Origin of the sequence: Pseudomonas sp. RA_15y_Pfl1_P11 (assembly GCF_963970975.1) — a bacterium.
Taxonomy (GTDB): domain Bacteria; phylum Pseudomonadota; class Gammaproteobacteria; order Pseudomonadales; family Pseudomonadaceae; genus Aquipseudomonas; species Aquipseudomonas tritici.
This window is the reverse complement of sequence record NZ_CAXAOY010000015.1, coordinates 1-57,671: the sequence shown is the minus strand read 5'-3', so window position 1 is coordinate 57,671 and position 57,671 is coordinate 1. Positions and strand designations below refer to the sequence as shown.

50 protein-coding genes and 2 tRNA genes (1 of these 52 running past the window's edge) are annotated in these 57,671 nt (G+C 58.3%); 33 read left to right on the top strand and 19 right to left on the bottom strand.

All coding sequences use genetic code 11. From position 1 onward, the window contains the following. The 3 genes in view from carB to AACY44_RS18855 are tightly spaced (at most 28 nt apart) and all read left to right on the top strand, a layout consistent with a single transcriptional unit that may run on beyond the window. A protein-coding gene (gene carB / locus AACY44_RS18865) for a carbamoyl-phosphate synthase large subunit (RefSeq protein ID WP_045060049.1) crosses the window boundary here: on the top strand, window positions 1–2,162 show its 3' portion. 1,060 nt of this gene lie to the left of the window's left edge; only the last 2,162 of its 3,222 coding nucleotides appear in the window; the start codon falls outside the window, past its left edge; the stop codon is at window positions 2,160–2,162. Next, window positions 2,159–2,635 (top strand): transcription elongation factor GreA, encoded by a 477-nt coding sequence (greA, locus tag AACY44_RS18860; protein ID WP_049711485.1) that lies wholly within the window; start codon window positions 2,159–2,161, stop codon window positions 2,633–2,635. Before carB ends, greA begins: the two co-directional genes overlap by 4 nt. Window positions 2,636–2,663: 28 nt before the next feature. Then, window positions 2,664–3,068, top strand: coding sequence for an MFS transporter (locus tag AACY44_RS18855; RefSeq protein WP_339420289.1), 405 nt, complete (start codon window positions 2,664–2,666; stop codon window positions 3,066–3,068). Window positions 3,069–3,077: 9 nt separating this feature from the next. On the opposite strand, the gene AACY44_RS18850 is transcribed toward AACY44_RS18855, so the two are convergent. Beyond that, window positions 3,078–3,386 carry a YhbY family RNA-binding protein gene (locus AACY44_RS18850; protein ID WP_339530821.1) on the bottom strand — a complete coding sequence of 103 codons (309 nt, stop codon included), beginning with the start codon at window positions 3,384–3,386 and terminating at the stop codon, window positions 3,078–3,080. A 105-nt stretch (window positions 3,387–3,491) separates the two neighbouring features. On the opposite strand from AACY44_RS18850, the gene rlmE reads away from it, so the two are divergent. The 16 genes from rlmE to AACY44_RS18770 all read left to right on the top strand — a co-directional run bounded on the left by rlmE (window position 3,492) and on the right by AACY44_RS18770 (window position 19,744). After that, the gene (rlmE, locus tag AACY44_RS18845) at window positions 3,492–4,142 is read left to right on the top strand and encodes a 23S rRNA (uridine(2552)-2'-O)-methyltransferase RlmE (RefSeq protein WP_032862906.1); all 651 of its coding nucleotides are present in this window, start codon (window positions 3,492–3,494) and stop codon (window positions 4,140–4,142) included. 200 nt (window positions 4,143–4,342) lie between these two features. After that, a complete protein-coding gene (ftsH, locus tag AACY44_RS18840; protein WP_339420291.1) occupies window positions 4,343–6,253 on the top strand; it encodes an ATP-dependent zinc metalloprotease FtsH in 1,911 nt (636 codons plus the stop codon). Window positions 6,254–6,261: 8 nt separating this feature from the next. Then, window positions 6,262–7,113, top strand: coding sequence for a dihydropteroate synthase (folP, locus tag AACY44_RS18835; protein WP_339420292.1), 852 nt, complete (start codon window positions 6,262–6,264; stop codon window positions 7,111–7,113). 16 nt (window positions 7,114–7,129) lie between these two features. Beyond that, window positions 7,130–8,467, top strand: a complete 1,338-nt coding sequence (glmM, locus tag AACY44_RS18830) for a phosphoglucosamine mutase (protein WP_339420293.1) — start codon at window positions 7,130–7,132, stop codon at window positions 8,465–8,467. A gap of 66 nt (window positions 8,468–8,533) precedes the next feature. Continuing rightward, window positions 8,534–9,289 carry a triose-phosphate isomerase gene (tpiA, locus tag AACY44_RS18825; protein WP_339420294.1) on the top strand — a complete coding sequence of 252 codons (756 nt, stop codon included), beginning with the start codon at window positions 8,534–8,536 and terminating at the stop codon, window positions 9,287–9,289. A 4-nt stretch (window positions 9,290–9,293) separates the two neighbouring features. After that, window positions 9,294–9,677 carry a preprotein translocase subunit SecG gene (gene secG / locus AACY44_RS18820; protein WP_003235031.1) on the top strand — a complete coding sequence of 128 codons (384 nt, stop codon included), beginning with the start codon at window positions 9,294–9,296 and terminating at the stop codon, window positions 9,675–9,677. A 21-nt stretch (window positions 9,678–9,698) separates the two neighbouring features. Next, a tRNA-Leu gene (locus AACY44_RS18815) sits at window positions 9,699–9,784 on the top strand. A gap of 96 nt (window positions 9,785–9,880) precedes the next feature. Next, window positions 9,881–9,957: transfer RNA gene (locus AACY44_RS18810), tRNA-Met, on the top strand. A gap of 140 nt (window positions 9,958–10,097) precedes the next feature. After that, window positions 10,098–10,556: a ribosome maturation factor RimP gene (gene rimP, locus AACY44_RS18805; protein ID WP_049713475.1), complete on the top strand. Its 459-nt coding sequence runs from the start codon at window positions 10,098–10,100 to the stop codon at window positions 10,554–10,556. A gap of 47 nt (window positions 10,557–10,603) precedes the next feature. Beyond that, the gene (gene nusA, locus AACY44_RS18800) at window positions 10,604–12,085 is read left to right on the top strand and encodes a transcription termination factor NusA (protein WP_049711491.1); all 1,482 of its coding nucleotides are present in this window, start codon (window positions 10,604–10,606) and stop codon (window positions 12,083–12,085) included. A gap of 27 nt (window positions 12,086–12,112) precedes the next feature. Next, a complete protein-coding gene (gene infB, locus AACY44_RS18795; protein ID WP_339420295.1) occupies window positions 12,113–14,623 on the top strand; it encodes a translation initiation factor IF-2 in 2,511 nt (836 codons plus the stop codon). Window positions 14,624–14,782: 159 nt separating this feature from the next. Next, window positions 14,783–15,178, top strand: coding sequence for a 30S ribosome-binding factor RbfA (rbfA, locus tag AACY44_RS18790; RefSeq protein ID WP_065875288.1), 396 nt, complete (start codon window positions 14,783–14,785; stop codon window positions 15,176–15,178). A 3-nt stretch (window positions 15,179–15,181) separates the two neighbouring features. Further along, window positions 15,182–16,099 (top strand): tRNA pseudouridine(55) synthase TruB, encoded by a 918-nt coding sequence (gene truB / locus AACY44_RS18785; protein WP_339420296.1) that lies wholly within the window; start codon window positions 15,182–15,184, stop codon window positions 16,097–16,099. 159 nt (window positions 16,100–16,258) lie between these two features. Then, a complete protein-coding gene (gene rpsO, locus AACY44_RS18780; protein ID WP_003176135.1) occupies window positions 16,259–16,528 on the top strand; it encodes a 30S ribosomal protein S15 in 270 nt (89 codons plus the stop codon). Window positions 16,529–16,722: 194 nt separating this feature from the next. Then, complete coding sequence (gene pnp / locus AACY44_RS18775; RefSeq protein WP_339439270.1) at window positions 16,723–18,828, top strand: polyribonucleotide nucleotidyltransferase; 2,106 nt, start codon at window positions 16,723–16,725, stop codon at window positions 18,826–18,828. A gap of 295 nt (window positions 18,829–19,123) precedes the next feature. After that, the gene (locus AACY44_RS18770; protein ID WP_339471741.1) at window positions 19,124–19,744 is read left to right on the top strand and encodes a BON domain-containing protein; all 621 of its coding nucleotides are present in this window, start codon (window positions 19,124–19,126) and stop codon (window positions 19,742–19,744) included. A gap of 233 nt (window positions 19,745–19,977) precedes the next feature. Here the strand turns inward: AACY44_RS18770 and AACY44_RS18765 are convergent, their stop codons facing one another. The 14 genes from AACY44_RS18765 to dksA all read right to left on the bottom strand — a co-directional run bounded on the left by AACY44_RS18765 (window position 19,978) and on the right by dksA (window position 39,460). Further along, window positions 19,978–22,908, bottom strand: coding sequence for a DUF748 domain-containing protein (locus tag AACY44_RS18765; RefSeq protein ID WP_339428319.1), 2,931 nt, complete (start codon window positions 22,906–22,908; stop codon window positions 19,978–19,980). Between the two features lie 87 nt (window positions 22,909–22,995). Then, window positions 22,996–24,012 (bottom strand): class I SAM-dependent rRNA methyltransferase, encoded by a 1,017-nt coding sequence (locus tag AACY44_RS18760; RefSeq protein WP_339420300.1) that lies wholly within the window; start codon window positions 24,010–24,012, stop codon window positions 22,996–22,998. Window positions 24,013–24,069: 57 nt separating this feature from the next. Continuing rightward, window positions 24,070–24,939, bottom strand: coding sequence for an oxygenase MpaB family protein (locus tag AACY44_RS18755; protein WP_339420301.1), 870 nt, complete (start codon window positions 24,937–24,939; stop codon window positions 24,070–24,072). Window positions 24,940–24,955: 16 nt separating this feature from the next. Beyond that, a complete protein-coding gene (gene acs / locus AACY44_RS18750) occupies window positions 24,956–26,893 on the bottom strand; it encodes an acetate--CoA ligase (RefSeq protein ID WP_339437533.1) in 1,938 nt (645 codons plus the stop codon). 105 nt (window positions 26,894–26,998) lie between these two features. Beyond that, window positions 26,999–28,663: a glucose-6-phosphate isomerase gene (gene pgi / locus AACY44_RS18745; RefSeq protein WP_339420303.1), complete on the bottom strand. Its 1,665-nt coding sequence runs from the start codon at window positions 28,661–28,663 to the stop codon at window positions 26,999–27,001. A gap of 225 nt (window positions 28,664–28,888) precedes the next feature. Continuing rightward, complete coding sequence (gene panC, locus AACY44_RS18740; protein WP_339437534.1) at window positions 28,889–29,740, bottom strand: pantoate--beta-alanine ligase; 852 nt, start codon at window positions 29,738–29,740, stop codon at window positions 28,889–28,891. Beyond that, window positions 29,737–30,537: a 3-methyl-2-oxobutanoate hydroxymethyltransferase gene (panB, locus tag AACY44_RS18735; RefSeq protein WP_339437535.1), complete on the bottom strand. Its 801-nt coding sequence runs from the start codon at window positions 30,535–30,537 to the stop codon at window positions 29,737–29,739. Before panB ends, panC begins: the two co-directional genes overlap by 4 nt. A 278-nt stretch (window positions 30,538–30,815) precedes the next feature. Beyond that, the gene (folK, locus tag AACY44_RS18730; protein ID WP_339420305.1) at window positions 30,816–31,301 is read right to left on the bottom strand and encodes a 2-amino-4-hydroxy-6-hydroxymethyldihydropteridine diphosphokinase; all 486 of its coding nucleotides are present in this window, start codon (window positions 31,299–31,301) and stop codon (window positions 30,816–30,818) included. 2 nt (window positions 31,302–31,303) lie between these two features. After that, entirely contained in the window at window positions 31,304–32,707 is a 1,404-nt protein-coding gene (locus AACY44_RS18725) for a polynucleotide adenylyltransferase PcnB (protein ID WP_065875682.1), read from the bottom strand. Between the two features lie 708 nt (window positions 32,708–33,415). Next, window positions 33,416–34,846, bottom strand: coding sequence for a sigma-54-dependent transcriptional regulator (locus tag AACY44_RS18720; RefSeq protein WP_339420306.1), 1,431 nt, complete (start codon window positions 34,844–34,846; stop codon window positions 33,416–33,418). Between the two features lie 22 nt (window positions 34,847–34,868). Beyond that, entirely contained in the window at window positions 34,869–37,823 is a 2,955-nt protein-coding gene (locus AACY44_RS18715; protein WP_339420307.1) for a sensor histidine kinase, read from the bottom strand. Continuing rightward, window positions 37,807–37,983, bottom strand: a complete 177-nt coding sequence (locus AACY44_RS18710; protein ID WP_003176118.1) for a hypothetical protein — start codon at window positions 37,981–37,983, stop codon at window positions 37,807–37,809. Before AACY44_RS18710 ends, AACY44_RS18715 begins: the two co-directional genes overlap by 17 nt. Window positions 37,984–38,045: 62 nt before the next feature. Further along, the gene (gluQRS, locus tag AACY44_RS18705; RefSeq protein WP_339420308.1) at window positions 38,046–38,933 is read right to left on the bottom strand and encodes a tRNA glutamyl-Q(34) synthetase GluQRS; all 888 of its coding nucleotides are present in this window, start codon (window positions 38,931–38,933) and stop codon (window positions 38,046–38,048) included. Between the two features lie 83 nt (window positions 38,934–39,016). Continuing rightward, window positions 39,017–39,460 (bottom strand): RNA polymerase-binding protein DksA, encoded by a 444-nt coding sequence (gene dksA / locus AACY44_RS18700; RefSeq protein ID WP_025857127.1) that lies wholly within the window; start codon window positions 39,458–39,460, stop codon window positions 39,017–39,019. 319 nt (window positions 39,461–39,779) lie between these two features. On the opposite strand from dksA, the gene AACY44_RS18695 reads away from it, so the two are divergent. Together AACY44_RS18695 and sfsA are read left to right on the top strand one after the other, a co-directional pair. After that, complete coding sequence (locus AACY44_RS18695) at window positions 39,780–40,952, top strand: pyridoxal phosphate-dependent aminotransferase (RefSeq protein WP_339530817.1); 1,173 nt, start codon at window positions 39,780–39,782, stop codon at window positions 40,950–40,952. After that, window positions 40,952–41,662 (top strand): DNA/RNA nuclease SfsA, encoded by a 711-nt coding sequence (gene sfsA, locus AACY44_RS18690; protein WP_339420310.1) that lies wholly within the window; start codon window positions 40,952–40,954, stop codon window positions 41,660–41,662. The genes AACY44_RS18695 and sfsA overlap by 1 nt, the downstream gene beginning before the upstream one ends. Here the strand turns inward: sfsA and AACY44_RS18685 are convergent. Continuing rightward, the gene (locus AACY44_RS18685) at window positions 41,659–41,976 is read right to left on the bottom strand and encodes a Rieske (2Fe-2S) protein (RefSeq protein ID WP_339420311.1); all 318 of its coding nucleotides are present in this window, start codon (window positions 41,974–41,976) and stop codon (window positions 41,659–41,661) included. The genes sfsA and AACY44_RS18685 overlap by 4 nt on opposite strands. A 156-nt stretch (window positions 41,977–42,132) precedes the next feature. On the opposite strand from AACY44_RS18685, the gene AACY44_RS18680 reads away from it, so the two are divergent. From AACY44_RS18680 to AACY44_RS18670, 3 genes are read left to right on the top strand one after another with little or no spacing between them, the layout of a single operon-like run. Beyond that, window positions 42,133–43,011 (top strand): heme/hemin ABC transporter substrate-binding protein, encoded by an 879-nt coding sequence (locus AACY44_RS18680; protein WP_339420312.1) that lies wholly within the window; start codon window positions 42,133–42,135, stop codon window positions 43,009–43,011. Next, a complete protein-coding gene (locus AACY44_RS18675; protein ID WP_339437537.1) occupies window positions 43,008–44,045 on the top strand; it encodes a FecCD family ABC transporter permease in 1,038 nt (345 codons plus the stop codon). The genes AACY44_RS18680 and AACY44_RS18675 overlap by 4 nt, the downstream gene beginning before the upstream one ends. Then, a complete protein-coding gene (locus tag AACY44_RS18670) occupies window positions 44,045–44,812 on the top strand; it encodes a heme ABC transporter ATP-binding protein (protein ID WP_339420314.1) in 768 nt (255 codons plus the stop codon). Before AACY44_RS18675 ends, AACY44_RS18670 begins: the two co-directional genes overlap by 1 nt. A gap of 237 nt (window positions 44,813–45,049) precedes the next feature. On the opposite strand, the gene AACY44_RS18665 is transcribed toward AACY44_RS18670, so the two are convergent. From AACY44_RS18665 to AACY44_RS18655, 3 genes are all read right to left on the bottom strand, one after another. Next, window positions 45,050–45,322, bottom strand: coding sequence for a TfoX/Sxy family protein (locus AACY44_RS18665; RefSeq protein WP_339437538.1), 273 nt, complete (start codon window positions 45,320–45,322; stop codon window positions 45,050–45,052). A 193-nt stretch (window positions 45,323–45,515) separates the two neighbouring features. Beyond that, window positions 45,516–45,860 (bottom strand): pentapeptide repeat-containing protein, encoded by a 345-nt coding sequence (locus tag AACY44_RS18660; RefSeq protein WP_339420315.1) that lies wholly within the window; start codon window positions 45,858–45,860, stop codon window positions 45,516–45,518. A 92-nt stretch (window positions 45,861–45,952) separates the two neighbouring features. Beyond that, a complete protein-coding gene (locus tag AACY44_RS18655) occupies window positions 45,953–47,509 on the bottom strand; it encodes a bifunctional aminoglycoside phosphotransferase/ATP-binding protein (protein ID WP_339437539.1) in 1,557 nt (518 codons plus the stop codon). A 118-nt stretch (window positions 47,510–47,627) separates the two neighbouring features. Here AACY44_RS18655 and mrcB point away from each other — a divergent pair, with 118 nt between their 5' ends. The 9 genes from mrcB to msrQ all read left to right on the top strand — a co-directional run bounded on the left by mrcB (window position 47,628) and on the right by msrQ (window position 57,444). Then, window positions 47,628–49,952 carry a penicillin-binding protein 1B gene (gene mrcB / locus AACY44_RS18650; RefSeq protein WP_339420317.1) on the top strand — a complete coding sequence of 775 codons (2,325 nt, stop codon included), beginning with the start codon at window positions 47,628–47,630 and terminating at the stop codon, window positions 49,950–49,952. Between the two features lie 16 nt (window positions 49,953–49,968). Continuing rightward, a complete protein-coding gene (locus AACY44_RS18645; RefSeq protein ID WP_339420318.1) occupies window positions 49,969–50,703 on the top strand; it encodes a tetratricopeptide repeat protein in 735 nt (244 codons plus the stop codon). After that, the gene (locus tag AACY44_RS18640) at window positions 50,703–51,032 is read left to right on the top strand and encodes a YqcC family protein (protein ID WP_065875696.1); all 330 of its coding nucleotides are present in this window, start codon (window positions 50,703–50,705) and stop codon (window positions 51,030–51,032) included. The genes AACY44_RS18645 and AACY44_RS18640 overlap by 1 nt, the downstream gene beginning before the upstream one ends. A 431-nt stretch (window positions 51,033–51,463) precedes the next feature. Beyond that, window positions 51,464–53,188: an acetolactate synthase 3 large subunit gene (locus AACY44_RS18635; RefSeq protein ID WP_339420319.1), complete on the top strand. Its 1,725-nt coding sequence runs from the start codon at window positions 51,464–51,466 to the stop codon at window positions 53,186–53,188. 2 nt (window positions 53,189–53,190) lie between these two features. Next, on the top strand, window positions 53,191–53,682 hold the full coding sequence (ilvN, locus tag AACY44_RS18630; RefSeq protein ID WP_003176102.1) for an acetolactate synthase small subunit: 492 nt from the start codon (window positions 53,191–53,193) through the stop codon (window positions 53,680–53,682). A gap of 47 nt (window positions 53,683–53,729) precedes the next feature. After that, a complete protein-coding gene (ilvC, locus tag AACY44_RS18625) occupies window positions 53,730–54,746 on the top strand; it encodes a ketol-acid reductoisomerase (protein ID WP_007948647.1) in 1,017 nt (338 codons plus the stop codon). Between the two features lie 143 nt (window positions 54,747–54,889). After that, on the top strand, window positions 54,890–55,747 hold the full coding sequence (gene pssA / locus AACY44_RS18620) for a CDP-diacylglycerol--serine O-phosphatidyltransferase (protein ID WP_049711521.1): 858 nt from the start codon (window positions 54,890–54,892) through the stop codon (window positions 55,745–55,747). Between the two features lie 63 nt (window positions 55,748–55,810). After that, a complete protein-coding gene (msrP, locus tag AACY44_RS18615; protein ID WP_339420320.1) occupies window positions 55,811–56,824 on the top strand; it encodes a protein-methionine-sulfoxide reductase catalytic subunit MsrP in 1,014 nt (337 codons plus the stop codon). Then, window positions 56,824–57,444: a protein-methionine-sulfoxide reductase heme-binding subunit MsrQ gene (msrQ, locus tag AACY44_RS18610; protein ID WP_339420321.1), complete on the top strand. Its 621-nt coding sequence runs from the start codon at window positions 56,824–56,826 to the stop codon at window positions 57,442–57,444. The genes msrP and msrQ overlap by 1 nt, the downstream gene beginning before the upstream one ends. Window positions 57,445–57,671: the final 227 nt, after the last annotated feature.

Below are 57,671 nucleotides of genomic sequence, written 5' to 3'. Positions count from 1 at the left end.
ACGTCGTGACCAAGTTGCCACGCTTCGCCTTTGAGAAATTCCCGAAAGCCGACGCACGCCTGACCACTCAAATGAAGTCGGTGGGTGAGGTCATGGCTATCGGTCGGACTTTCCAGGAATCCCTGCAGAAAGCTTTGCGCGGTTTGGAAGTGGGCGTTTGCGGCCTGGACGAAAAGCTCGACCTGAGCAACCCGGAAAGCATGAGCATCCTCAAGCGCGAATTGACCGTGCCCGGCGCCGAGCGCATCTGGTACGTGGCTGACGCCTTCCGCGCCGGTCTGTCGGTCGAAGACATCTTCGGCATGAACATGATCGACCCGTGGTTCCTGGTGCAGATCGAAGACCTGATCAAGGAAGAAGAGAAGGTCAAGACCCTGGGGCTGGCCAGCATCGACCGCGACTTGATGTTCAAGCTCAAGCGCAAAGGCTTCTCCGACATGCGTCTGGCCAAGCTGCTGGGCGTGACCGAGAAAGCGCTGCGTCGTCACCGTCACAAGCTGGAGATCTTCCCGGTCTACAAGCGCGTTGACACCTGCGCGGCTGAGTTCGCCACCGACACCGCCTACATGTACTCGACTTACGAGGAAGAGTGCGAAGCCGCGCCTTCGGGCCGCGACAAGATCATGATCCTCGGCGGCGGTCCAAACCGTATCGGCCAGGGTATCGAGTTCGACTACTGCTGCGTACACGCGGCACTGGCCCTACGCGAAGACGGTTACGAGACCATCATGGTCAACTGCAACCCGGAAACTGTTTCCACCGACTACGACACTTCCGATCGCTTGTACTTCGAACCCGTGACCCTGGAAGACGTGCTGGAAATCTGCCGGGTTGAGAAGCCTAAGGGTGTAATCGTCCAGTACGGCGGCCAGACCCCGCTGAAACTGGCGCGTGCACTGGAAGAGGCCGGCGTGCCAATCATCGGCACCAGCCCGGACGCCATCGACCGTGCCGAAGACCGCGAGCGCTTCCAGCAAATGGTTGAGCGCCTGAACCTGCGTCAGCCGCCAAACGCCACCGTGCGCAGCGAAGATGAAGCCATTCGCGCAGCCAGCAAGATCGGCTACCCGCTGGTGGTGCGTCCGTCCTACGTGTTAGGCGGTCGTGCGATGGAAATTGTCTACGAAGAAGAAGAGCTCAAGCGCTACCTGCGTGATGCGGTGAAAGTGTCCAACGACAGCCCGGTGCTGCTCGACCACTTCCTCAACTGCGCCATCGAAATGGATGTGGACGCAGTCTGCGACGGCACCGACGTAGTGATCGGCGCGATCATGCAGCACATCGAACAGGCTGGCGTTCACTCCGGTGACTCCGCTTGCTCGCTGCCGCCGTACTCGCTGCCGGCGCACATCCAGGACGAGATGCGCGAACAGGTCAAGAAAATGGCCCTGGAACTGGGCGTGGTCGGTCTGATGAACGTACAGTTGGCGCTGCAAGGCGAAGACATCTACGTCATCGAAGTCAACCCGCGCGCGTCGCGTACTGTACCGTTTGTTTCCAAGTGCATCGGTGTGTCCCTGGCTATGATCGCTGCCCGCGTGATGGCCGGTAAGACCCTGAAGGAAATCGGCTTCACCAAGGAAATCATTCCGAACTTCTACAGCGTGAAAGAGGCGGTGTTCCCATTTGCCAAATTCCCTGGTGTGGACCCGATCCTGGGCCCAGAGATGAAGTCCACCGGTGAAGTGATGGGCGTGGGCGATACCTTCGGCGAGGCGTTTGCTAAAGCCCAAATGGGTGCCAGCGAAGTGCTGCCGACCGGCGGTACTGCGTTCATCAGCGTGCGCGATGACGATAAGCCGCTGGTTGCGGGCGTGGCCCGTGATTTGATCAACTTGGGCTTCGAGGTCGTGGCCACCGCCGGGACCGCCAAACTGATCGAAGCCGCCGGCCTGAAAGTGCGTCGCGTGAATAAAGTGACGGAAGGCCGTCCGCACGTGGTCGACATGATCAAGAATGACGAAGTCACCCTGATCATCAACACCACCGAAGGTCGCCAGTCGATCGCGGACTCCTATTCCATTCGTCGTAACGCTTTGCAGCACAAGATCTACTGCACCACCACCATTGCTGCTGGCGAAGCCATCTGTGAAGCGCTCAAGTTCGGTCCGGAAAAGACCGTGCGTCGCTTGCAAGATCTACACGCAGGATTGAAGGCATGACCAAATACCCAATGACCGTCCAGGGCGCCAAGGCCCTGGAAGAGGAACACGCCCATCTGACCAAAGTCGTCCGCCCGAAGCTGAGCCAGGATATCGGCACCGCTCGCGAGCTGGGTGACTTGAAGGAAAATGCCGAATACCACGCTGCTCGCGAGCAGCAAGGTATGGTCGAGGCGCGGATCCGTGACATCGAAGGCCGTATGCAGAATGCGGTAATCATCGATGTGACGACCATTCCACATACCGGCAAGGTGATTTTCGGCACCACCGTGGAAATCGCCAACGTCGAGACAGATGAGCGCGTCGTCTACCACATCGTGGGCGAAGACGAAGCTGACTTCAAACTCGGCAAGATCTCCGTTGGTTCTCCGCTTGCCCGCGCCTTGATTGCCAAGGAAGAGGGTGATGTGGTGGCTGTGAAAACGCCAAGCGGCGTGATCGAGTACGAGATTGTTGAAGTTCGTCACATCTGAAAGACGGCGCCCGCTCTATGCGGGCGCCATGCTTTGGCAGCTCTCCCAGATGCTTTGGGTGGGAGGCCTGTGGTTGTTGCACATCGGTGTGTTGCCGGCGCTGGGCCTGGTTGGCCTGGCACCGTTGCTGATCGATGAAATCGATGGATTACTCAGTGCGTTGCTGGTGGGTTTCGCGGCGGCGTGCGTGACGCTCCAGGCGTTGGTGCTGGTCAAGGCCGAAGGCTTGGGGAGTTTATGGCGGGATATTCGCGGCCAACTGCTGTTGATGGCGCTGTATGCGTGCGCAATGTTTTGCGTGGTGCATGTGTGGCTGCCGGAAGCGTTGCGCTGGCAGCTGTTCAGCTATCTTGTGCTAGGGTTCTCCGGTCTGGTGCTGGTTATACAGCCGGCACCGGGATGGAGTGGCGGGGCGCGCGAAGCACGCCCGTAACCCTTGATATCATTTGAAACGATGAACGTTCGACAGTTGCTTGTTGACGCTGAAGTTCTTGCGATACAGCAGCGCCATCTTGCCGATGACCTGAACCAGGTCCGCTTTGCCCACGTTGCACAGTTCTGCAATGGCGGCCAGGCGCGCTTCGCGGTCAAGGATGTTGACCTTGATCTTGATCAGTTCGTGATCGCCCAATGCGCGTTCAAGTTCGGCTAGCACACCTTCAGTCAAACCGTTGTCTGCCACAATCAGAACTGGTTTCAGATGGTGGCCAATGGATTTGTACTGTTTCTTCTGCTCTTGAGTGAGCGGCATAATCTGACCCCTGCGTCTGATCTTGTAAAAAGCGGCGGCCAGTTTACCCGAGCGAGTCCGGGACCGCCCAGTTAATCACGACCCGTTTTATTTTCGAGGTGGCCCGTGGCCCGTTCCAAAACTAGCCTTAAGTGGCTGCAAGAGCATTTCAACGACCCTTACGTCAAAAAGGCGCAAAAGGACGGCTACCGTTCACGGGCCAGTTACAAGCTGCTGGAGATCCAGGACAAGGACAAGTTGATCCGTCCAGGCATGAGCGTTATCGACCTTGGCGCGGCGCCGGGTGGGTGGTCGCAGGTGACCAGTCGTCTGATTGGTGGTCAAGGTCGCTTGATCGCTTCCGACATCCTGGAAATGGACAGTATCCCGGATGTGACCTTTGTTCATGGGGACTTCACCCAGGACGCCGTGCTCGCACAGATCCTTGAGGCTGTGGGAAATTCGCAGGTGGACCTTGTGATTTCCGACATGGCCCCCAATATGAGTGGATTACCGGCCGTCGATATGCCGCGAGCCATGTTCCTGTGTGAACTGGCCCTGGATTTGGCGGGTCGGGTGTTGCGTCCTGGTGGTGACTTCCTGGTGAAGGTCTTCCAGGGCGAAGGGTTTGACGAGTACCACAAGAACATCCGCAAGTTGTTCGACAAGGTGCAGACGCGCAAGCCTGACTCTTCCCGGGACAGGTCCCGGGAGCAGTATCTGTTGTGCCGCGGCTTCCGCGGTGTTGAAGGCGCTGCGAGCGAAGAGCGTTTTTGAGGATTTGGAGGAGGGCGATAGGTTTTTTTATATCGCTTTCGTCACGAAGCTTTACGAATATTGTGTAGTCAAAGTTTCACAAAGGGTTACAGACGGCGCCTGCCAGAGTTGTAGGTAATGTAGTAAGTTAGGCCGGTGAATATCATGCGAAGCGCGCGCCAGTAGCGGAGCTTGCTTCAGAGGGTAGTTAATTGAACGATATGGCAAAGAATCTGATCCTGTGGTTGATCATCGCGGCTGTCCTTGTGACGGTGATGAACAACTTCTCCAGCCCTAATGAGCCGCAGACCCTCAACTATTCCGACTTCATCCAGCAAGTTAAGGATGGCAAAGTCGAGCGCGTAGCGGTTGATGGCTACGTGATTACCGGTAAGCGCGTCGATGGCGACAGCTTCAAGACCATTCGTCCGGCTATTCAGGACAACGGTCTGATCGGCGATCTGGTGGATAACAAGGTCGTTGTTGAGGGTAAGCTGCCTGAGCAGCAAAGCATCTGGACCCAGCTTCTGGTGGCGAGCTTCCCGATTCTGGTAATCATCGCCGTGTTCATGTTCTTCATGCGCCAGATGCAAGGCGGTGCGGGAGGCAAGGGCGGGCCGATGAGCTTCGGCAAGAGCAAGGCGCGCCTGCTCTCCGAAGACCAGGTGAAAACCACCCTGGCTGATGTTGCCGGTTGCGACGAGGCCAAGGAAGAAGTGGGCGAGCTGGTCGAGTTCCTGCGCGATCCAGGCAAGTTCCAGCGCCTGGGTGGTCGTATTCCGCGCGGCGTGCTGATGGTCGGTCCTCCGGGTACTGGTAAAACCTTGCTGGCCAAGGCGATTGCCGGCGAAGCCAAGGTGCCTTTCTTCACTATTTCCGGTTCCGACTTCGTAGAAATGTTTGTCGGTGTCGGTGCAAGCCGTGTTCGCGACATGTTCGAACAAGCCAAGAAGCACGCGCCCTGCATCATCTTCATCGATGAAATCGACGCCGTTGGTCGCCATCGTGGTGCCGGCATGGGCGGTGGTCATGATGAGCGTGAGCAGACCCTCAACCAGTTGCTGGTTGAGATGGACGGCTTTGAAATGAATGACGGCATCATCGTCATCGCTGCAACCAACCGTCCTGACGTGCTGGACCCTGCGCTGCTGCGTCCTGGTCGTTTCGACCGTCAGGTCGTGGTTGGCTTGCCGGATATCCGTGGCCGCGAACAGATCCTGAAAGTACACATGCGCAAAGTACCTATGGGTGACGATGTGGCTCCGGCCGTGATTGCCCGTGGTACTCCAGGTTTCTCCGGTGCTGACTTGGCTAACCTGGTCAACGAGGCTTCGCTGTTCGCTGCCCGTACCGGCAAGCGTATCGTTGAAATGAAAGAGTTCGAACTGGCGAAAGACAAGATCATGATGGGCGCTGAGCGCAAATCCATGGTCATGTCCGAGAAAGAGAAGCAGAACACTGCTTATCATGAAGCCGGTCACGCCATTGTGGGGCGCGTTGTGCCTGAGCACGATCCGGTCTACAAAGTGTCGATCATTCCTCGTGGTCGGGCGCTGGGTGTCACTATGTTCCTGCCGGAAGAGGATCGTTACAGCCTCTCCAAGCGCGCACTGATCAGCCAGATCTGCTCGCTGTACGGCGGTCGAATTGCTGAAGAGATGACGCTGGGCTTCGACGGTGTGACCACTGGCGCATCCAACGACATCATGCGTGCCAGCCAGATTGCGCGGAACATGGTCACCAAATGGGGGTTGTCGGAAAAACTCGGTCCTTTGATGTATGCCGAGGAAGAGGGCGAAGTATTCTTGGGGCGTGGCGGTGGCGGTCAAGGCGCCAGCTTTTCCGGTGAGACGGCCAAGCTGATCGACTCCGAGGTGCGCAGCATCATTGACCAGTGCTACGGCACGGCTAAGCAGATCCTGACCGACAACCGCGACAAGTTGGATGCAATGGCCGACGCGCTGATGAAGTACGAGACCATTGATGCCGACCAGATTGACGACATCATGGCGGGGCGCACACCGCGCGAGCCTCGCGATTGGGAAGGTGGTTCGGGCACTTCGGGCACGCCGCCTGTGGTTCAGAACGAACGCCCTGAAAATCCGATCGGCGGTCCGGCAGCTGACGTCTAAGGTTTGAAATGACTTCTGCGTTGTCCTCCACCCGGTTGCCTTGCGGCAGCCGGGTTCTTGATTTGGCCCATACACATGTCATGGGCATTCTTAATGTAACCCCCGACTCTTTTTCCGATGGTGGCCGCTTCAGCCAGCTTGATGCCGCGCTGCGTCATGCCGAGGCAATGGCGGCGTCGGGGGCGACCCTTATTGATGTCGGCGGTGAGTCGACTCGCCCTGGTGCTCGCGTAGTTTCTCCCCTGGAGGAGCTGGAGAGGGTGGCGCCGATAGTTGAGCGTATCTCCCGAGAATTGGATGTGATCATTTCGGTTGATACGTCGACCCCCGCCGTGATGCGCGAGACTGCGCGCCTGGGAGCCGGGCTGATCAACGATGTACGCTCTCTTCAGCGAGATGGCGCGCTGGATGCGGCCGCGGCTACCGGTTTGCCGGTGTGCCTGATGCATATGCTGGGTGAGCCCGGCAACATGCAGGACAACCCTCACTATGATGATCTTGTTGGTGAAGTGAGTGGTTTTCTCGCTGAGCGGATTGCTCAATGCGCTGCCGTAGGGATTGCGGCTGAAAAGATCATCCTCGATCCCGGCTTCGGCTTCGCCAAGACCCTGCAACACAATTTAAGCCTTTTCAAACATATGGAATCCCTGCACGCACTTGGTCGGCCGCTGTTGGTCGGTGTTTCGCGCAAGAGCATGATCGGGCTGGCGCTGAATCGTCCGGTGGGTGAGCGGCTGTACGGTGGTCTTGCACTGGCAGCGCTCGCGGTAACGAAGGGCGCACGCATCTTGCGTGTGCACGATGTCGCCCAGACGGTGGATGTGGTGCGTATGATTGCTGCGGTAGAATCAGCCGAATAAGAATGATGGAGCACTTATGACTAAAAAATACTTTGGCACCGACGGTATCCGTGGTCGGGTCGGCGAATTTCCAATTACCCCTGACTTCATGCTCAAGCTGGGTTGGGCGGCGGGTATGGCGTTCCGCAGTATGGGCGCGTGCCGCATCCTGGTCGGCAAGGACACCCGTATTTCGGGTTACATGTTTGAGTCCGCACTGGAAGCAGGCCTGTCCGCTGCGGGTGCCGATGTAATGCTGCTGGGGCCTATGCCGACACCGGCGATCGCCTACCTGACGCGTACCTTTCACGCTGAAGCCGGTATCGTGATCAGTGCCTCGCACAACCCCCATGATGATAACGGTATCAAGTTCTTCTCGGGCCAAGGCACCAAGCTGCCGGACGAGATCGAGTTGATGATTGAAGAGCTGCTGGATGCGCCGATGACGGTGGTTGATTCCAGCAAGCTGGGCAAGGTGTCGCGAATCAATGACGCGTCTGGCCGCTATATCGAATTCTGCAAGAGCAGTGTGCCGAGCAGTACCAGTTTCGCCGGCCTCAAAATTGTGGTCGACTGCGCTCATGGTGCTACCTACAAAGTAGCGCCCAGCGTATTCAAGGAATTGGGCGCGGACGTGACGGTGCTGTCGGCTCAGCCGAACGGCTTGAACATCAATGATAACTGCGGCTCCACTCACATGGGGCAGTTGCAGGCGGCCGTCCTTGCCGAGCATGCCGACTTGGGTATTGCCTTCGATGGTGATGGCGACCGCGTTTTGATGGTGGATCACACCGGCGCCATTGTGGATGGTGATGATCTGTTGTTCATCATTGCACGCGACCTGCATGAGCGTAACAAGCTGCAAGGCGGCGTTGTCGGCACGCTGATGAGTAATCTGGGGCTTGAGCTGGCCTTGGCAGACCTGGGTATCCCGTTCGTGCGCGCCAATGTTGGTGACCGCTATGTGATCGCCGAACTGCTTGAACGCAACTGGCTAGTGGGTGGCGAGAATTCCGGGCACGTTGTCTGCTTCCAGCACACCACCACAGGCGATGCGATTATTGCTGCGCTGCAGGTGCTGCTGTCATTGCGTCGTCGCGAAGAGAGCCTCGCCCAGGCGCGTCAGGCGCTGCGTAAATGTCCTCAAGTGCTGGTCAATGTGCGGTTTGCCGGTGGCGAAAATCCGATCGATCACCCTGCTGTCAAGGAGGCGTGCGAGCGCGCGACCCTGGCAATGGCGGGGCGTGGCCGTGTGTTATTGCGCAAGTCCGGCACAGAGCCTCTGGTGCGCGTCATGGTCGAAGGTGACGACGAAACACAGGTTCGCGGCCATGCCGAAGACCTGGCAAAACTGGTAACTGAAGTTTGCGCCTGAATTCGGCTTGCCAGTGATGATGTGGTTGGGTAACATCTGCGCCCACTTTGACCGACGAGGTACAGCATGCGTCGCACTATGGTAGCTGGTAACTGGAAGATGCACGGTACCCGCGCCAGTGTCGCTGAGCTGATCAATGGCCTTCGTCATCTGGCCTTGCATAGCGGTGTTGACGTTGCGGTTTTCCCACCCTGCTTGCATATCAACCAAGTGGTTGATGGCTTGAAAGGTAAGTCGATCCAGGTCGGCGCGCAGAATTCTGCGGTGGAGCCGATGCAAGGTGCGTTGACCGGTGAAATTTCGCCGAGTCAGTTGGTCGATGCGGGTTGTTCCTATGTGCTTGTTGGGCACTCCGAGCGCCGCCAGATGATGGGCGAGCGTGATGGGACACTCAATCGCAAGTTCGCCGCAGCGCAGGCTTGTGGCTTGATTCCAGTGTTGTGCATAGGGGAAACCCTGGAGCAGCGTGAATCGGGCAAGACTCTTGAAGTTGTCTCGCGTCAGCTAGGCAGCATCATCGAGGAGCTGGGTGTTGGTGCGTTTGCAAAAGCAGTAATTGCTTATGAGCCGGTCTGGGCTATTGGTACCGGGCTGACTGCTACACCGCAACAGGCGCAGGATGTGCACGCAGCCATCCGCGCGCAGTTGGCGGCAGAGAATTCTGAAGTCGCACAAGGTGTGCGTCTTCTATACGGCGGCAGCGTGAAGGCGGCCAATGCGGTCGAACTGTTCGGCATGCCGGATATCGATGGGGGGCTCATTGGTGGAGCTTCCCTGAATGCAGATGAGTTCGGTGCGATCTGTCGCGCCGCGGGAAACTGAAAAAATGCTGGAAACAGTCGTAGTCGTTTTTCATCTGTTGGCTGCCCTGGGCGTAGTTGCCCTGGTTTTGCTGCAACAGGGTAAAGGTGCGGATGCTGGTGCGTCTTTCGGTGCAGGTGCTTCAAATACTGTGTTCGGAAGCCAAGGTTCCTCTACCTTTCTTAGTAAGTTTACTGCTATACTTGCCGCCGGTTTCTTCATAACCAGCTTGGGGTTAGGTTACTTTGCTAAAGAGAAAGCTCATGTGCTGACTCAAGCAGGTTTGCCAAACCCAGCAGTGTTGGAAGTACCAAAAGCAAAACCGGCTTCTGATGATGTCCCGGTGCTTCAAGAGCAAAAGTCGGCTACTCCAGCGACTGACGTGCCTCCAGCTCAAGAGCAGAAGTAAGAAGGTTGTAAATGCTGTATTGCCGAGGTGGTGGAATTGGTAGACACGCAACCTTGAGGTGGTTGTGCCCATAGGGTGTAGGGGTTCGAGTCCCCTTCTCGGTACCAATTATCAGGAAAGCCCGCTGTTGCGGGCTTTCTTGTAGGTGGAAGGTTACATTGACCCTGTAAGGGATCAGTCGTATACTTCCGCCCCAGCTTTGTCGCGGGGTGGAGCAGTCTGGTAGCTCGTCGGGCTCATAACCCGAAGGTCGTCGGTTCAAATCCGGCCCCCGCAACCAGTTTTAGCGGAGCCCCTTTTAAGGGGCTTTTTGTTAGCTGGACACTTTCAACGCCGCTGTTCGACGGCGTTTCAAGGATGGGCGTTTCGCCCATTTTTTTATTTTGCACAGCATGCACATACATGCACGAGGGGGTTCAGGTGTCGAGCAAGCTAGAAGAGTTGCAGGCCTTGCTGGCCCCGGTGGTCGTGGCCCTAGGCTATGAATGCTGGGGTATTGAGTTTTCGGCTCAAGGTCGCCACTCAATGTTGCGCGTTTATATCGATAAAGAGGGCGGCGTGCTGGTGGACGATTGTGCCATTGTCAGCCGTCAGATCAGCGGTGTGCTGGATGTTGAAGATCCAATTGCTGTTGAATACACCCTCGAAGTTTCCTCGCCAGGCATGGAGCGCCCACTGTTCACTATTGATCAGTTTGCAAAGTTTGCCGGTGAACAAGTGAAGATCAAGCTGCGATCCCCGTTCGAAGGGCGACGCAATTTTCAGGGCCTTCTGCGCGGTGTAGAAGAGCAGGACGTTGTGGTGCAAGTGGAAGACCATGAGTTCCTGTTGCCGATCGATATGATCGACAAGGCCAACATTATTCCCAGTTTTGGCTGAGACGCGGATCCCGCGGATCCAATGGCTTGCGAAAGGCGAGGCGTACGATGAGCAAAGAAGTACTGCTGGTTGTTGAGTCGGTATCCAATGAAAAGGGCGTACCGGCAAACGTGATTTTTGAAGCGCTGGAGCTGGCCCTGGCCACTGCTACCAAAAAGCGTTTTGAAGACGAAGTAGATCTGCGTGTGGAAATCAACCGCCACACCGGTGCCTATGAGACTTTCCGTCGCTGGACGGTCGTCGAAGAAGCCGATCTTGATGATCCGGCCATCGAAACCTGGCCGAGCAAGGTTGCCGAAACGCACCCTGGCGCCAATGTCGGTGATGTCGTAGAAGAAAAGATCGAATCGATCGAGTTCGGCCGTATTGCTGCACAGACCGCCAAGCAGGTCATCGTGCAGAAGGTTCGCGAAGCCGAGCGCGCTCAAGTCGTTGACGCTTATCGCGAGCGCCTGGGTGAAATCATCTCCGGTACCGTGAAAAAAGTCACCCGCGACAACGTGATCGTTGACCTGGGCAACAACGCTGAAGCGTTGCTGGCCCGTGAAGACATCATCTCTCGCGAAACCTTCCGTGTCGGCGTGCGTCTGCGTGCGCTGCTCAAGGAAATCCGCACCGAGAACCGCGGCCCTCAGTTGATCCTGTCGCGTACCGCGCCGGAAATGCTGATCGAACTGTTCCGTATCGAGGTGCCGGAAATTGCCGAAGGCCTGATCGAAGTCATGGCTGCGTCCCGCGACCCGGGTTCGCGCGCCAAGATCGCGGTCCGTTCCAAGGACAAGCGTATTGATCCGCAAGGTGCTTGCATTGGTATGCGCGGTTCGCGCGTCCAGGCAGTGTCTGGCGAATTGGGCGGTGAGCGTGTGGATATCGTGCTGTGGGACGATAACCCGGCTCAGTTCGTGATCAACGCGATGTCGCCGGCTGAAGTGGCGGCAATTATCGTTGACGAGGATGCCCATGCAATGGACATCGCCGTTGGCGCAGACAACCTGGCTCAGGCCATTGGTCGTGGTGGTCAGAACGTGCGTCTGGCCAGCCAACTGACCGGTTGGACCCTGAATGTGATGACCGAATCGGACATCCAGGCTAAGCAGCAAGCAGAAACCGGTGACATCCTGCGCAACTTTATCGAAGAGCTCGAAGTCGATGAAGACCTGGCACAGGTGCTGGTAGATGAAGGCTTCACCAGCCTGGAAGAGATTGCCTACGTACCGTTGGAAGAAATGCTCAACATCGACGGCTTTGACGAAGACACCGTCAACGAGCTTCGCGCTCGGGCCAAGGATCGTTTGTTGACTAAAGCCATCGCTACTGAGGAAAAGCTGGCAGACGCCCATCCGGCCGAAGACCTGCTCTCGCTTGAGGGTATGGACAAGGATTTGGCGATGGAACTGGCGGTGCGCGGCGTAATTACCCGCGAAGACCTGGCCGAGCAGTCTATTGACGATCTGCTCGACATCGACGGCATTGACGAAGATCGTGCCGGCAAGTTGATCATGGCCGCCCGAGCCCATTGGTTCGAGTAACTAGGCGCGGCCTGAGGAGAGAAGTGCATGACGCAAGTCACGGTGAAACAACTGGCCGATGAGGTCAAAACACCGGTAGAGCGCCTGTTGCAGCAGATGCGTGAGGCAGGTCTGCCGCACACCGCCGCCGATGAAGGTGTGAGCGATAGTGAGAAGCAGTCTTTGCTGACTCACTTGAAGAGCAGCCACAAGGCGAAAGTGGAAGAACCGCGCAAGATTACATTGCAGCGCAAAACCACCAGCACACTGCGTGTTGCGGGTAGCAAGAGCATCAGCGTTGAAGTACGTAAGAAGAAAGTCTTCGTACAACGCAGCCCGGAAGAAATCGAAGCCGAGCGCAAACGCGATCTGGAAGAACGTCGCGCAGTAGAAAATGCTGCTCGTCAGAAGGCTGAAGAAGAAGCCAAGCGTCGCACCGAAGAAGAAGCGCGTCGCCAGCCTGCGACTACTGAATCGGTCTCCGCGCCTAGCGCGCCAGTAGAAGCTGTGCGTGAGGCCGCTCCGGTTGCCGCGGCACCAGCACCTGCTGCTGATGCCCGCAAGCGCGAAGAACCTCGCCGTCCGGACAAACCACGTGCTGACGATAACAATCGTCGCGGCGGCGGCGGTGATGGCGAGCGCAAAAATGCTCCGCATCGTGCCTCGGTCAAAGAGAAAGCGCCTGCGCCACGCGTTGCCCCACGTACTACCGACGAAGAAAGCGATAGCTTCCGTCGTGGTGGTCGCGGCAAGGCCAAGCTGAAAAAACGCAACGCCCACGGTTTCCAGAGCCCAACCGGCCCTGTCGTGCGTGATGTGCAGATCGGCGAGACCATCTCTGTTGGCGATCTCGCCAATCAGATGTCGGTCAAGGCTGCTGAAATCATCAAGTTCATGTTCAAACTGGGCACCCCAGCGACCATCAACCAGGTGCTTGATCAGGAAACTGCTCAGCTGGTAGCCGAAGAACTGGGCCACAAAGTGACCCTGGTCAGCGACACCGCCTTGGAAGATTCCCTGGCCGAGTCCCTGAAGTTTGAAGGTGAGACGTTCTCCCGTGCGCCAGTTGTGACCGTAATGGGCCACGTTGACCATGGTAAAACTTCCCTGCTCGACTATATCCGTCGTGCTAAGGTAGCTGCTGGCGAAGCCGGTGGTATCACCCAGCACATCGGTGCGTACCACGTTGAAACCGAACGCGGCATGGTCACCTTCCTCGACACCCCAGGTCACGCCGCGTTTACCGCAATGCGTGCCCGTGGTGCCAAGGCGACTGACATCGTGATCCTGGTAGTTGCAGCGGACGACGGCGTGATGCCGCAGACCATTGAAGCTGTCCAGCACGCCAAGGCTGCGGGTGTTCCACTGGTTGTTGCAGTGAACAAAATCGACAAGCCGGGCGCCGATCTCGATCGCATCCGTAGCGAACTGTCGGTTCACGGCGTGACTTCCGAAGAGTGGGGCGGTGATACGCCGTTCGTTTCGGTCTCGGCGAAAGTCGGTACTGGTGTAGACGAACTGCTCGAAGCAGTCCTGCTGCAAGCCGAAGTACTCGAACTGAAAGCAACGCCATCGGCTCCAGGTCGCGGTGTTGTGGTTGAATCGCGTCTCGACAAAGGTCGTGGCCCGGTTGCAACTGTTCTGGTTCAAGACGGTACCCTGCGCCAAGGCGACATGGTGCTGGTCGGTTCGAACTATGGCCGTGTACGTGCCATGCTCGACGAGAACGGCAAGCCAATCAAAGAAGCCGGTCCTTCCATCCCTGTCGAGATCCTCGGCCTTGATGGTACTCCGGACGCTGGCGACGAGATGAGCGTGCTGTCGGACGAGAAGAAAGCCCGTGAAGTGGCTCTGTTCCGTCAAGGCAAGTTCCGCGAAGTCAAACTGGCTCGTGCTCACGCCGGCAAGCTGGAAAACATCTTCGAAAACATGGGCCAGGCAGAGAAGAAGACGCTCAACATCGTCCTCAAATCTGACGTCCGTGGTTCTCTCGAAGCGTTGAACGGCGCCTTGAACGGCCTGGGTAACGACGAAGTGCAAGTGCGTGTTGTCGGTGGCGGTGTCGGTGGTATCACTGAATCCGACGCCAACCTGGCACTGGCTTCCAACGCTGTACTGTTCGGTTTCAACGTGCGTGCCGATGCTGGCGCTCGCAAGATCGTCGAGCAGGAAGGCCTGGACATGCGTTACTACAACGTCATCTACGACATCATCGAAGACGTCAAGAAAGCCCTTACCGGCATGCTTGGCAGCGATGTCCGGGAGAACATCCTGGGTGTGGCCGAGGTGCGTGATGTGTTCCGCTCGCCGAAATTCGGCGCGATCGCCGGTTGCATGGTTATCGAAGGTGTTGTGCACCGTAACCGTCCAATCCGTGTACTGCGTGAAGACATCGTTATCTTTGAAGGCGAGCTGGAATCCCTGCGCCGCTTCAAGGATGACGCTTCCGAAGTGCGTGCCGGCATGGAATGCGGTATCGGCGTCAAGAGCTACAACGACGTTAAGCCTGGCGACAAGATCGAAGTCTACGAGAAGGTCCAGGTTGCTCGCAGCCTCTAACTCGCGCACTTCAGGAGCCACACGGCGTGTGGGCATGCAAATGCCTCGCGCTGTGTCCGGACTCTAAACGCAACGCCCGGTCTGGCTTTTGTCAGGCCGGGCGTTTGCCGCTTTCAGACCCCACGGGTTTCACCGTGTGGCAGTAACAGGTAACAAGACATGGCAAAAGAATACAGCCGTACCCAGCGTATCGGCGATCAGATGCAGCGTGAGCTGGCCCAACTGATCCGTCGCGAAGTCAAAGACCCCCGCGTTGGCCTGGTCACCATCACCGCCGTTGAAGTGAGCCGTGACGTGGGTCACGCCAAGATCTTTATCACCGTGATGGGGCAGGACAACAGCGAAGAAATCGCACAAAGCATCAAGGTGCTCAACTCGGCAGCGGGTTTCCTGCGCATGCAGTTGGCCCGTGAGATGAAGCTGCGCAGCGTTCCTCAGTTGCACTTCCACTACGACGAAAGTGTCGTGCGTGGTGCGCACCTGTCGGCTCTGATCGAGCGCGCCGTGGCTGAAGACAGCCAGCGCCCGTCCACACCTGAAGACGCCAAGGAGTAAGCGGTGGCTCAGGTCAAACGTATACGTCGCAACGTCAGCGGCATCATTCTGCTCGACAAACCCATTGGCTTTACCTCCAATGCCGCGTTGCAGAAGGTACGCTGGCTGCTCAATGCCGAGAAGGCCGGGCACACCGGCAGCCTCGACCCCTTGGCCACTGGCGTGTTGCCGCTGTGCTTTGGCGAGGCGACCAAGTTCTCGCAATACCTGCTCGATTCCGACAAGGGTTATGAAACCCTGATGCAACTGGGCAAGACCACTACCACGGCCGACGCCGAAGGTGATGTTTTGCAGGTTCGCGACGTGACCGTTGGTCGTGCTGATATCGAAGCTGCTTTACCCGGTTTTCGTGGGAAAATCAGTCAGATACCGCCGATGTACTCGGCGCTCAAGCGCGATGGGCAGCCTCTTTACAAGCTGGCACGTGCGGGCGAAGTAGTGGAGCGCGAACCGCGTTCTGTTACTATTGCGCGCTTGGAATTGCTCGCCTGTGAAGGCGACACCGCCCGCTTGGCCGTTGACTGCAGCAAAGGCACCTATATCCGTACTCTGGTGGAAGATATTGGTGAAAAGCTCGGTTGCGGTGCGTACGTTGCAGAACTGCGACGCACCCAGGCCGGTCCTTTCAGCCTGGCCCAGACGGTCACGCTGGAAGAGTTGGAAGCGGTACATGCCGAAGGTGGCAACGAAGCGGTTGATCGCTTCCTGATGCCTTCAGACAGCGGCTTGCTGGATTGGCCGTTGTTGCACTTCTCGGAGCACAGCGCGTTCTACTGGCTCAACGGCCAACCGGTGCGTGCCCCGGATGCTCCGAAGTTCGGTATGGTGCGGGTACAGGATCATAACGGTCGCTTTATCGGTATCGGTGAAGTGAGCGAAGACGGGCGCATCGCGCCGCGTCGACTGATTCGGTCAGAATGACCGGAACCAGTTTGTGGTAAAAGCGCAGTAGCTTTTACGCAAACTGGAACGAGTGTGGCTGTTAACAGGCACGGTCAACACTCATTTTTAGATACAGGGATTTATCCCTGGCCTGTTGAAACTGCCCTTTGGGTGGTTTCCTGAAAAAAGGATTGCCTCATGGCTCTCGACGTTCAAGAAAAAGCACAAATCGTAGCTGACTATCAGCAAGCTGTTGGTGACACTGGTTCGCCAGAAGTGCAAGTTGCACTGCTGACCCACAACATCAACAAGCTGCAAGGTCACTTCAAGGCCAACGGTAAAGACCACCACTCCCGTCGTGGTCTGATCCGCATGGTAAACCAGCGCCGTAAGCTGCTGGACTACCTGAAAGGCAAGGATCTGGGTCGCTATCAGGCTCTGATCGGTCGCCTGGGTCTGCGTCGCTAATAAGCGATTGCGCTAGAGGTTGGTTGTCTGCCGTGTGTCAGTGGGATTCCCGCTGGCCCATGGCAGGCTCCCAGCCTCAAGTTTTATCTGGATACACGTTTTACCCTGGACGAGGGTCGGGCCGATTCCCGACATTGCCCAAGAATTTCGCAAGAAGACAAGTTCCCCAAGAGCCACAAAGAAGGTAGGACACCGTGAACCCGGTTATCAAAAAATTCCAGTTCGGTCAGTCGACCGTTACTCTCGAGACAGGCCGTATCGCCCGTCAAGCCTCCGGCGCAGTGCTGGTTACCGTTGACGACGACGTTACCGTTCTGGTGACCGTTGTTGGCGCCAAGACCGCTGACCCGAGCAAAGGCTTCTTCCCTCTTTCCGTTCACTACCAGGAAAAGACTTACGCTGCCGGTAAGATCCCTGGCGGTTTCTTCAAGCGTGAAGGCCGTCCTTCCGAGAAAGAAACCCTGACTTCCCGACTGATCGACCGTCCGATCCGTCCGCTGTTCCCAGAAGGCTTCATGAACGAAGTGCAGGTTGTCTGCACCGTCGTTTCCACCAGCAAGAAGACCGATCCGGACATCGCTGCGATGATCGGTACCTCGGCTGCCCTGGCTATTTCCGGTATTCCTTTCGATGGCCCGATCGGCGCTGCCCGCGTTGCCTTCCACGAAAGCACCGGTTACCTGCTGAACCCGACTTACGAGCAACAGAAAGCTTCGAGCCTGGACATGGTCGTAGCCGGTACCTCGGAAGCCGTGTTGATGGTTGAATCGGAAGCCAAAGAGCTGACCGAAGACCAGATGCTGGGCGCCGTGCTGTTTGCTCACGACGAGTTCCAGGTTGTGATCAACGCTGTTAAAGAATTGGCTGCCGAAGCTGCCAAACCAACCTGGACTTGGGCTCCACAGCCTGAAGCCACCGCACTGCTGGGCGCTATCCGTGCCGAATTCGGCGACGCGATCTCCCAGGCCTACGCCATTACCGTCAAGGCCGACCGTTACGCTCGTCTGGGTGAGTTGAAGGATCAGGTTGTTGCCAAGCTGTCCGGTGAAGAAGGCCAGCCTTCTTCCAGCGAAGTCAAAGCTGCTTTCGGTGAAATCGAATACCGCACCGTTCGCGAAAACATCGTTAACGGCAAGCCACGTATCGACGGTCGCGACACCCGCACTGTACGTCCGCTGAACATCGAAGTCGGCGTTCTGCCGAAGACTCACGGTTCGGCCCTGTTCACCCGTGGTGAAACCCAGGCTCTGGTCGTTGCAACACTGGGCACCGCCCGTGACGCACAACTGCTGGACACCTTGGAAGGCGAGAAAAAAGACCCATTCATGCTGCACTACAACTTCCCTCCGTTCTCGGTGGGTGAGTGTGGTCGCATGGGCGGCGCTGGTCGTCGCGAAATCGGTCACGGTCGTCTGGCGCGTCGTTCGATCGCCGCCATGCTGCCGGCTGCTGACGTGTTCCCGTACACCATCCGTGTTGTGTCGGAAATCACTGAGTCCAACGGTTCCAGCTCCATGGCTTCGGTCTGCGGTGCTTCCTTGGCGCTGATGGACGCTGGTGTGCCGATGAAGGCACCGGTTGCCGGTATCGCCATGGGCCTGGTTAAAGAAGGCGAGAAGTTCGCCATCCTGACCGACATCCTGGGTGACGAAGACCACCTGGGCGACATGGACTTCAAAGTGGCCGGTACCGCCAAAGGTGTTACCGCGCTGCAGATGGACATCAAGATCAAGGGCATCACCGAAGAAATCATGGAAATCGCTCTGGGCCAAGCCCTGGAAGCGCGCCTGAACATCCTCGGCCAGATGAACCAGATCATTGGTCATTCCCGTACCGAACTGTCGGAAAATGCTCCGACCATGATCGCGATGAAAATCGACACCGACAAAATCCGTGATGTTATCGGTAAAGGTGGCGCGACCATTCGTGCGATCTGCGAAGAGACCAAGGCTTCGATCGACATCGAAGACGACGGCTCGATCAAGATCTTCGGCGAAACCAAGGAAGCTGCAGAAGCGGCGCGTCAGCGCGTTCTGGGCATCACCGCGGAAGCCGAGATCGGCAAGATCTACGTCGGTAAGGTTGAGCGCATCGTCGACTTCGGCGCATTCGTCAACATCCTGCCGGGCAAAGACGGTCTGGTTCACATCTCCATGCTGAGCGACGCTCGCGTTGAGAAAGTGACCGACATTCTGAAAGAAGGCCAGGAAGTGGAAGTACTGGTACTGGACGTGGACAACCGCGGCCGTATCAAGCTCTCCATCAAGGACGTAGCAGCAGCCAAGGCTTCGGGCGTTTAATTACCCGCCGCTGTAGGCTGAAAAAAAGGACTCTTCGGAGTCCTTTTTTTATGCCTATAAGAAAATCTCTAGAAATCAGTCGCTTAGTTATACCTAAAACCCGCAACTTGCATGCAGGCAAGTTCCTGTTCATGCAAGTTGCACGATTTCGAAGAAAGAAAATTTTATTAAGCTATTGATTTATAAGGATTTATTTTGTGAGAGTGAGTTGGCACAGTGCCTGCAACAACCCTGTTAGCGCTGCAGCATCAAGGTTCACACACTGCAGTCTTTTAATAAAACAGGAGTTACTCGTATGAAGAAGTTCGCTCTCGCTACTGCTACCGCTCTGACCCTTGCCATGGGTGCTAACGTGGCCTTTGCCCAGACTTCCCAAGCGCCAATGACCCTGGCTGCTGGTGAAGTGACCAAGGCTAAAGAAGCCACCTCGGACACTTGGATCACTACCAAAGTCAAAGCTGACCTGCTGACTGAAAAAGGCATCCCGGGCTCGGACATCGAGGTTGAAACCAACAAAGGCGTGGTTTCCCTGTCTTCCGAAGTCGCTGTCTCGGACGCTCAGAAAGCTACTGCTGTGGCGATCACCAAGAAAATCAAAGGTGTGACTGCGGTTTCTGCTGATGGCCTGATGGCTGGCGGTGCAACTAAAGCCGATAACATGGACAAAACCAAGGCCGCTGCTGCTGACGCCAAAGGCGCTACCTCGGATACTTGGATCACCACCAAAGTGAAAGCTGACTTGGTAACCGAGAAAGGCATTCCTGGCACCGACATCAAAGTCGAAACCAACAAAGGCGTGGTTTCCCTGTCGTCCTCTACTGCCGTGACTGAATCGCAGAAGGCCACTGCCGTGGCAATCACCAAAAAAATCAAAGGCGTTAAAGCTGTATCGGCTGATGGCCTGAAAGCAGAGTAACGCTCCAGAGTTCGCCTGAACTAAACGTCGGCGGCGGCGAGTGAGCTAGATATACACTCAACGCACCTCCACCAGTTCATGCGACCGACCACACGGATGTGGTCATTACAGGCCCCGGCACTTGTGTCGGGGCCTGTTCTATTCTGGCTCGGAATACGTTTTGTAGGCTTATGAAGATAAAATGTGGGAGCGAGCAAGCCCGCTTCCCCATTCAGGTGTGCGTAGAGGTCGGGTTACTCAGCATCCAGATGCATCGGTGTCACCACTCGACCATCCTTCTCTGCCTGCCCGAGGTTGGCATCGATGAAGTACACCCGGTCATCTTCCAACTGTCCTTTGTCTACCAGGTAATCCTTGATAGTGCTTGCGCGGTCTTGGCCCAACTGGCGCAGCAACACATCACTGCCACTCCAGAATTTGATAACGCCGTCCTTCAGCTTGGCGGTACGTTCATCGCGGCTGAGGTCTTTCCACTCCGCCGGCGGCTGCTGTTTCAGACGGGTGCGGTAGATGCCTTCCAGCAACGGTGCTTTTTCACTTTCCGGTACTTCCAGCAAGGAAGCCTGGGCCGGAACCTTGTCACCACGGCGTTGCAGCATCTTGTAGTAGTTGTATTGGTATTCGCGTTCCAGGCGCTGCGCGGCGAGGAACGGCCCGTCGCTGCTGGCAGCGGCCGTGCCTTCGATTTCCAGGCGCAGCGCAGGGCGCTCTTTAAGCGCCTTGGCCAGCGTGTTCAAGGCACCCTCGGCGTCTTTGTTCAGCTCGCTGGAACCCGGTCCGAACGAGACATTACCGAGGTCTTCCGAGCCCCCCCCGGTCACCAGCCCACCGATGAACGTGAAGGGCGCCGTCGCCGCGCGGACCACGAGATTGCGCAGGGTCTGCCAAACGATCGGCATTACGCTGAATTGGGGATTGTTCAAATCGCCCGTTACTGGCAACTCGATGGTGATTTTGCCGTTAGTGTCTTTGAGTAGCGCAATCGCCAGGCGAATCGGCAAGTCCACCGCATCAGTGCTGTCGACCTTCTCGCCCAGTTGCAATTGTTCGACGACCACTTTGTTTTCGGCCTTCAATTGGCCCTTGGTGATCACGTAGTGCAGGTCAAGGTTGAGTCGGCCCTTGCGGATACGGAAGCCGGCGAACTTGCCGGAGTAGGGCGTCAGGTTAGTCAGTTCGACGCGCTTGAAGCTGGTGGCGATGTCCAGCGCCGCCATTGGATCAAACGGATTCACGCTGCCTTTGATGGTGACGGGCGCGTAACGGTCTACCTTACCCTTGATGTCGACGCTGGCCGGTTTGGCCTGGCGGCTGTCGATAGTGCCGATTTTTCCGTTGAGTTGTTGAATCGCAGTGGCGAAATTAGGTGTGAGGCTGAAGTCGGCAAAGTTGGCGGAGCCGTCGTTGATCGCAATCTGGCCGATACGAATGCCCAGGGGCTTATCTTTGCTGGCCGGTTTGGCTGCTGACTTAGTACCACTGTCGGCCGGCTGTGGAATCAGCAGGTCGTCGATGTTGGTGGTGCGGTCATCATTGATCATGAAGCGCGCATACGGTTGCAGCAGGTTGACCTTGTCGATCGACAGGCTGTCGCCGTGCTGATAGTTCACGCCTTCGAGTACCAGGCGCTGCCATTTGAGGAAATCGCGCGTTTTGAGGGTGTCCAGGGTGTGCAACTGGTCGACCTGCGCCCGACCGGTGACCTGCAACTTCAGAGGGTCGGTGCCTTTCAGGTTCACATCAAGATTGCTGCCGAGCATGCCGCTACGCAGTTCCAGGCGAATGAACGGACTGATGTAGGACTGGGCGACCCGCAGGTCGATGTCTTGGGTATTTACCTTCAGCTTGGCGCTGACTGGGTTGAGGTTGACCTCTCCGGTCGCCTGGATTTTGCCTTGCTTGCCCAGCCCCGTGTCGAGCTTCAAGGTGAACGGGTTCTGGTTGAGGCTATCGAAGTTCTGCACATCGACGTTCAACGGGCCCAGTTCCAGCGCAACCGCCGGCTTGGCCTGACGGTCGGCCAGGTGCACTTGATAGTTGCGTAGTTGCACATCCTTGAGCAGGACCTGCCACGGTTTGCTCGGCGCCGCAGGTTCGGCTTTTGGCGAGTCGGCAGTGGCCGGAGCGCTGACAGGCTCCGGCGCCTTGGCGGGTTTACTGGGTTGACTGGCGAACAGTTTCTGCCAGTCCAGTTGCCCATCGGCCTCAAGGGCCGCCCAGGTTTCCAGCTTGTTGCTGCGGATCTTACCGACAATTACCTGCTGCTTGGCCAGGTCCACCGTGGTCTCGCTGACGTCCAAGCGCTCCAGGCGCACCAACGGCCGGCCGTCCGGTGCTTTGATGGCAAATGGCGCGATGCTGGCGGCGGTGTTGGTCAGGTTCAGTTCTGTCTCTTTGGCCAGGCTGAACGTGTATTCGGTGCTGAAGTTGAGCACACCGTCTTCCAGCACCAGGGGCAACGCATCACGTACATAGGGCCACCAGGCTTTCATCTTGCCATCGGTGACCTTCAGCGTACCTTCGGAGGTAATCGGCACCAGGCTGAAATTACCTTTCCAATCGATTCTCCCACCGTCAGGCCCCGCCGCGACCAGCGTCATGTCGGCATTATCTTCAGGCAGGGTGCTGAGGTTTTTCAGCTCGAAGTCGAGTGAGTCGTATAGAAATTCGATAGGTTCGCTGGGGCGCAAGTCTTGAAAATGCACATAGCCGCTCGACAGTTTGATGCCATCGACACGTAACGGGAAAGGCTTGGCATTCGGATCGGCGGGGGCGGGCTCGCTGGCGGGCAGCTTGAACAACTGCGCCAGATTCAACTTGCCGGACTTGTCGAACAGCAACTCGGTCTTGGGCTTGTCCAATTGCACATCAGCCAGGTGCAGGGCTCGGGTCCATAGACTGTCGATTTGCAGGTTGGCGTAGAGCCGTTCGAAACCCACTTGTTCATTGCCAGGCTCGCCTATTTTGAGCCCCCATGCCGTCACTTCCAGGCTGAACGGGTTGAGCTCTATTCGCTCGATCCGGGCTGGCACCGTCGCGTAATTGGCCAGTTGCTGGTTGGCAATGCGAAGCGCGATACCGGGGAGAATCAAAAAGCCCAGCAAGCTGTAAAGGGCAAGGGCGGTCAACAAAGCGCCAGCGGCGCGAATCAATCCTTTGGGCATGGGGCGGCGCCATCTATATCAAACAAGAGTGCCTTGGAGTATGGCACGGGTTTTCGGTTCCGAAGCGCAGGGCCTTTGGGAAACGCCTTACAGTTGGAGTATCAGGGTTTTCAGCGGGGGCTGTTGATCCTGTGAGGGAAAGTCCGCACCGGGCGTCATGATTGTCCAGTCACGCACCGGGCGCCCGGCCTTTTGCGCACAACGCAGCACCTGTTCGCGCCAATCCTCCATGCTGACCTTTGCCAGGTTGTTGCAGCAGATCAGCACGCCGTTGTCAGCGGTGGCAAGCAGTGCGGGTTTGAGCAGGCTTTGATAGTCGCGCAGCAGGTCGACGGTGCCGAACGCGCTCTTGGCCCAGGCCGGAGGGTCCAGCAATACCAAGTCGTATTGACGTTGCTCCAGGCGCGGATAGCTTGGCAGTTTCTGCCCGCGACGCTGGGTGATCGGCAGGCCCGCCAGTTGGCGGATCGCCGGGAAGTAGTCGGATTGCACGAATTGCAGGGTCGGCAATTGTGGGTTCAGCAGGCTATTTTCGCGCCCGACTGCGAGGTTGCCCTCGGCGAAGTCCAGGTTACATACCTCGCGGGCACCACCGGCGGCCGCGCTCAGGCCGACGCCGCAGGTGTAGGCGAACAGGTTCAGCACGCTTTTACCGGCGCTGTGTTCCTTGACCCAGCCCCGGGTGTTGCGCAGGTCGAGGAACAGCAGCGGATCCTGCCCGGCATGCCGCCCGCGTACGCGGTAATTGAGCCCCCACTCGTGACCCACCAGGTCTTCCAGTGCAGCAGGTTCGGCACGATACACCGTGTCTTCGCGGTCAACGCGCGAATTGCCACGGGAACGGTCGTTGTAGACCAGTAGCAATTCCAGGCCCAAGTACTGGTTGATCTGTTGATGCAGGTCCAGCAGGTCTGCCGTTTCCAGGGACTGGTGAAAGCTCTGCACCAGCAGTTGAGGGCCGTAGCGGTCGATGGTCAGGCCGCCAGCGCCTTCCTGGCTGCCGTGGAACAGCCGGTAGCAGTCGGTGTCTTGGGCGTGCAGTTCGCTGATCAGGTCTTGGCGATGATCGAGGGCGGCGCGCAGCGCCTGATTCAAGGAAGACATGGAGCGCGCCTTGCTGGGGAAATGAGGGCGCGAAGTTTAACAGTTATGCGCCGTCGCCTACATCAACCCCATCCGCCGATGGGCCCGTTGCACCGAACCATTGCGCATCGCCCAACGCAGCATCGGCGCACTGCGTTTGACCCCGGCACGGATCATCTGGCGTTGCAGCGGACTCTGGCGCTGACCGAGCATGGCGCTGGCCCAGTCAGGCAGCAGGTCGATCCCGGCTCGCATCATCAAGGCGCCAAAGGGCTTGGCAAGGGCACTGGGGGAGGGCGCATTCAGCAGCAGGCGCAACACTTCCCGGCTGCGGTCATCGCACAGCAACTGCGGACGTATGCGTGCCAGATAATCCGACACTTCCTGCCGGGAATGCGGAACACCCTGCGCGCCCAGACGCTCGGCCACCAAGGCAATTTCACTGTAGTAACGGTCCTGGTCTCGACCTGAAAGGTGCGGGTTGCGGTAGCGAAGGTGGGCGGCCAAGAAGTTACTGACCTCCGCGACATGCACCCAAGTCAGCAGCTCCGGGTCGCTGGCCGCATAAGGTCGCCCGTCCGGCGCATGGCCGACCACCTGCAGGTGAATGGTGCGGACTTTCTCGATCAGCCATTCGGCATCTTTTCGCGCGCCAAAGGTGGTGCCCGAGATGAACTGCGAGGTACGCCGCAACCGCCCGAGCATGTCCTGGCGAAAATTAGAATGGTCCCACACACCCGCCAGGGCCAGTGGGTGCAAAGCTTGCAGCATCAAGGCACTGATGCCGCCGATAAGCATACTGCTGAAATCGCCATGTACTTGCCAACTCACCGAGTCGGGCCCGAACAGACCTGGGTCGCCCTTGGGGTTTTCCAGGTCCAACTGGCCCAGCGACAAGCCGGTCAGGCTCATCAGCTGGTTTTCGATACGGCTGCGGATAAATTCCATGGCGACTCGGGGCTTCCTATCGGTTCAGGCGTTTGTCGATCAAACTCTCTACGACGCTCGGGTCGGCCAGGGTCGAGGTATCACCGAGGCTGTCGAGTTCGTTGCAGGCGATCTTGCGCAAAATCCTGCGCATGATCTTGCCGGAACGGGTTTTCGGCAAGGCCGGGGCCCATTGGATCAGCTCCGGCTTGGCAAAGCTGCCGATTTCCTTGCTGACCAACGCCAGCAGGTGCTCTTTCAGCGCGTCGTCGGGTTCCACCCCATTCATGGGCGTGACAAACGCATAGACGCCCTGGCCTTTGACGTCGTGGGGGTAACCCACTACGGCGGCTTCGGCCACCAAGTCATGCAGGACCAGCGCGCTCTCCACCTCGGCGGTGCCGATGCGGTGGCCGGACACGTTGATCACATCGTCGATGCGCCCAGTGATCCAATAATCGCCGTCTTCGTCGCGTCGCGCGCCGTCGCCGGTGAAGTAGTAACCGGGGTAGGGTTTGAAATAGGTGTCGATCATGCGCTGCGGATCGCCGTACACACTGCGGATCTGCCCGGGCCAGCTGGCTTTGATCGCCAGCACGCCGCTGCCGGCGCCACTGAGTTCCTTACCTTGTTCATTCAGTAATACCGGCTGTACACCGAACATTGGCTGGGTCGCGCAACCGGGCTTGATCCGCTGGGCGCTGACCAGTGGGCTGAGCATGATGCCGCCGGTTTCGGTTTGCCACCAGGTATCCACAATCGGGCAGCGCTGTTCGCCCACCGCGTTGAAGTACCAGTCCCAGGCTTCCGGGTTGATCGGTTCGCCGACGCTGCCCAGCAAGCGCAGGCTGGCGCGGGACGTGTTCTCCAGCGGGCCGTGGCCTTCGCGCATCAACGCGCGCAAGGCAGTGGGCGCGGTGTAGAAGATGTTGACCTTGTGCTTGTCGATGACCTGCCAGAAGCGCGAGCTGTCCGGGTAGCTTGGTACGCCTTCGAACATCAGCGAGGTCGCGCCATTGGCCAGCGGGCCGTACACGATGTAACTGTGGCCGGTGACCCAGCCCACATCGGCTGTGCACCAGAACACTTCGCCGTCGCGGTAGTCGAGCACGTATTTGAAGGTCATCGCCGCTTGCAGCAGGTAACCGCCCGTGGTGTGCAGGACGCCCTTGGGTTTACCGGTGCTGCCGGAGGTGTAGAGGATGAACAGCGGGTCTTCGGCGTCCATCGGCTCTGGCGGGCAGTCGTCGCTTGCGGCATCCAGAGCCTGTTGATACTTGAGGTCGCGGCCTTCGGTCCAGTTAACGGTCGCACCCGTGCGTTCCACCACCAGCACCGTACTGACGTTCGGGCAGTTGGTCAGGGCTTTGTCGACATTCTGTTTCAGCGCCACTGGCTTACCGCCGCGCACGCCTTCGTCAGCGGTGATCACGGTGCGGCAGTCTGCGTCGAGAATACGGTCGCGCAGGGCGTCCGGCGAGAAGCCACCAAACACCACGGAATGCACCGCGCCAATCCGCGTGCAGGCGAGCATGGCGTAGGCTGCTTCCGGGATCATCGGCATGTAGATGCACACCCGGTCGCCTTTCTTCACGCCGCGGCTTTTCAGCACATTGGCCAGGCGGCTGACGTTCTGGTGCAGTTGGCGGTACGTGATTTTGGAAGAATTTTTCGGATCATCGCCTTCCCAGATGAAGGCCGGCTGATCGGCGCGTTGCGCCAGGTGGCGGTCGATGCAGTTGTAGCTGACGTTCAATTGGCCGCCGGCGAACCACTGCGCAGCACCGGTCTTGATGTCTGAGGTTTGAACGGTGTGCCAAGGGGTTATCCAGTCGAGAAAGCCTTTGGCCTGTTCAGCCCAGAACGTGTCCGGATGATCGATGGATTGGCGATAGAGGCGTTGATAGTCCTCTTGACTGAGTTGCGCAGCCCGGCGGACGGCATCGGCGGTGGGGAACGTGCTGATATCGAACATGAGCGATCCTTATTCTTGTTTTAGCCACAAGTCATAAAGATGCACCCTGCAGGGGGAGGGTTCAAGGCCAACCTCCAAACGGACGTTGGCCCTGCAATACCTGAATCAGCCGCGGTGACGACCACGGAAGTAGTTGATCAGGCCCTGAGTCGACGCATCGTCAGCCAGGGTTTCCTCGGCACCGGTCAGGCGGTTGTAGACGCCCTTGCCCAGCTCTTTGCCAAGTTCCACGCCCCATTGGTCGAAGGCGTTGATACCCCAGATCACGCTCTGCACGAACACTTTGTGTTCATACATGGCAACCAGCGCGCCCAAGCGACGCGGGCTGATACGCTCGACCACAAGGGTGTTGCTCGGACGGTTGCCCGGGATCACCTTGTGCGGGGCAAGCTTCTGCACTTCTTCTTCCGAGATGCCCTTGTCGCGCAACTCGGCTTCGGCTTCGCTGCGGGTCTTGCCGAGCATCAGCGCCTGGCTCTGGGACAAGCAGTTGGCATACAGCCACTGATGGTGGTCGGACACCGGGTTGAAGCTGACGATTGGCACGATGAAGTCGGCCGGGATCAGTTGGGTCCCTTGGTGCAGCAACTGGTGGTAAGCATGCTGACCGTTGCAGCCCACGCCGCCCCAGATCACCGGGCCGGTATCGGTAGACACTGGCGTGCCGTCCTGCCGCACGCTTTTGCCGTTGGATTCCATGTCCAACTGCTGCAAGTGTTTGGTGATGTTACGCAGGTAGTGGTCGTACGGCAGGATCGCATGGCTTTGCGCACCCCAGAAGTTGCCATACCACACGCCCAGTAAGCCCAGCAGCACCGGCATGTTGGCTTCGAATGGCGCGTTCTGGAAATGCTGGTCCATGGTGTAGGCACCGGACAGCAGTTCCTTGAAGTTGGACATGCCGATGGCCAAGGCGATGGGCAAACCGATGGCTGACCACAGCGAGTAACGGCCGCCGACCCAGTCCCACATCGGGAAGATGTTTTCTTCGCGGATACCGAAAGCCACGGCGGCCGCGTTGTTGCTCGACACGGCGATGAAGTGGCGATACAGCTCGGCTTCCGAGCCACCCTGGGCCAGGTACCAGGCGCGGGCGGCCTGGGCGTTTTTCAGGGTTTCCAGGGTGTTGAAGGATTTCGACGAGACGATAAACAGGGTGGTCTCGGCGCGCAGCTTCATGGTTAGCTCGTGGAACTCGCTGCCGTCAATGTTTGCCAGGTAATGGCAGCGCACGCCTTTATGCGCGTAGGACAACAGCGCCTCGGAAACCAGCTCCGGGCCGAGGAACGAGCCGCCGATACCGATGTTCACGACGTCGGTGATCGGCTTCTCGGTGTAGCCACGCCACAAACCGTCGTGGATGCGGCCGACCAGGTCAGTGATCTGGTTCAGCACCTTGTGCACGTCCGGCATGATGTTCACGCCGTTGACCGACAGCTTGTCACCCACTGGGCGGCGCAAGGCGGTGTGCAGGGCAGGGCGGCCTTCGGAGGAGTTGACTGGCTCGCCTGCGTACAGCGCATCGATCGCGCCTTTGAGATTCACTTCCTTTGCCAGGGCCACCAGCAGGTCGCGGGTTTCGCTGGTGATCAGATTTTTCGAGTAATCGAGGAAAAGTCCGCAGCTGCTCAAGGTGAACTGGGAAAAGCGCTGAGGATCGGCATTGAACGCTTCGCGCATGCTGAAATCCTGCATGGCTTGGCGGTGTTGATTGAGCGCTTGCCAGGCGGGCAGAGCGGTAACGTCATGAGGAGTGCGGTAGTACGCCATCGCTGCGGGTTTCCTTTTATTACGGGGACTGCCTTTAGGACACTTCTGAGCCCGGAACGTCCAGTCTTTCATCAAGGAATGGGTTCGGGACAGCGCTAACCATAGCGCAGGGCGATTACATTAAACCTAGCGTGTCGATATGTCTTGGTTTTGTCTGCGCTTATGCCGGTACTTTTTTGCACCGGCACTTTTTATTGACGCAGCGAGAAGGGCAACTGCAAGGGGTCAGTCGAGGGTCAGATGCAGGTTGTCGATGAGGCGAGTGGCGCCCAGGTAGGCGGCTACCAGAATGACGATATCCCGATCCTCGGCAGTGGCCGGGCGCAGATGCACACCCTGGCGTACTTCGAGGTAGTCCAGGCGCAACCCGGCGGCTTCGATTTGCTGGACCTGTTCGGCGCGCAACGTCGCGAAGTCGTGGTCACCGGCTTTGATCGCAGCAGCGATCAGGGTGAGGCAGCGGTACAGCACCGGCGCAATAGCGCGTTGCTCGTCGGTGAGGTAGCCGTTGCGTGACGACAGCGCAAGGCCGTCGTCGGCGCGCACGGTGGGTTCACCGATGATCTGGATCGGCATATTCAGGTCATGGACCATGGCGCGGATCACGGCCAGTTGCTGGTAATCCTTCTGGCCAAACACGGCCGTGTCCGGCTGGACCATGTTGAACAGTTTGCTGACCACCGTTGCCACACCTTCGAAATGCCCCGGGCGGCTGGCGCCGCACAGGCCTTCGGACAGTTGCGGCACGCTGACGCGAGTTTGGCCGGTCATGCCCCCGGGGTACATTTCTTCGACAGTAGGTGCGAACAATAGACTGCAACCGGCTTGCAGCAGCTTTTCCTGGTCGGCAGCCAAGGTGCGCGGGTATTTGTCCAGGTCTTCACCGGCGCCGAATTGCAGCGGGTTGACGAAGATGCTGGCGACGACGAAGTCCGCCTGCTGGGCTGCCTTGGTCACCAGTGTGGCGTGACCGCTGTGCAAGTTACCCATGGTCGGCACAAAGCCTATGCGCTTGCCGGCGCTGCGGGCGTGAGTCACGGCAGCACGCAATTCGCGTACGGTTTTTACGGTGTTCATGCAGAGAATCCGTGTTCGGCGCCAGGGAACGTTACGTCTTTGACTTCAGCAACATAGGCGCTCAATGCGTCGTGGATGCTGGCCTGGCCAATCATGAAATTCTTAACGAATTTTGGCACGCGGCCGGTGATCGACAGGCCGAGCATGTCGTGTAACACCAGCACCTGGCCATCGGTTGCGGAACCCGCGCCGATACCGATGACTGGCACTTTGACGGCCTGGGTGATTTCGGCGGCCAGTTCGCTCGGCACGCACTCGAGCAGGATCATTGCAGCGCCTGCTTGTTCCAGGGCGATTGCATCGGCACGCATCTGCCGTGCCTGCGCCTCATTGCGGCCCTGTACCTTGTAGCCGCCGAGGAGGTTCACCGACTGTGGCGTCAGGCCCATGTGTGCGCACACCGGCACACCACGTTCCGCCAGTAGGCGTATCGATTCGGCAAGCCACACCGCGCCTTCAACTTTGATCATGTGCGCACCGGCTTGCATCAACTTGCCGGCATTCTGGAAAGTCTGTTCGAGCGTCGCGTAACCCATGAACGGCAGGTCGGCGATGATAAACGCGCCGTCGTTGCCGCGCTTGACGCTGGCCGTGTGGTAGGCCAATTCATCGGTGGTGACGGGCAGGGTGCTGTCATTCCCTTGAAGAACCATGCCCAGGGAGTCGCCCACCAGCAACACTTCAACCCCGGCCTGGCAGCTGGCGTGGGCGAACGTGGCGTCATAGCAGGTCAGCATGGTGATTTTTTCACCCTTGAGCTTGAGGCTCTGCAAGGTGGTCAGGGTAATGTCTGGCATGAAAAGGGTCCTCGTTCAGGCGCTTGGAAACAGCGAGTAACGCGCGTGAGTCTTCGTTTATTCAGGCGCACTGTCTTGAGAGCAGTGCTTATAAGGCCTGGATTGCGCCCTTTAGCGCCGGGTTGGCGGCAGCGGGACGCCTATAGTCGTGAGGAGGGCACGGGAAGTCAATTGGATGTGTTACCGCATTGTTACGATGGCTGTGTTACCGCTGTTACTGACGCGATTCAGCAAGTGGGAAAGCGATTTTAAGTGCGCAGGCTCCCACATTGACCCAGTCAGTCTTGGGGCAAGCGTTCCAGGCCGAGAAACGGACAGGCGGCCAGCAAGTCGCTGAGCATTTGACCGTTGGGCAGTTGCAGCGCTGCGGGCGCCAGCTCGGCCAGTGGATACAGCACAAACGCCCGCAGGTGCATTTGATAGTGCGGCACCTTGAGGCGCGGCTCGTCGATCAGGCGATCGCCAAACAGCAGGATGTCCAGGTCGAGAGTGCGCGGGCCCCAACGCTCAAGGCGTTCGCGGCCTTGATCGTTCTCGATGGCTTGCAGCGCATCCAGCAGTTCAAGGGGCGCAAGGCTACTGTCCAAGGCAGCAACCGCATTGGTGTAGCGCGGTTGGCCTGGGAGCAGGGAGTCACTTTGATAAAAGGCGGAGACGCCAGCAACGGTGGTGCCTGGCAATTGTGCCAGCGCTTCGATAGCGCTGCGCAATTGCTGATCCGGGGCAGCCAGATTGCTGCCCATGCCGATGTAGATACGCTCCACGTTTATTCGCCTGCAGCGCCCGAGGCGTCAGCCGAACTGCGCTTGCGTTTGGTGCTGCTGCGGCGGCGCTTCTTAGGGCCAGCGCCTTCGCCATCGCCTTTGCTGCCGAGGTCACGAATCATGTCGCGGCGCTCGCTGTCATTGGCGTCCTGGTAGTCGGTCCACCATTCGCCCAGGCCGTCGGTCTGCTCGCCGGCGCTTTCGCGCAGCAGCAGGAAGTCGTAGCCGGCGCGGAAGCGCGGGTTATCCAGCAACAGATCGGCGCGTTTGCCGCTGCGACGTGGCAGGCGCTCCTGCATGTCCCAGATCTCGCGGATCGGCAGGGTGAAGCGTTTGGGAATGGCGATGCGTTGGCACTGCTCGACGATCAACTCATGCGCGGCTTCTTGCATGGCTGGAATCGGCGGCATGCCACGATCCTGCAGGCGCAGTACGCGTTTTGGCAGGGCTGGCCACAACAAAGCGGCAAACAGGAACGCCGGGGTGACCGGCTTGTTCTGTTTGATGCGCAGGTCGGTATTGATCAGCGCTTCGCTGATCAAGGTGTGGGTGTACGTCGGGTTGTGTTCCAAAGCCTCGGCGCTGGCCGGGAACAGTGGGTCGAACAACTGCAGGTCCACCAGCATTTCAAAGGTGTCGGCGGCGTAGCCCGAAAGGAACAGCTTGAGCACTTCCTCGAACAGGCGTGCCGAGGGAATTTCCCGCAGCATCGGTGCCAGTTCGCGAATCGGCGCGGCGGTGTGCTTCTCGATGCCGAAGTTCAGCTTGGCGGCGAAACGCACGGCCCGCAGCATGCGCACCGGGTCTTCCTGGTAGCGTTGTACCGGGTCGCCGATCAGGCGGATCAGGTTATTACGAATATCGTGTACGCCATTGGCGTAATCGAGGATGCGCTCGCTGACCGGGTCGTAATACAGGGCGTTGATGGTGAAGTCGCGTCGCTGCGCGTCTTCTTCCAGGGTGCCATAGACGTTGTCGCGCAAGATGCGCCCGCTTTCGTTGCGGGAAGATTGATTGGTGTCTTCCTCTTCATCGTTTTGCGGGTGGCCTGCACGGAACGTCGCCACTTCGATGATTTCGCGACCGAAGTGGATATGCACCAGCTTAAAGCGCCGGCCGATGATCCGCGCATTGCGGAATTCGGCACGCACTTGCTCAGGCGTGGCGCTGGTGGCGACGTCGAAGTCTTTCGGCGTGATATTGAGCAGCATGTCACGTACGCAGCCACCCACCAGATAAGCCTGGTAGCCGGCGTTCTGCAAACGTTCGACGATGTTCACCGCATAACGGCTGAATTGAGCGCGCTGCAATGAATGCTGATTGCTGTTAAGCACTTCAGGCGTGCTGCGAATGTGTTGCGTACGACGCAAGGGAGAACGGAATGACTGGAACAACTTCTTCAGCATGGGATGCACTGTTTGAAGGAATGTTCGGCCATAACGAAGAATGACCGCATGATGGGCGGGGATTCTAGCATTTAGTCAGGGGATGGTGTAGGAACAAGCTGCAAGCCCAAGGCCAAAAGCTTCAAGAGGTTACTGGAAGGCCAATTCGCGGAAACTACAAGGGGAGCCGAAGCTCCCCCAGAAGTAGTTGCGTGCTCTATTTTTATTATTGGTTGCGGGCTTCTTGTTTTTGTTGATCGCCCTCGCCATGAAGCTTCACCTTCATGACACTCCCAATCGGGAGTCAAGAGCAAACGGATTGCTTTGGTTGCTGTGTTGCTGATCTACGATCCAACCAGTTCAGGCTCTGCCTTAGGGCAGTTTTTGTTGTTCTCGGCCTGGTTGCGGGGTAAGCCCCAAATGCAACGCCTCTCCAAAAGAATCAGTTAGCTGCGCCTCCGCCGTGTTGTTTTTGTTATGCGTGAGTCGATTCGTCTTATTTTTATTGTCTTGTACTAAGCTTGTTATTGTTTTTGTACTAAGCATATAGCAGGGTGCGTGCCAACTTTTGCGCCGTCCAGCAAATCCGGGGTGTTGAGGTGCTTTCGGGTGTTTGATGGACCAAAAAAAGCCGGGGCTTCGTTACCGTAAGCCCCGGCTTTTGTTACGCGAAATATCCGCGGTAACAGTTTTTTCACATCTGTGGGTGTTACCTGTGGGGGCGCACCCTCAACTCTCGCTGGCCACACCGGTCTTGCGCCGTGGAATGCCCAGGCGCTGGCGGCGTTCCCACAGGCACTTGCGGCTCACGCCCAGTTTGCGTGCCAGCTCGGTCTCGGTCATATGGTCCTGATGCTCAAGGACAAAATGCTGGAAGTAATCTTCCAGCGACAAATCTTCCGTCGGCTCATGGCTGGTATTGCTACCGCCGCCCTGTTGTGGGGCCAGGCCGATGAAGTCGTCGTCGTCCAAGTCGCTCAGTTCGATATCGATGCCCAGCAGCTCGGCGGAAATCTCCGGGCTTTCCGACAGAATTACCGCGCGCTCGACCGCATTTTCCAGTTCCCGCACGTTACCCGGCCACGAGTAATGCCGAATCGCCTGCTCGGCATCCGGCGCAAACTTCAGGTCGGTACGGTTGATGCGTGCGCTCTGGCGCAGCAGGAACGCGCTGGCGATCTCGTTGACGTCGGCGCCGCGTTCACGCAGGGCCGGCAGCTTGAGGGCGATCACGTGCAGGCGGTAATACAGGTCTTCACGGAACTGCCCGATCTTGGCCAGGCTTTTCAGGTCACGGTGGGTGGCCGCAATCAGGCGCACGTCGACCTTTTGCGATTGCACCGAACCGACACGGCGAATCTCACCTTCCTGCAGCACGCGCAGCAAACGCGCCTGGGCTTCCAATGGCAGTTCGCCGATTTCATCGAGGAACAAGGTGCCACCGTCCGCCGCTTCCACCAGGCCCGCACGCCCGGCGCTGGCGCCGGTGAACGCGCCTTTCTCGTGACCGAACAGTTCGGACTCGATCAGGGATTCAGGGATGGCCGCGCAGTTCACCGAAATCATCGGCGCCTTGGCGCGCTTGGACAGATTGTGCAGGGCGCGGGCCACCAGTTCTTTACCGGTGCCTGATTCGCCTTGGATCAATACATTGGAGTCAGTCGGCGCGACTTTGCGGATCTTGCTGTACAGATCCTGCATGGGCGGGCACGAACCGATGATGCCGATTTCGCCATTGCTGTTATCAACCCCTGGCTTGTCGGCAGCTTTGCTGGCGGGACGCTGTTCGGCAGGCGCGCTGCTGACCGACTGACGGTCGCGCAAAATACGCGCCACCGCCTGGAGCATTTCGTCATGGTCGAAAGGCTTGGCGATGTAGTCCACCGCGCCCATCTTCATGGAGTCCACTGCCGAACGCAGGCTGGCGTAGCTGGTCATGATCAGCACCGGGGTGCCTTGGCCGAGCTTGATCAACTCGGTGCCAGGTGCGCCAGGCAGGCGCAGGTCACTGACAATCAGGTCGAACGTGGGAATGCTGAATCGCTCCTGGGCTTCCTGCACAGAGCCGGCTTCGCTGACCTGGTACTGATTTCGTTCAAGCAGGCGACGCAAGGCAGAGCGGATAATGGTTTCGTCTTCGACGATCAAAATGTGCGGCATTGATTCAATTCTCTCGACGGTCTCAGTTCACAGCGGACGTCGCTTCGACATGACGCGGCAAGGTCACCCGAATACGGGTGCCGCGTTGGCTTTCTGTGTCAGCCGGGCTGTCGATGGTGATTTGTCCATAATGCTCTTCAACGATGGAATAGACCAGTGCAAGGCCCAGACCGGTACCTTCACCTGGGTCCTTGGTGGTGAAGAAGGGTTCGAACAATCGGTCCATGATGTTCTGTGGAATACCGCTACCTTCATCTTCGACGATCAGATCGACCGTATGTTCGAAAGCCTCGGTCTTGACGCGTACCGCGCTGCCGGCGGGGGTCGCATCGCGGGCGTTGGACAGCAGGTTGATCAGCACTTGGGCCAGGCGTTGTGAGTCGCCATCTACCCAGTGGTCCGGGTCGCACAAGTTGAAAAACTGTACTTCGAAATTACGCCGGTTCAAGGCGAGCAAGCCTATGGCATCCTGCGCCACTTCGGCCAGGCACACGGCTTCGTCCTGGTTCTGATGGCCGCCTGCGTGGGCGAAGCTCATCAGCGACTGCACGATCCGCGAGACGCGCTTGGTCTGTTCGAGGATTTGCCCGCTGATCTCGGTAATTTCGCCGTCTTCTTCTCGCTCTTCCCTTAGATTCTGCGCCAGGCACGCGATACCGGTGATCGGATTACCGATTTCATGGGCCACCCCCGCTGCCAGTCGACCGATACTTGCCAGACGCTCGGAGTGCACCAGCTTGTCTTCGAGCATCTGGGTTTCGGTCAGGTCTTCCACCAGCAACACCAGGCCGCTGTTGCCGGGGGCGAGGGGTTCATCGATGGCGGCCTTGTGCAGGTTGAGCCAGCGTGTCTGGCCGTCGAGGGCCAGATGCTGCTTGTGCAAGTGCTCGTCGGGCAAGTTGATAAAACCTTGCAGCAATTCTTTCCACGGCTCGCCCAGGGTATTGAGGCGTGAACCGACGACGCGTTGTGCGGGGATGCCCGTGAGCTCTTCCATGGCCTTGTTCCACATCAGGATCTCTTGATCCTTGGCCAGGGAACACACGCCCATGGGCAGTTCCTGCAGGGTCTGGCGATGGTAGCGGCGCAGGGCGTCGAGTTCGGCGGCGAGACCGGTGAGGCGGGAGTGGTAATCCTCCAGCCGGCTCTCGATGAAATGGATGTCTTCGGTGACATAGTTTTCGCCGCCAGCCTTATAGGGCAGGAACGTTTCCACCATGTCCTGGGCCACGCTCGGCCCCATCAGCCCCGACAGGTTGGCTTCGATACGATCACGTAAACGACGCAGCGCGTAGGGGCGGCGTTCGTCGAACGGCAGGTACAGATCGCGCAGCGCCTGTTCGACTTCCTTTTGCGCCGCCTTGGCGCCCAAAGGCTTGGCCAGTTGCGTGGCGAACTCCTGGGGCGAGGCCGCATGCAATTCACGCCGTTGCGGGCGACGCACGTTATCCACCGCACAGGCTTCGGCGGCGCTGGTTTCTTCCGCGCTTGCGTTGGTGAACAGCGAGATCAGGGTGAACATCAAGACGTTGGCGGCCAAGGACGCAATTGCCGCCATGTGCCAACTGGTGTCATCCAGCACGTAAATCATGTTCAGCAACGGGATGTAGAAGCCCTGCAGGTTGCCGACCAGCGGTAGCAGCATGGTCACGACCCACACCAGGATCCCCGCCAGCAAGCCGGCGATAAACCCACGGCGATTGGCGGTCGGCCAGTACAGTACCGACAACACACCCGGCAGGAACTGCAAGGTGGCGACAAAGGCAACGATACCCAGGTTGGCCAGGTCTTGCCCGGCGCCCAGCAGCAGGTAGAAACCGTATCCGGCCATGATGATCGCAACAATCAGCGCGCGGCGCGTCCATTTCAGCCAGCGGTAGATGTTGCCTTCAGCCGGCGGCTGGTAAAGCGGCAATACCAAATGGTTGAGTGCCATGCCCGAAAGCGCCAGGGTCGTGACGATGATCAACCCGCTGGCCGCTGACAAACCGCCGACGTAAGCCAGCAGTGCCAACGCGGGGCTGTTGGCGGCAATGCCGATGCCGAGGGTGAAGTATTCCGGGTTGGTGGTTGCCCCCAGTTTCAGGCCCGCCCACAGGATCAGCGGCACAGCCAGGCTCATCAACAGCAGGAACAGCGGCAAACCCCAGCTGGCGCTGACCAGCGAGCGCGGGTTGAGGTTTTCGGTGAAGGTCATGTGGTACATGTGCGGCATCACGATCGCCGAGGCGAAGAACACCAGCAGCAGCGTGCGCCATGGGCCTTCCTGCAGGGGCGTGTGCAGGGCGGCGAGGGCGGTCTGGTTTTGCAGCAGCCACAACTCCAACTGTTGCGGGCCGTCGAACACACCGTACAGCGCATAGAGGCCGACGCCGCCAATGGCGATCAGCTTGATCACCGACTCGAAGGCAATCGCAAACACAAGGCCTTCGTGTTTCTCGCGGGTGGCGATATGGCGTGAGCCGAAGAAAATCGTGAACAGGCTGATCAGCGCGCAGAACGCCAGGGCGACTCTATGTTGCACCGGCTCGCGGGTGAGGATGCTGATGGAGTCGGCCACGGCCTGGATTTGCAGGGCCAGCAACGGCAATACACCGATCAACATGAAAATGGTGGTCAGTGCGCCGGCCCAGGTGCTGCGAAAGCGGAACGCAAACAGGTCGGCCAGGGATGACAATTGATAAGTGCGGGTGATCTTCAGGATCGGGTACAGCAACACCGGCGCCAGCAGAAACGCGCCGGACACCCCGAGATAGCTGGAAAGAAAGCCATAACCGTATTGATAAGCCAGGCCGACGGTGCCGTAAAACGCCCAGGCACTGGCATACACGCCCAGGGACAAGGTGTAGGTCAACGGATGGCGAATGATCGCCCGCGGAATCATTCCGCGCTCACTGATCCAGGCGACGCCGAACAACGCGGCCAGATAGGCGGCGCTTATCAGCAGCATCTGGGTGAGGCTAAAGCTCATCGGCATCTTTTTGGCTCTGCAGGATGAAAGTCACGACGATCAGAATCAGCCACAGCAAATAAGGGCGATACCAGGCGCCCGTGGCGTCGATCCACCAATCCATGATGGCGGGAGAAAACAGGTAGATCCCGACGACCAGCAGCAGGACCAATCGATAGATGTACATGTTGGCCTCTGATTGAAAAACTGCGGCGATGGTAACGGATGCTTGGCAAGCTGCAAGCGCCTTCAGCTCAATTGCGCTTCGGCCAGCGTGAGTGCGCGCGGGATCTTTGTCGCATCCCAGTGCGAAATGCCCCAATCCAGCAGTTCTCGTGGGCTGGCGTGCAACAGTTCGGCGCCGGGTTGCTGGCCGAGGGCGCGCAGGGCTCTCAGTAGCAAAGGCGTGGCCTGGTCGGGCGTCAACGGTGGGGAACGATAGGATTTGCCAAGCTTGTTACCGTCCGGCTGGATGATCAGCGGCACGTGCAGGTAGCGCGGTTGGCGCAGGCCGAGCAACTCTTGCAAGTAGAGTTGGCGTGGCGTGGAGTCGAGCAGGTCAGCGCCGCGCACGATGTCGGTAACACCTTGCCATGCATCGTCGAGCACCACAGCCAGTTGATAGGCATAAAGGCCATCTCGGCGACGGATGACGAAATCGCCTACATCGCGTCCCAGGTGCTGTCGGAATTCGCCCTGAACACGGTCGGTAAAGTGGTACGCAAGCTCAGGAACACGCAAGCGGATGGCGGCGTCCTGCTGATCGTGACCGGCATTGCGACACAGGCCTGGGTAGATCCCGTTGTAGGGTTCCAGTTGTTTGCGTGAGCAGGTGCAGGCGTAGGCCAGGCCTTGGTTGAACATGTCGTTCAGCACTTTGGCGTAGGCTTCGTGCCGCTCGCTTTGTCGGACCAGTTCACCGTCCCATTCAAAGCCGTAGCTTTCCAGTGCGTGCAGAATCGCGGCTTGGGCGCCGGGCGCTTCACGGGGTGGGTCGAGGTCTTCCATGCGCATCAACCAGCGGCCGTTATTGGCGCGGGCATCAAGGTAGGAGGCGAGAGCGGCGACCAGCGAGCCAAAATGCAAATGGCCACTGGGCGTGGGGGCGAAACGCCCGATATAGGTAGAGGCTGTCATGGGCCGGATACTACTGGAAATTCGGTAAACGCCAGAAACAAAAATGGGGCGTTTGCACGCCCCATTCGTTCAGCTCGGCGGGATTACTTGCCGACCTGTTTTTCCTTGATTTCGGCCAAGGTCTTGCAGTCTACGCAGAGGTCCGCGGTTGGGCGGGCTTCCAGGCGACGGATACCGATCTCGACACCGCAGGATTCGCACCAGCCGTATTCTTCGTCCTTGATCAGCTGCAGCGTCTTGTCGATCTTCTTGATCAACTTGCGCTCGCGATCGCGGGCGCGCAGTTCAAGGGCGAATTCTTCTTCCTGGCTCGCACGGTCGGCCGGATCAGGGAAGTTGGCTGCTTCGTCCTTCATATGGTCAACGGTGCGGTCGACCTCCTGCATCAAGTCCTGTTTCCACTTGTTCAGGATTTTGGTGAAGTGCTCGCGCATGGGCTCGCCCATGTACTCCTCACCTTTCTTCTCTACGTAAGGTTCGAAGCCGTTGAGGCCTTGAGTCTGCTGTTGCTTTGCTTGGGTGGACATGAATAGACCGCCTCTCACTCTTCTAATCCATTGCGCAGGATTGCAACGTCACCGACACCTGCCGGCCCTGCGGCTGCAAGCGGGCGAACTTACCAGATAGATTCGGGGTGCGCCACTCCCGGTTGTCGAGGCACATGGCTAAGGGGTTGCAAACTACATCAGCCCGCCATTGCTGGGTATGTGTTGCCTCGAGTGTTGATTTTAGTCGTTTTGCAGGCGCTTGCCCGATCCGTACAGGCCGCCGGGCAGGCAATAGAACATGTTTTACGGCACGGGTTCGGTAGAATCCAGATTTTGTCCCTACCGTTAAGGAAGGCTAATGGCTCAGCCCTACAGTGCGCGCAGTCGCGCCATCGAACCTTTTCATGTCATGGCATTGCTGGCGCGGGCCAATGAGCTGCAGGCCGCCGGGCATGACGTGATCCACCTGGAAATCGGGGAGCCGGATTTCACTACCGCTGAGCCGATCATCCAAGCCGGCCAGGCCGCATTGGCCAATGGCAAGACCCGCTACACCGCGGCCCGCGGACTGCCGGAACTACGCGAAGCCATCAGCGGTTTCTATCAGCTGCGCTACGGGCTGAACGTTGACCCCCAGCGTATTTTGATCACCCCTGGTGGTTCCGGCGCCTTGTTGCTGGCCAGCAGCCTGTTGGTGGACCCGGGCAAGCATTGGTTGCTCGCAGATCCTGGCTACCCCTGCAATCGCCACTTCCTGCGATTGGTGGAGGGCGCGGCGCAACTGGTGCCGGTTGGCCCCGAGGTGCGCTATCAGTTGACCGCTGGCCTGGTAGCCAAGCACTGGGACCAGGACAGTGTGGGCGCGCTGGTAGCGTCGCCAGCCAACCCGACTGGGACGATCCTGACCCGCGACGAATTGGCCGCTCTTTCCGGCGCAATCAAAGCGCGCAACGGCCATCTGGTGGTGGATGAGATTTACCATGGCCTGACCTACGGCACAGACGCAGCCAGCGTGCTGGAAGTAGACGATGATGCTTTCGTCCTGAATAGTTTTTCGAAGTATTTCGGCATGACGGGCTGGCGGCTGGGTTGGTTGGTTGCGCCGCCTGACGCTGTGGGTGAATTGGAGAAACTGGCGCAAAACCTCTATATCAGTGCGCCAAGCATGGCGCAGCACGCGGCGCTGGCCTGCTTCACTCCACAAACCTTGAACATTCTGGAAGAGCGCCGGGCAGAATTTGGTCGCCGTCGCGACTTCCTGCTGCCAGCCTTGCGCGAGCTGGGATTCGGTATTGCCGTCGAGCCGGAAGGCGCATTCTATTTGTATGCCGATATCAGCGCGTTCGGCGGTGATGCCTTCGCATTCTGTCGCCACTTCCTCGAAACCGAGCATGTGGCATTTACCCCAGGCCTGGATTTTGGCCGCTATCAAGCCGGCCACCATGTGCGCTTTGCCTACACGCAAAACCTCGATCGGTTACAGGAAGCAGTTGAACGGATCGCACGTGGCTTGCGGAGTTGGCAAGGCTGATGCGCTTTAATCCTCCCCTCGAAGAAGCGCGGCTGATTCGCCGTTACAAGCGTTTTCTCACCGATATCGAAACCGTTAACGGCGAGTTGCTGACTATTCATTGCCCTAATACCGGCTCGATGCTCAATTGCATGGTCGAAGGCGGGCAGGTCTGGTTCAGCCGGTCCAATGACCCCAAACGCAAGTTGCCCGGCACCTGGGAAATCGCCGAGACACCCCAGGGCCGTCTGGCGTGCGTAAACACGGCGCGTGCCAATCAGTTGGTCGAGGAGGCATTGCGTGCTGGGGTAATTACCGAACTCAATGGCTTCACCGCCTTGAAGCGCGAAGTACCCTACGGTCAGGAGAAAAGTCGCATCGACTTTCGCCTGGAGTATCCCGACGGCGCGGCCTACGTTGAAGTCAAAAGCGTGACCCTGGGCTTTGATGGCTCCTCGGTTGCCGCCTTCCCCGATGCGGTGACCCAGCGCGGCGCCAAGCATTTGCGCGAACTGGCCCATCTGGCGCGCGAGGGCGTGCGGGCAGTGCAATTGTATTGCGTCAATCTCTCGGGGATTGATGCAGTGCGCCCGGCCGTGGAGATCGACGCCGGTTACGCCTCGGCGCTACGTGAAGCCAAGGCGGCGGGGGTGGAAGTGCTGGCCTATGGCGTGCGGGTTACATCAGAAGAAATCTGTGTAGATCGACGGTTGGACGTGCTGCTCGACTAGAGTTCCACCCAAAGGCCTTGGGCGTCTTCGCGGCCAAGCAGGGGGGTGAGGCTTTGGCCGGCGCAAGGGCCGGCGATGCACTCGCCGCTTTCGATCAGGAACAGAGCGCCGTGGGTGGCGCATTGGATCAGGCTGGCGCTGGAGTCGAGGAACTGATCGGGTTGCCATTCCAGTGGAACACCGCGATGGGGGCAGCGGTTGATATAGAAGTAGGGCACGCCGTCTCGGCGCACGGCCAACAGCTTGCAGCCGTCGATGTCAAAACCGAGGCTGCTGTCTGGCGCGAGGGTGTCGGAGGAGCAGAGAAACTTCATTTCAGTCCTTAAGTGCCTTGACGTTCAAATGCAAACAATTATCAAATGCCGGCTTCGTTCGTTAGCTGTGCGGGTGCTCATTACGATGCCGGGCAAGCGTTTTCTGTCACGTCGATGAGTGCTTGAGCGGCCCTGCCCCTGGAAGGAAACCCTGTTATGCGCCTGAGTGCCAGCGCTATCGCGCTTGTTGTCGGACTGCTGGTCAACCATGGGGCCCAAGCCTCTGAACTGTCACAACGCTGGGTAAGTGCCGGTGGGGCGCTGTCGGAATGGGTGGCGGTCCTGGGCGGTGAGTCAAAATTGGTGGGGGTCGATACCACCAGCCAGCATCCCGAATCCCTCAAGGCGTTGCCGAGCATTGGGTACCAGCGACAGTTGTCGGCTGAAGGCATCCTGAGTTTGCGCCCGCAAGTGCTGGTGGGGACTGAAGAAATGGGCCCACCGCCTGTGCTGGCGCAGATTCGTAGCGCGGGCGTGCAGGTGGAGATGTTCTCAGCGCAACCGGACTTGTCTGCGTTAAAAGGCAATCTTCAGCACTTGGGCAAGTTGCTGGGCAGTGACGCCAAGGCCACCGAATTGTTTGCCGGATATGAGCAGGCGCTGAATCAGCAAAAGCGTTGGGTTGCCAAGGCTCAGTCCACCCAAAATGCGCCAGGTGTACTGCTGCTGCTCGGGCATGCAGGCGGCAAGCCGCTGATCGCGGGCAAAGACACAGCGGCTGATTGGATGTTGCAACAGGCGGGCGGGCGCAATCTGGCGACCCACAGTGGTTACAAACCTTTTTCGGTGGAGTCGTTGGCGGGGTTGAGCCCGGAGGTCCTTGTGTTTGCTGACCGTGCCCTTAGTGGTGATGCGGCGCGTGCGGCGCTATTCAAAGAGAACCCGATCCTGGCTTCCACACCGGCGGCTAAGAATGGGCGGGTGTTTGAGGTGGACACCACCTTGTTGGTCGGCGGGCTTGGACCGCGCCTGCCGCAAAGCCTGGCAGAGCTGTCTGCCGGGTTCTATCCGTCCCAGGCTAAGCCTGCCCCATGACCACGCTGGTTAAACCGAAGATGTTGTTTATTGGGCTGGCGCTGTTGTGTGTATTGGCTATCTGGCTCTCGCTGGCGTTGGGGCCGGTCAGCTTGCCATGGCTGGATACCCTCAACGCCGCGTTGCGACTGATGGGGCTGCCTATTCAGGCACAGGGGCTGGAGCAGGCTGAGCTGATCCTGGGGCAGATCCGTTTGCCGCGTACGCTGCTGGGGTTGGCGGTCGGCGGTGTGTTGGCTTTGTCGGGCGTGGCGATGCAGGGATTGTTCCGCAACCCTCTGGCTGATCCTGGGTTAGTCGGGGTTTCCAGCGGTGCGGCGTTGGGGGCTGCAGTGGCGATTGTCGGTGCTTCGTTTTTGGGCGGTTTGCCGGATGCGTTCGGGCCGTACTTGTTGTCGCTGTGCGCATTCCTCGGCGGGCTGGGCGTCACCGCATTGGTCTATCGACTGGGGCGGCGCAACGGCCAAACCAATGTCGCGACGATGCTGCTTGCCGGCATTGCCCTTACAGCCCTCGCCGGTTCTGCGGTGGGCCTGTTTACCTACCTGGCCGATGACGCCACCTTGCGCACCCTGACGTTCTGGAACCTGGGCAGCCTAAACGGCGCCAGCTATTCACGGTTATGGCCGCTGTTGCTGGTGAGCGCGGGCGTGGCGCTGTGGTTGCCGCGCCGAGCGAAGGCGTTGAATGCATTGCTGCTCGGCGAGTCAGAAGCCAATCACCTTGGGATTGATGTGGAAAGGCTTAAGCGTGAGCTGGTCTTCTGCACGGCTTTGGGGGTGGGCGCAGCCGTGGCCGCAGCGGGCATGATTGGCTTCGTGGGCCTGGTGGTACCGCATCTGGTGAGATTGCTGACGGGGCCGGATCATCGGGTGCTGTTGCCAGCATCCGTATTGGCGGGTGCAAGCCTGCTGCTGTTTGCCGATCTGGTGGCGCGCCTTGCCTTGGCGCCGGCTGAGCTGCCGATCGGCATCGTCACTGCGTTTATAGGCGCTCCGTTTTTTCTTTACCTGTTGTTGCGGGGGCGTGCCTGATGCTGCGTGTGGAAGACTTGCAGATCTGTCGCGGGCGCAAAATTGTGTTGGCGAATGTCACCCTCGATTTATTGCCGGGCGAGGTGCTTGGCGTATTGGGCCCAAATGGCGCGGGTAAAAGCACGTTGCTAGGAGCGTTGTGCGGTGAACTGCATCCCGATCAGGGCAAGGTCTGGCTGGATCAACGACCGTTGAGCGAATGGAGTGGCGCGCAGCGGGCGCAGCGCCTCGCGGTCTTGCCACAGACGTCGACGCTGGACTTTGCGTTCCGCGTCGAACAGGTTGTCGGCATGGGGCGCTTGCCACATCACACTGGGCGAGTGCGCGACGACGAGATTATCGAGGCCGCCTTGCAGGCGGCAGATGTCGGTCACTTGAGCGGTCGCAGCTACCTGGCGTTGTCTGGCGGGGAGCGTCAACGCGTTCATCTCGCGCGCGTGCTTGCGCAGTTATGGCCAGGTGAAGCTGGGCAGACGTTGTTGCTGGATGAGCCGACGTCAATGCTGGACCCATTGCACCAACATACGACCTTGCAGGCCATTCGGACCTTTGCTGATCGAGGGGCGGCAGTGCTGGTGATCCTTCATGACCTGAACCTGGCGGCGCGTTACTGTGATCGAATTCTGTTGCTGGAGGCGGGGCGTCCCCATGCCTTGGATACACCGGCGCAGGTAATGCAGCCTGAGCCGCTGAAAGCGGTGTTTGGTCTGGATGTGCTCGTGCAACGCCATCCGGAACGTGGGCATCCGTTGATTATTGCGCGCTAGGTTTTGACAGACAAAAAAAGACCCGGCAAGAGCCGGGTCAAATAACCGTGATTAGCCTGATGAGGAGATAATCTGAGAGTCCGAACCAATGGTCTTTCAGTTATCGGCTGATCTCGCGACCAGTTGTGATAATCATAACGATTCTCATTTGAGAGTCAACATTTGTTTTTGCATGTCTTCCGCGTTCTCTCAAACGTATGTTCGAAATGCCTGTAAATGTTGGGTTTTATAGTCGAGCTAATTTTTCTGGCGTGCCGACAGAGCGTCCAATTGACGGTTCAACGCTTCCTTGCGCTCGGCAGGAATGTCGTTCCAGTGCACATCCATCAATGCCCCTTCGATGGCATACAGCAGCACTTTTGACGCACGGAACCCGCGCGTCCGCACGGCTCGGTAAGCATCGACCGCGCCCCGGCGACGCAAGTCGGACGCACTGTGGATCCCCACCGCATGCAGCCACTGTGCTGACGTCTTGCCGAGGTTTTTCAGGTGTTGCAGCTCATCGTTCATCAAGCCTCCTTGCGACGGCCGAATGGTTCGGTGGGTATCGTGACCAGGCAAGCCTGAACAGGAGTGTAGCGCTCAGTAGGAAAAGCGTAGTTCTTTAGTCGGAAACGGCCTAAAGACTTATGAGAATGACTAGATCATGCAGGCGGGAAGTCCCCGGTTCGACTATGCGAAACCGGGGTAGAGGCAGCGGGTTTTAGCGGGTACGGTAGCGTAGGCGGGTGCCGAAATTGACCGACATAAGGATCTCGTCCGCAGTCAGTTCTGGCGGGAAGTAAGTACCGGAAATCTGCGCATGGGCCAGGCTAGCCCCTTCCAGTGGGCAGTCACGCAGGTCCAGGCCACGCAAATCGGCGGAACGGAAATAAGCGTCGGTAAAATCCACGCCAGCGGCGTTAAGCTCACGCAGGTCCAACCCACGGAAGTCGCCACCGCGCATGTCGATGACGCCGTCTTCTGGGCGTTCCTGGTTAAACCCGCGGACATCGTCTTTATGCAGGAGCGAGTAAAGCGGAGTATCAAGAAGCTTGGGCTGACTCATGAACGCGACTCCTGTTGGATTTATGACGCCATTATAGTGCCACTATTGCTTGGTCGTGCGACTTGGCAGACGACACGACCAAGAAATTTTTCTTACAGGCCTGGCAAGTGTTGGCGAATATGCGCGACCAAGGCATCCAGGGTCCCGCTTTCATTAGTTTCGACGCGTTTGCTGAGAAGCAGTTCCTCGGCTGTCAGCGGGTCGCGATTAGCGTGCTGTTCTTCGATAACCGTCAATGTCGCGTCGGAAGGGTCGTTTTTATCTGCCTGACGTTGCGCCAACCAACTTGAGATAACGGCCTGAGGCGCATTGCAATCCAGGATCAGGAAGGGTGCACCGGTGGCTTCAGCAATCTTTGCAGCTGCATCACGTTGTTCACGCTGAAGGAAGGTCGCATCCAGCACCACTGGGTAACCTGCGCGAAGGACGGTGTCGGCGATTTCATTCAAGCGCGCGTAGGTCGCCGCGCTGGCATCGGCTGCATAGATGCCGGCCTGATGCGTGTTTTCCACATGTTGCTCGCCGAACAGGCGCTTGCGCTCCACATCCGAACGCAGGCGCACAGCGCCCAAGGCTTCGACCAGGCGCATGGCAACGTGGCTTTTGCCTACAGCCGAAACACCGTGGGTAATCGCCAGGAAGCGCGATGGAATGGTGCTGTAGCTTTCCGCCAGGTTGGCATAGTTGCGGTATTGGCGCAGGGTCGTCGCGCGCTGCACCGGGCTGGCTTCGCTCGGCATGCTGAACAGTGAAACCTTGGCGCGTACCAGCGCGCGGTAGGCTTTATAGAAGTTCAGGACTTCCAGGCCCTGATAATCACCGGTCAGCTCCAGGTATTGGCTGATGAAGCGACGCGCCAGGGACTTGAGGCCACGGTCTTCCAGGTCCATGGCCAGGAAGGCGGTGTCGGCGTACACGTCGGTAAAGCGGAAAGGCTCGTTGAACTCGATGCAGTCGAAGATCACCACGTGGCCATCGATCAAGGTTGCGTTACCCAAGTGAATATCACCGTGGCATTCGCGGGTGAAACCCTCCAGCTTGCGCTGGGCGAACAGCGGCTTGAGGCGCTCGAAGCTGCTTTCGGCCCAGGCGTGCAGCGCGACCAGTTGAGCCAGGTCAGCCTTGTCGCTGAGGAACGGGCGGATCTGATCGAAGTTCTGGCGAACCGGTGCCATCACTTCGTCCGGGGTGCCGGCAGGATGTTCTTGCGGGACTTTCGGCGCGGTGAGGTGGAAGTGCGCGATCTGCTTGGCCATCTCATCAATGTGCGCGCTGGTCAGTTCGCCGTTGGCTTGCAAGGTACTGAGCAATTGGCTTTGTGGGAACTGACGCATTTTCAGCGCGTACTCGATGACCGGGCCATCGCCACCCAGTTGCGGGGCTTCGGCAGTGCCGGTGATCGGCAACACTTCAAGATACAAATCGTCGGTCAAGCGCTGGTTGAGGCGCAGTTCTTCCCGGCAGAAGTGGCCGCGTTTTTCCAGGTCGGTGAAATCCAAAAAGCCGAAGTTCATCGGCTTCTTCAGTTTATAGGCGTAGGAACCGGTCAGTACGACCCAGGAAATATGGGTCTCGATGACTTGGAACGCTTCAACCGGATGGGGGTATAAAGCCGGGTTTTGCAGGGCAGCGATCAGGGACTGGCTCACGGGCGATCCTTCAGAGTCTGGGGAAAAGCATGGCGGGCATTATGGCTGCTGCGGCCGGTCGTGCAAACCGCTGTCCGGCTCATGTTGATCCTCAATAAAGTGCGTATAATCCGCCGCCATGACTCGAACCCGATCTCCCCGTTCCCGTAAAAAACCTCCCTCCCGTGGCCTTCGCCCTTGGCTGGGCTGGGCGCTCAAGCTTGGCTTGGTAGGCTTTGTGGTGCTCGCCGGCTTTGCGGTGTACCTCGACGCTGTGGTCCAGGAGAAATTCTCCGGCAAGCGCTGGACCATTCCGGCCAAGGTATACGCGCGCCCACTGGAGCTGTTCACCGGCCAGAAGCTGAGCAAGGACGACTTCCTGACCGAGCTCGACGCCTTGGGCTACCGCCGCGAGCCCGTGAGCAACGGTCCGGGTTCGGCCGCCGTCACGGGTAACACCGTCGACCTGAATACCCGTGGCTTCCAGTTCTACGAAGGCCTGGAAAAAGCCCAGCCGGTGCGCGTGCGCTTTTCCGGCGATTACGTAGCCGAGTTGTCGTCGCTCAATGGCTCCAAGCTGCCCGTGGTTCGCCTGGAACCGCTGATGATCGGCGGCATTTACCCGAAAAACCTTGAAGATCGCATTCTGATCAAGCTTGATCAGGTGCCGCCGTACCTGCTGGAAACACTGGTTGCCGTCGAAGACCGCGATTTTTATCACCACTGGGGCGTCTCGCCGAAGTCGATTGCTCGCGCGATCTGGGTGAATACGTCCGGCGGTAAGATGACCCAGGGCGGCAGCACGCTCACGCAACAATTGGTCAAGAACTTCTATCTGACCAATGAGCGCAGCCTGACGCGTAAGCTCACCGAAGCCATGATGGCGATGTTGCTGGAGCTGCATTACAGCAAGCAGGAAATCCTCGAGGCTTACCTCAATGAGGTGTTCGTCGGCCAAGATGGCCAGCGCGCCGTGCATGGTTTTGGCTTGGCCAGCCAGTTCTTCTTTGGCCAGCCGCTGTCTGAATTGAAGCTGCATCAGGTCGCGCTGCTGGTGGGCATGGTCAAGGGGCCTTCCTACTACAACCCGCGTCGTAACCCTGAGCGCGCACTGGAACGTCGTAACCTGGTGCTCGATGTGCTTGAGCAACAAGGCGTTGCCACGGCGGACCAAGTCGCTGCGGCGAAGAAAATGCCACTGGGTGTAACCACCCGCGGCAAGCTGGCGGACAGCTCCTTCCCAGGCTTTATCGACCTGGTCAAACGCCAACTGCGTGAAGACTACCGCGATGAAGACTTGACCGAAGAAGGCCTGCGGATCTTCACCAGTTTCGACCCGATCCTGCAGATGAAAGCCGAAGCGTCCGTCAATGACACCTTCAAGCGCCTCAAGGGCCGTAAAGGCTCCGATGAAGTCGAAGCGGCAATGGTCGTGACCAACCCGGAAACCGGTGAAGTGCAGGCCATGATCGGCAGTCGCCAGGCCAACTTCGCCGGTTTCAACCGCGCGCTGGATGCAGTGCGGCCGATTGGCTCGTTGGTCAAGCCCGCGGTCTACCTGACCGCCCTGGAAAAACCGAGCAAATACACCCTGACCAGTTGGCTGTCGGATGACCCATTGTCGGTCAAAGGTGCTGATGGCCAGGTGTGGACGCCACAGAACTTCGACCGTCGCTCCCACGGTACGGTGTTCCTATACCAAGGGATCGCGCACTCCTACAACATCTCGACTTCCCGCCTCGGCCTTGAAGTCGGCGTGCCGAACGTCCTCAAGACGATCGCGCGACTGGGGGTTACCCGTGAGTTCCCGGCCTTTCCGTCGATCCTGCTGGGGGCTGGCGCGATGACCCCAATGGAAGTCGCAACCATGTACCAGACCCTGGCCAACGGTGGTTTCAATACACCGATGCGCGGGATCCGTAGCGTGTTGACTGCCGAAGGTGAGCCGCTCAAGCGTTACCCGTTCCAGATTCAGCAACGTTTTGACGCGGGCTCCATCTACCTGATCCAGAACGCCATGCAGCGCGTGATGCGTGAAGGAACCGGGCGTTCGGTTTATAGCGTGCTGCCGGCGAACCTGACATTGGCAGGCAAGACCGGTACCAGTAACGATTCGCGCGACAGTTGGTTTGCCGGCTTCGGCCAGGACGTGCTGGCGGTGGTGTGGCTGGGGCGCGACGACAACGGCAAGACCCCGTTCACCGGTGCTACCGGTGCGCTGCAGGTCTGGACCAGTTTCATGCGCAAAGCCGACCCGCTGCCGTTGAACATGCCGCAGCCGGATAACATCGTTCAGGCCTGGATTGATCCGCACACGGGTCAAGGCTCCGATGCCAATTGTCCGGGCGCGGTGCAGATGCCGTATATTCGCGGCAGCGAACCGCCACCCGGTGCCGCATGCGCTGGCAGTGCACCTGCTGACGCGGAATCGGTGATGGATTGGGTCAAGGGCTGGATGAATTAAGCAAAGAGGGTTTCAAGTGAACAAATGGTTGTTTCCAGCTATTACAGCTCTGGCTTTGCTCAGCGGTTGCTCCAGCGTTCAACGCGGCTCCATTCCCGTGGTGGACTCGAGCACAGCCGTCTCCAATAACGACCGGATTTCGGCCAATGGCGGGTTCCGTCAAACCGTGACCAAGCGTCCTGCGCAGGCAACGACCCAGGCCATGCCACAGGATTCCGGCGTGGTGGTGATGGTGCCAGGCGGCGGCGCAGCGGCATCGGCGCCGATCAGTGCTGAGCCCTGGACACCGGGGCCAAGCACCTCGGGCCCGATTGACTCCACGCCGGTTCAAGCGGCGCCGATCAATCAAGGCACCTACAACATGCCGTCGACGCCAAGTGGTATTCCGTCATCCTCCAGCGGTGGCGGCCTGTCGGCTGATGAGCAATTGGACGGCCCGGTGCTGGCGCTGCTGACCACTGCCCAGCAACAGCAGGCAGGGGGTGATTTGAACGGCGCTTCGTCCAGCCTTGAGCGCGCCCAGCGTGTTGCACCTCGCGAACCTCAAGTGTTGTATCGCTTGGCGCAAGTACGCATGGCCCAGGGCGACGCGCCGCAAGCCGAGCAGTTTGCCCGTCGGGGCCTGACCCTGGCTCACGGTCGTCCAGACCTGCAAGCCAGTCTGTGGGCCTTGATTGGTGACGCGCGTGCTGCACAAGGTGACGCAGCCGGCGCGGCCCAGGCTCGCCTGAAAGCCAAGGTCAGCCTCTGATGGATGCACGCTTTCCCGCAATTGCCGAACAGTTATTGCTGATTGAGCGCGAATTGCGCGTGCAGGGCTGGTGGGACGAGATGTCCCCCAGCGTCGAGGCACTCAGCAGCGTTGAGCCCTTTTCGGTAGACACCCTGGACTTTCACCAGTGGCTGCAATGGATCTTCCTGGTGCGCATGAAGCAGATCCTCGAGCAGGACCTGCCATTGCCAAATGCTTCAGGGATCATGGAGATGGCGGAGATGGTATACGCTGACCGTCCGCTGGAAAGCCTCGGCTTGCGCAATGCGCTGAAAAAGTTCGACCAACTGATCGCCGACGCTCGTTAATTGCCTGACTGCCGGGTTTTCCGGCAGTCTTGCGCACATTTCTACCGCTTGACGACATTCAGGCGAGTTTTATCCCTCCTCAAACCCCTTTCTCCTACGTTCTCATGCGCTTAGTTGGAAAAAAGCGCAATTATTGCTTGACTTGAAGGGGCTGAAACAGAAGAATCCAAAGTCCGCTGTATCGGGACTGCCAGAAGCAGGCCCGCTCAGCAGATCATGAGGCGCACATCCGCGCCGACCTGTTACACCCGCAACGCGTTACCTCGCGCTGGGTGGGAAAAGCCCGCAACACTTGGGACGATCCCAATACTTGCTCAGTCAGTGCTGACGTAGTCGGCGACCACCGTCGCTCATGCTCTGTTGAGAAGTAAACCTATTAAGACCCGTCGGTTTTCAACGGACGGTATTCTGGCGTTTTAGAGGTGAACAACGTGGAGCTTTTATCTGGCGGTGAGATGCTCGTCCGCTTTTTGCGTGACGAAGGTGTCGACTATATCTACGGGTACCCAGGGGGTGCTCTGCTGCATGTCTACGACGCACTGTTCAAGGAACCGGCTGTTACCCACATCCTGGTTCGCCACGAACAGGCCGCGACCCATATGGCTGACGGTTATGCCCGTGCCACCGGTAAAGCCGGTGTGGTACTGGTAACATCCGGCCCAGGCGCAACCAATGCCATTACCGGCATCGCGACTGCCTATATGGACTCCATCCCGATGGTGATCATTTCTGGCCAGGTGGCAAGCACCATGGTCGGTACCGATGCATTCCAGGAAACCGACATGATCGGTATCTCCCGGCCGATCGTGAAACACAGCTTCATGATCAAGCATGCGTCGGAAATTCCGGAAATCATGAAAAAGGCTTTCTACCTCGCACAGTCCGGTCGCCCGGGGCCTGTCGTGGTCGATATCCCGAAAGACATGACCAATCCGGCGGAAAAATTCGAATATATCTTCCCGAAAAAAGCCAAGCTGCGTTCCTACAGCCCGGCCGTTCGTGGGCACTCGGGGCAAATTCGCAAGGCAGCAGAAATGCTCCTGGCAGCCAAGCGTCCCGTGTTGTACTCGGGTGGTGGTGTGATTCTGGGCGGCGGTTCCGCACCGCTGACCGAACTGGCCAAGCTGCTGAACTTGCCGGTGACCAACACCTTGATGGGCCTCGGCGCATTTCCGGGTACGGATCGCCAGTTCGTCGGCATGCTCGGCATGCACGGCAGCTACACCGCCAACCTGGCGATGCACCATGCCGATGTGATCCTTGCAGTGGGTGCACGTTTCGATGACCGGGTAATCAACGGCGCGAGCAAATTCTGCCCGAACGCCAAGATCATCCATATCGACATCGACCCGGCGTCCATCTCCAAGACCATCAAGGCCGACGTCCCGATCGTAGGCCCTGTTGAAAGCGTATTGACCGAGATGGTTGCCGCGCTCAAGGACATCGGCGAAGCGCCGAACAAGGAATCCGTCGCCAGTTGGTGGAAGCAGATTGACGAATGGCGCGGTGATCGCGGCCTGTTCCCTTACGACAAGGGCGACGGCAGCATCATCAAGCCACAAACCGTGATCGAAACCCTGTGCGAAGTGACCAAGGGCGACGCCTTTGTGACCTCCGACGTGGGCCAACACCAGATGTTCGCTGCGCAGTACTACAAGTTCGACAAACCTAACCGCTGGATCAATTCCGGTGGCCTGGGCACGATGGGCTTTGGTTTCCCTGCGGCCATGGGTGTGAAACTGAGCTTCCCGGACACAGACGTCGCGTGCGTCACCGGTGAGGGCAGCATCCAGATGAATATCCAGGAACTGTCGACGTGCCTGCAGTACGGCCTTCCAGTGAAGATCGTCTGCTTGAACAACGGCGTGCTGGGCATGGTTCGTCAGTGGCAGGACATGAGCTACAACAGCCGTCACTCCCATTCCTACATGGAGTCGCTGCCAGATTTCATCAAATTGGTTGAAGCCTATGGCCACGTCGGCATTCGCATCACCGACTTGAAAGATCTGAAGCCGAAGATGGAAGAAGCGTTCGCCATGAAAGATCGCTTGGTGTTCATTGATATCAAGGTGGATACCAGCGAGCACGTCTACCCGATGCAGATCAAAGACGGCTCGATGCGCGACATGTGGCTGAACAAGACGGAGCGTACTTAATCATGCGGCACATTATCTCCCTGCTTTTGGAGAACGAACCCGGCGCTCTGTCCCGTGTTGTCGGCCTGTTTTCGCAACGCAACTACAACATCGAAAGCCTGACCGTGGCCCCGACCGAAGACCCGACCCTGTCGCGCCTGACGTTGACCACCGTGGGCCACGATGAGGTGATCGAGCAGATCACCAAGAACCTCAACAAGCTGATCGAAGTGGTCAAGCTGGTCGACCTGTCGGAAAGTGCCCACATCGAGCGCGAGTTGATGCTGGTCAAGGTCAAGGCCACCGGCGCCCAGCGTGCCGAGATCAAGCGCACTACCGATATTTATCGCGGGCAGATCGTCGATGTGAGCGCCAGCGTTTATACCGTTCAACTGACCGGTACAAGCGACAAGCTGGACAGCTTCATCCAATCGATCGGGACGGCCTCGATTCTGGAAACAGTACGCAGTGGTGTCACCGGGATTGCCCGTGGCGACAAAGTACTCAGCATTTAACCCAAATTAGTGAATGGCCTTACGGCCTGGATATATAGAGGAACCTCATGAAAGTTTATTACGAAAAAGATTGTGACCTGTCGATCATCCAGGGCAAGAAAGTCGCCATCATCGGCTACGGCTCCCAGGGTCATGCGCAAGCGTGCAATCTGAAAGATTCCGGCGTTGACGTGACTGTTGGCCTGCGCAAAGGCTCGGCCACTGTTGCCAAGGCTGAAGCCCATGGCCTGAAAGTGACTGACGTTGCTTCCGCCGTTGCTGCTGCCGACCTGGTCATGATCCTGACCCCGGACGAGTTCCAGTCCGCGCTGTACAAGAACGAAATCGAGCCGAACATCAAGAAGGGCGCCACCCTGGCCTTCTCTCACGGCTTCGCGATTCACTACAACCAGGTAGTGCCACGCGCTGACCTCGACGTGATCATGATCGCGCCGAAAGCCCCGGGCCACACTGTGCGTTCCGAGTTCGTCAAAGGCGGCGGTATCCCTGACCTGATCGCGATCTACCAGGACGCTTCGGGCAATGCCAAGAACGTTGCGCTGTCCTACGCTGCGGGTGTTGGCGGTGGTCGTACCGGCATCATCGAAACCACCTTCAAGGACGAGACTGAAACCGACCTGTTCGGCGAACAAGCCGTTCTGTGCGGCGGTACCGTTGAACTGGTAAAAGCCGGTTTCGAAACCCTGGTTGAAGCTGGCTATGCGCCGGAAATGGCCTACTTCGAATGCCTGCACGAACTGAAGCTGATCGTCGACCTCATGTATGAAGGCGGTATCGCCAACATGAACTACTCGATCTCCAACAACGCCGAGTACGGCGAGTACGTGACTGGCCCGGAAGTGATCAACGCCGAGTCCCGCCAGGCAATGCGCAACGCGCTGAAACGCATTCAGGATGGCGAATACGCCAAAATGTTCATCAGCGAAGGCGCGACCGGCTACCCTTCGATGACCGCCAAGCGTCGTAACAACGCCGCTCACGGTATCGAAATCATCGGCGAGCAACTGCGCTCCATGATGCCGTGGATCGGTGCCAACAAGATCGTCGACAAAGCCAAAAACTAAGTCGTACGCATCAACGGAAAACGCGGCTTAGGCCGCGTTTTTTCGTTTGTGGGCTGGTTCTGGTATAAAGCTGCATCGTTTGCGTGCGAACACTCGCCGCACGTATTTGTCGAATTTTTTCAAACCGTTGCAAGGTAAAGTCCATGAGCGAACGTCCCGAAGAGCCACACCAGGCTTCTGACGCCGAAAGCCTGCTGCCGATCGATGAGCATGTCGAAGAAGGGCATGACGCCGAAGGTCGCAAGGTCCGGCATCGTGGCATCTATCTTTTGCCCAACCTGTTCACTACGGCAAACCTGTTTGCCGGCTTCTATTCCATCATCAACTCCATGAGCGCCCAAAGTGCGTTGGCCGCGGGTGATGCGGTGAGTGCCAGTAAGTATTTCGGTTTTGCTGCCATTGCCATTTTCGTTGCCATGGTGCTCGACGGCCTTGATGGTCGCGTGGCACGCATGACTAACACGCAAAGCGCCTTCGGTGCCGAGTACGACTCGTTGTCGGATATGGTCGCGTTTGGTGTAGCCCCTGCGTTGCTGGCATTTGCCTGGGCGCTGGGTGATATGGGTAAGGTTGGCTGGATGGTCGCCTTCATCTATGTTGCGGGCGCTGCTTTGCGTCTGGCGCGCTTCAATACTCAGGTGGGCACTGCCGACAAGCGGTATTTCATCGGTCTTGCCAGCCCGGCGGCTGCGGGGGTGGTGGCAGGTATTGTCTGGGCGTTCAGTGATTACGGCATTCAGGGTTCGAAAATGTCGTTCCTGGTGGCGTTGATGGTAGCTGCTGCCGGCATGCTGATGGTCAGCAACATCAAGTACAACAGCTTCAAAGAGCTGGACCTCAAGGGGCGTGTGCCTTTCGTGGCAATTCTGGCAGTGGTGCTGGTGTTCGCCGTGGTGTTCAGTGATCCGCCGCGTATCCTTTTGCTGGCCTTTCTGGTCTACGCCGCTTCGGGCCCGGTTCAGTACCTGTTGCATCTGCGCCGCGACAAAACATTGCCTTAATGTAATTTCCCCCATACTCCGCAGTCTATTGGTGTATCAGTTCTCCAATGCTGCGGGGTTGCCATGTTAATCAAATTGCCTAAAGCGTCCGATTGCCATGAATCGGATGTCACTCCTGAATCCTTCTATCTTTCTCGCCGCCGCTTGCTCGGTGGTGCGCTTGCCAGTATCGCAGCCAGCAGTTTGCCGCGTTGGGCCAATGCTGAGGAAGCCTCACGTTATGCTGATGTCGAAGCGGGCAGGGCGCCGAGCTGGTTTGCCGAGAAGCTGCCGAGTACCAAATGGCAGGCGGTCACGGTAAAGGACGAAGCGATCACGCCGTTCAAGGATGCGACTCACTACAACAACTTCTATGAGTTTGGTACGGACAAGGGTGATCCCGCAGCGAATGCGGGCTCGCTCAAGACCGAGCCCTGGAGTGTGGTGATTGATGGCGAAGTCGCCAAGCCGGGGCGATATGCCCTGGAAGACTTTATGAAGCCGTATCAATTGGAAGAGCGTATCTACCGTCTGCGCTGCGTCGAGGCGTGGTCGATGGTCATCCCCTGGATCGGTTTTCCGATCTCGGCCTTGCTCAAGCAGGTTGAGCCAACCTCCAAGGCCAAGTACATCCGCTTTGAAACTCTCCAGGATTCCAAGAGTATGCCGGGCCAGCGTTCGAGTTTCGGCTTGATCGATTGGCCTTATATAGAAGGGTTGCGCCTGGATGAGGCGATGAACCCGCTGGCGATCCTGGCTGTTGGCATGTATGGGCGCGAACTGCCCAACCAGAACGGCGCGCCGCTTCGTTTGGTTGTGCCTTGGAAGTATGGCTTCAAGAGTGTGAAGTCCATTGTGCGGATCAGTCTCGTGAGCGAGCAACCGAAAACCACTTGGCAGAGCATTGCCGCGGATGAGTATGGGTTCTATGCGAATGTGAACCCCACGGTCGACCACCCACGCTGGACTCAGGCTCGGGAGCGTCGTCTGCCGAGCGGCCTGTTCAGTCCGAATGTGCGTGAAACGCAGATGTTCAACGGCTACTCCGATGAGGTGGCTTCTCTTTATACCGGTCTGGATTTACGGAAGAACTACTGATGCGCTATCCAGTTTGGCGCATTGGCGTCTTTATAGCTGCGGCGATATGGCCGTTGTATTGGCTGTATGAGGCGTGGGGTTTCGCCCTTGGGCCTGATCCGGGCAAGGTTCTGGTCGATCGACTGGGGTTGGGTACGTTGATCTTGTTGCTGATTACGCTTGGGATGACCCCGCTGCAGAAGCTTAGCGGTTGGGCCGGGTGGATAGCGGTTCGTAGACAATTGGGTTTGTGGTGCTTTGCCTATGTGGTGCTCCATCTGGCTGCTTATTGTGTGTTTGTGCTGGGGTTGGATTGGACGCAGTTGGCGGTGGAATTGCGCAAGCGGCCTTACATAATTGTGGGGGCGTTGGGGTTCCTGTCGCTGTTGGTATTGGCGGTGACGTCGAATCGTTATAGTCAGCGTCGGCTGGGGAATCGTTGGAAGAAGCTGCATCGCCTGGTGTATGTGATTCTTGGTTTCGGCTTGCTGCATATGCTGTGGATTGTGCGGGCTGATCTCAAGGAGTGGGCTATCTATGCTTCTATAGGCGTGGTGCTCTTAGTGCTGCGGATACCGCCTGTAATGCGTCGGATCCCCCGCCTTATTGCGAAAAAACCACTTTCTGCAACAAAAGCGTAATTAAGGGTTGACGGCAGATTCTGGAAGTCTATAATTCGCCCCACTTCCGGCGCAGTCGAAACGGAAAACTCCTTGGTAAACAAAGAGTTATGCGAAATTTGACAGCGAGTTGCTTCAGTTGATCGAAGCCCAGAAGGAGTTGGTAGGGCGGTGTTGTTTGGCTCTATTAACGTTTCGATCCTCTCGGTCGAAAGCGGAGAAAAAGAGGTGTTGACAGCAGCGTGTAA

Excerpts from the sequence above, each read along its gene's own strand:
- greA (WP_049711485.1), top strand. The coding sequence starts at position 2,159 with ATGACCAAATACCCAATGACCGTCCAGGGCGCCAAGGCCCTGGAAGAG.
- AACY44_RS18855 (WP_339420289.1), top strand. The coding sequence starts at position 2,664 with ATGCTTTGGCAGCTCTCCCAGATGCTTTGGGTGGGAGGCCTGTGGTTG.
- AACY44_RS18850 (WP_339530821.1), bottom strand. The coding sequence starts at position 3,386 with ATGCCGCTCACTCAAGAGCAGAAGAAACAGTACAAATCCATTGGCCAC.
- ftsH (WP_339420291.1), top strand. The coding sequence starts at position 4,343 with ATGGCAAAGAATCTGATCCTGTGGTTGATCATCGCGGCTGTCCTTGTG.
- folP (WP_339420292.1), top strand. The coding sequence starts at position 6,262 with ATGACTTCTGCGTTGTCCTCCACCCGGTTGCCTTGCGGCAGCCGGGTT.
- glmM (WP_339420293.1), top strand. The coding sequence starts at position 7,130 with ATGACTAAAAAATACTTTGGCACCGACGGTATCCGTGGTCGGGTCGGC.
- tpiA (WP_339420294.1), top strand. The coding sequence starts at position 8,534 with ATGCGTCGCACTATGGTAGCTGGTAACTGGAAGATGCACGGTACCCGC.
- secG (WP_003235031.1), top strand. The coding sequence starts at position 9,294 with ATGCTGGAAACAGTCGTAGTCGTTTTTCATCTGTTGGCTGCCCTGGGC.
- nusA (WP_049711491.1), top strand. The coding sequence starts at position 10,604 with ATGAGCAAAGAAGTACTGCTGGTTGTTGAGTCGGTATCCAATGAAAAG.
- infB (WP_339420295.1), top strand. The coding sequence starts at position 12,113 with ATGACGCAAGTCACGGTGAAACAACTGGCCGATGAGGTCAAAACACCG.
- rbfA (WP_065875288.1), top strand. The coding sequence starts at position 14,783 with ATGGCAAAAGAATACAGCCGTACCCAGCGTATCGGCGATCAGATGCAG.
- rpsO (WP_003176135.1), top strand. The coding sequence starts at position 16,259 with ATGGCTCTCGACGTTCAAGAAAAAGCACAAATCGTAGCTGACTATCAG.
- AACY44_RS18770 (WP_339471741.1), top strand. The coding sequence starts at position 19,124 with ATGAAGAAGTTCGCTCTCGCTACTGCTACCGCTCTGACCCTTGCCATG.
- AACY44_RS18765 (WP_339428319.1), bottom strand. The coding sequence starts at position 22,908 with ATGCCCAAAGGATTGATTCGCGCCGCTGGCGCTTTGTTGACCGCCCTT.
- AACY44_RS18760 (WP_339420300.1), bottom strand. The coding sequence starts at position 24,012 with ATGTCTTCCTTGAATCAGGCGCTGCGCGCCGCCCTCGATCATCGCCAA.
- AACY44_RS18755 (WP_339420301.1), bottom strand. The coding sequence starts at position 24,939 with ATGGAATTTATCCGCAGCCGTATCGAAAACCAGCTGATGAGCCTGACC.
- acs (WP_339437533.1), bottom strand. The coding sequence starts at position 26,893 with ATGTTCGATATCAGCACGTTCCCCACCGCCGATGCCGTCCGCCGGGCT.
- pgi (WP_339420303.1), bottom strand. The coding sequence starts at position 28,663 with ATGGCGTACTACCGCACTCCTCATGACGTTACCGCTCTGCCCGCCTGG.
- panC (WP_339437534.1), bottom strand. The coding sequence starts at position 29,740 with ATGAACACCGTAAAAACCGTACGCGAATTGCGTGCTGCCGTGACTCAC.
- panB (WP_339437535.1), bottom strand. The coding sequence starts at position 30,537 with ATGCCAGACATTACCCTGACCACCTTGCAGAGCCTCAAGCTCAAGGGT.
- AACY44_RS18725 (WP_065875682.1), bottom strand. The coding sequence starts at position 32,707 with ATGCTGAAGAAGTTGTTCCAGTCATTCCGTTCTCCCTTGCGTCGTACG.
- AACY44_RS18720 (WP_339420306.1), bottom strand. The coding sequence starts at position 34,846 with ATGCCGCACATTTTGATCGTCGAAGACGAAACCATTATCCGCTCTGCC.
- AACY44_RS18715 (WP_339420307.1), bottom strand. The coding sequence starts at position 37,823 with ATGCCGATGAGCTTTAGCCTCACCCAGATGCTGCTGATAAGCGCCGCC.
- AACY44_RS18710 (WP_003176118.1), bottom strand. The coding sequence starts at position 37,983 with ATGTACATCTATCGATTGGTCCTGCTGCTGGTCGTCGGGATCTACCTG.
- gluQRS (WP_339420308.1), bottom strand. The coding sequence starts at position 38,933 with ATGACAGCCTCTACCTATATCGGGCGTTTCGCCCCCACGCCCAGTGGC.
- dksA (WP_025857127.1), bottom strand. The coding sequence starts at position 39,460 with ATGTCCACCCAAGCAAAGCAACAGCAGACTCAAGGCCTCAACGGCTTC.
- AACY44_RS18695 (WP_339530817.1), top strand. The coding sequence starts at position 39,780 with ATGGCTCAGCCCTACAGTGCGCGCAGTCGCGCCATCGAACCTTTTCAT.
- sfsA (WP_339420310.1), top strand. The coding sequence starts at position 40,952 with ATGCGCTTTAATCCTCCCCTCGAAGAAGCGCGGCTGATTCGCCGTTAC.
- AACY44_RS18685 (WP_339420311.1), bottom strand. The coding sequence starts at position 41,976 with ATGAAGTTTCTCTGCTCCTCCGACACCCTCGCGCCAGACAGCAGCCTC.
- AACY44_RS18680 (WP_339420312.1), top strand. The coding sequence starts at position 42,133 with ATGCGCCTGAGTGCCAGCGCTATCGCGCTTGTTGTCGGACTGCTGGTC.
- AACY44_RS18675 (WP_339437537.1), top strand. The coding sequence starts at position 43,008 with ATGACCACGCTGGTTAAACCGAAGATGTTGTTTATTGGGCTGGCGCTG.
- AACY44_RS18670 (WP_339420314.1), top strand. The coding sequence starts at position 44,045 with ATGCTGCGTGTGGAAGACTTGCAGATCTGTCGCGGGCGCAAAATTGTG.
- AACY44_RS18665 (WP_339437538.1), bottom strand. The coding sequence starts at position 45,322 with ATGAACGATGAGCTGCAACACCTGAAAAACCTCGGCAAGACGTCAGCA.
- AACY44_RS18660 (WP_339420315.1), bottom strand. The coding sequence starts at position 45,860 with ATGAGTCAGCCCAAGCTTCTTGATACTCCGCTTTACTCGCTCCTGCAT.
- mrcB (WP_339420317.1), top strand. The coding sequence starts at position 47,628 with ATGACTCGAACCCGATCTCCCCGTTCCCGTAAAAAACCTCCCTCCCGT.
- AACY44_RS18640 (WP_065875696.1), top strand. The coding sequence starts at position 50,703 with ATGGATGCACGCTTTCCCGCAATTGCCGAACAGTTATTGCTGATTGAG.
- ilvN (WP_003176102.1), top strand. The coding sequence starts at position 53,191 with ATGCGGCACATTATCTCCCTGCTTTTGGAGAACGAACCCGGCGCTCTG.
- ilvC (WP_007948647.1), top strand. The coding sequence starts at position 53,730 with ATGAAAGTTTATTACGAAAAAGATTGTGACCTGTCGATCATCCAGGGC.
- pssA (WP_049711521.1), top strand. The coding sequence starts at position 54,890 with ATGAGCGAACGTCCCGAAGAGCCACACCAGGCTTCTGACGCCGAAAGC.
- msrP (WP_339420320.1), top strand. The coding sequence starts at position 55,811 with ATGTTAATCAAATTGCCTAAAGCGTCCGATTGCCATGAATCGGATGTC.
- msrQ (WP_339420321.1), top strand. The coding sequence starts at position 56,824 with ATGCGCTATCCAGTTTGGCGCATTGGCGTCTTTATAGCTGCGGCGATA.